This is a genomic window from Streptomyces sp. NPDC055966, from assembly GCF_042269865.1.
Taxonomy (GTDB): domain Bacteria; phylum Actinomycetota; class Actinomycetes; order Streptomycetales; family Streptomycetaceae; genus Streptomyces.
This window is the reverse complement of the sequence record NZ_JBHJYK010000002.1, coordinates 494,052-551,722: the sequence shown is the minus strand read 5'-3', so window position 1 is coordinate 551,722 and position 57,671 is coordinate 494,052. Positions and strand designations below refer to the sequence as shown.

Below are 57,671 nucleotides of genomic sequence, written 5' to 3'. Positions count from 1 at the left end.
CAGGGTCTGGGCCTCGTTCTCGATCATGGTCTTCATCAGGGCCGCGGCCTCGGCGACGCCGATGGCGGCCGCGACGGTGGTGTTCTTGGTCAGCGCGATCAGGACGTTGGCGAGCGGACCGACGACCGCGCGGAACGCCTGCGGCAGCACGATCAGGCGCAGGGTCTGGCCGAAGTTCAGCCCGATCGCGCGGGCCGCCTCGGCCTGGCCGAGGGGCACGGTGTTGATGCCCGAGCGCAGCGCCTCGCAGACGAACGCGGCGGTGTAGGCGATGAGGCCGAGGACCGCCAGGCGGAAGCCCTGGATCTTGAAGTCGGAGGCGCCCAGCGTCACTCCGAAGACGTCGGCGAGACCCAGCGAGGTGAACAGGATGATGATCGTCAGCGGGATGTTGCGGACGATGTTCACGTAGGCGGTGCCGAAGCCGCGCATGACCGGGACCGGGCTGACCCGCATCGCGGCCAGCAGGGTGCCCCAGACGAGGGAGCCGACCGCGGAGAGGACGGTGAGTTTCACCGTCATCCAGAACGCCCCTAGGACGTCGTAACCAGAAAGAAAGTCGAACACGATCTCCCGCGCTTCCGGGTGTGTGGCGTACGTGGAGGGCGGGGCGCGCCGCCGGGAGAGCGGCGGCGGCGCGCCTTGGTGACCCTGCGTCACCCGCCGGAGTCAGCGCCGGCGGAGTTCCGCGTTACTTGACGATCTGGCCGATCTTCGGCGCGGGCTCGTTCTTGTAGTTCGCCGGGCCGAAGTCCTTCTTCACCGCGGCGTCCCAGGAACCGTCGCTGACCATCTTCTCCAGCGCCTTGTTGATCTTGTCGAGGGTGGCGGAGTCGCCCTTCTTGACGCCGATGCCGTAGTTCTCGTTGCTCAGCTTCAGACCGGCGAGCTTGAACTGGCCCTTGTACTTGTCCTGCGCGGCGTAGCCCGCGAGGATCGAGTCGTCGGTGGTCACCGCGTCCACCGCGCCGCTCTGCAGGCCCGCCATGCACTCCGAGTAGGAGCTGTACTCCCTCAGGTTGGCCTTCGGGGCGATCGTCTTCTGGATGTGCTGCGCCGGGGTGGAGCCGGTCACGGAACACAGCTTCTTCTGGTTGAGGTCCGTGCCCTTGGCGATCGTCGAGTCCTTCTTGACCAGCAGGTCCTGGTGGGCCAGCAGGTACGGACCGGCGAAGTCGACCTTCTGCTTGCGCTCGTCGGTGATCGAGTAGGTGGCGGCGATGAACTTCACGTCGCCGCGCTGGAGCGCGTTCTCACGGTCGGCGCTCTTGGTCTCCACGAACTGGATCTGGTCCGGCTTGTAACCGAGCTGCTTGGCCACGTAGGTGGCCACGTCCACGTCGAAGCCCGAGAAGGAGCCGTCGGGCTGCTTCAGGCCGAGACCGGGCTGGTCGAACTTGATGCCGATCTTGATCTTGTTGCCGTCCGAGGCGCTGTTCGAGTTCTTGCCGCCGCACGCGGTGGCGCCCACCGTGAGGGCGAGAACGGCGGCCGAAGCGGCGGTGACCTTGCGGAGCTTCATCGTGAACTTCCTTTGCGTGGAGGAGAGATCGAGGTCCGTGCGGGCGGGCGGTCGGCACCGCCCGGGCGGCGCGCCCTCAGTGGTGCAGGATCTTGGACAGGAAGTCCTTGGCCCGGTCGCTGCGCGGGTTGCTGAAGAACTGCTCGGGCGTGGCCTGTTCGACGATCCGGCCGTCGGCCATGAAGACGACGCGGTTCGCGGCCGAGCGCGCGAATCCCATCTCGTGGGTGACGACGATCATCGTCATGCCCTCACGGGCGAGCTGCTGCATGACCTCGAGGACCTCGTTGATCATCTCGGGGTCGAGGGCCGAGGTCGGCTCGTCGAAGAGCATGACCTTCGGGCCCATCGCCAGCGCCCGCGCGATCGCCACGCGCTGCTGCTGACCGCCGGACAGCTGGGCGGGGTACTTGTCGGCCTGGGTGCCCACCCCGACCCGGTCGAGCAGCGCCCGGGCCTTCTCCTCCGCCTGCTGCTTCTCCGTCTTGCGGACCTTGAGCTGGCCCAGCATCACGTTCTCGAGCACGGTCTTGTGCGCGAAGAGGTTGAAGGACTGGAACACCATCCCGACGTCCGCCCGCAGCCGGGCCAGCTCCTTGCCCTCCTGGGGCAGGGGCTTTCCGTCGATCGTGATGGTGCCGGAGTCGATCGTCTCCAGGCGGTTGATCGTGCGGCACAGAGTCGATTTTCCGGACCCCGAGGGCCCGATGACCACGACGACCTCGCCGCGGGCGATCGTCAGGTCGATGTCCTGGAGCACGTGCAACGCGCCGAAGTGCTTGTTGACGCTCTTCAGCACGACCAGTTCGTCGGACGTGACCGTGTCTTCCTTGGTCAGCGCTGCTTCGGTCATCGCTCTCGTGCTCCGTCCTGCTCGGTTTCGGAGGACAGTAATGAGCCGCTGTGACCTGCGTCATCACATCTGAGGGAGATCTGAGCATCACGATCCGATAGCAAACGGACACGTGTCGTAGCACATGCTCCCCGCGCGCGTATCGGCCGGATAACGGAAGCGACAGGCAACCGGAACCCTCTTGACGCCGTCCTTGTCCATCGGCGTCACTGCCATGGTGCACGCGCGCGTGCAGCTACAAGACGCACGAGAACCGACACCGTACGACCGCTGAACCGGAGGGGGCCGGGATGAGACTGCTGCTCGTCGAGGACGACAACCACGTCGCCGCGGCCCTGTCCGCCGTCCTCGCGCGGCACGGCTTCGAGGTCACGCACGCGCGTAGCGGCGAGGAAGCCCTCCAGGCGCTCGTCCCCGAGAGCGACGGTTTCGGTGTCGTCCTGCTCGACCTCGGCCTGCCCGACCAGGACGGATACGAGGTCTGCGGCAAGATCCGCAAGCGCACCGGCACCCCGGTGATCATGGTCACCGCACGCTCCGACGTGCGCTCGCGCATCCACGGGCTCAACCTCGGCGCCGACGACTACGTCGTGAAGCCGTACGACACCGGGGAACTGCTCGCCCGGATCCACGCCGTCAGCCGGCGCACCGCCCACGAGGACGCGGGGCCCGGCGGCGACGGCTCGCTGCTGCTCGGTGCCGTGCGCATCGAACTGCCCACCCGCCAGGTCACCGTGGGCGGTTCGGTCGTCCAGCTGACCCGCAAGGAGTTCGACCTGCTCGCCCTGCTCGCGCAGCGTCCGGGCGTCGTCTTCCGGCGGGAGCAGATCATCAGCGAGGTCTGGCGCACCAGTTGGGAGGGCACCGGCCGCACCCTGGAGGTGCACGTCGCCTCCCTGCGCGCCAAACTGCGCATGCCCGCGCTGATCGAGACCGTACGCGGCGTCGGCTACCGGCTCGTCGCGCCGGCCGCCTAGCGGGGCCGGGTGCGCGCACGTCTGCTGCCGCTGCTCATCGTCCTGATGGCGGCCGTACTCCTCGCTCTCGGCCTGCCGCTCGCCATCAGCGTGGCCGCCGCCGAGCAGCAGAAGGTCGTCGTCGACCGGATCGACGACACGGCGCGCTTCGCCGCGCTCGCCCAGTTCGTCACCGGCGGCCCGAGCGGTTCCCGCCGGACGGGCACGGACGAGCGCCTGGAGGCGCTGCGCAGCGAACTCGACAGCTACTACGGCGTCTACGGCATCAAGGCCGGTGTCTTCTACCGCAACAGCTCCGCCATGGCCAATGCCCCCGACGACTGGTTCGTACCGCCGAGGGGGGAAGTCCGGGACGCGTTCGAGGAGGCGCTGCTCAGCCGGCGCAGCCACGACCCGCGGCAGGCGTGGCCCTGGCAGCGCAGCCGGCTGGTCGTCGCCTCGCCGGTGATCCGGGACGGGGACGTCGTGGCGGTCGTGGTCACCGACTCGCCCACCGGGCAGATGCGGTCACGGATCCTGCACAGCTGGCTGCTCATCGCGGCGGGCGAGAGCGCGGCGATGCTGCTGGCCGTCGGGGCGGCGCTACGGCTCACCGGCTGGGTGCTCAGACCGGTCCGCGTCCTGGACGCCACCACCCACGACATCGCCACCGGACGCCTGAAGTCCCGGGTCGCGGCGGCCGGCGGACCGCCGGAACTCAGAAGGCTGGCCCGGTCGTTCAACGAGATGGCGGACAACGTCGAGGACGTGCTGGAGCAGCAGCGCGCCTTCGTCGCCGACGCCTCGCACCAGCTGCGCAACCCGCTCTCGGCGCTGCTGCTGCGCATCGAACTGCTCGCCCTCGAACTCCCCGAGGGCAACGAGGAGATCGCCTCGGTCCGCACCGAGGGCAAGCGTCTCGCACAGGTGCTGGACGACCTGCTCGACCTCGCGCTGGCCGAGCACGCCGAGGCGGACCTGAGCCTGACCGACGTCGGCGCGCTCGCCGAGGAGCGGATGGCCGCGTGGTCACCGGCCGCCGACGCGAAGGGCGTCCGGCTGACCGGGGAGTGTCCGCCCACGACCGGCTGGGCCGACCCGATCACCCTGTCCAGCGCGCTGGACGCGGTGATCGACAACGCCGTGAAGTTCACCCCCGAGGGCGGCACGGTGGCGGTCACCGTGGCGGTCGACGGCGACACCTCCATGGTCGTGGTGACCGACACCGGTCCCGGCCTCACCGAGGAGGAACTCGCGCGCGTGGGCGACCGCTTCTGGCGCAGCGGCCGCCACCAGAACATCAAGGGCTCGGGCCTCGGCCTGTCCATCACGCGCGCGTTGCTCACGGCGGGCGGCGGCTCGATCACCTACGACCACCACGAACCGGGCGGTCTCCGCGTGACGGTGCGGGTGCCGCGGCACGGGGAGCACTGAGGGGACGGGCTCCGGCGTGTCCGCCCCGCTCCGGCCGCCTTACGGCTTCACCGAGCGGTAGTACCGGCGGGCGCCCTCCTGGAGGTACAGCGGGTCCGTGTAGATCGCGGTGCGCAGGTCGACCAGTTGGGCGCTGTGGACGTGGGCACCGATGCCGTCGCGGCTCTTGATGACCGTGCGGGTCAGCCACTCGGTCAGCCGGGGGTCCACGTCCGTGCGGGTGATCAGGAGGTTGGCGACGGCGATCGTCGGCACCTCGCTGCCCTGCTGCACGACGGGGTAGGCCGACTCGGGGATGCTGGTGGCCCGGTAGTAGCGGTTCTCCTGCCCCTCGTCGTGCAGCTTGGCGACGAGGTCGCCGTCGATCGGCACGAACGTGAACGCGGCCTCCTTCGCCAGCCCGGCCAGCCCCTTGGTGGGCAGTCCGCCGGACCAGAAGAACGCGTCGATCTTGTTCTGCCGCAGCCGCTCGGGCCCGGTGTCGATGCCGTCACCGGCCGGGGTGATGTCCCGGTGCGGGTCGATGCCGGCGGCCTTGAGCACCCGGTCGGCGATCAGCCGGACCCCGGAGTGCGGCAGCCCGGTCGCCACCCGCTTGTGCCGCAGGTCCGCCACACTGCGGATGTCCGAGTCACTGCGCACGATGAGATGCACGTAGTCGTCGTAGAGCCGGGCCACCCCGCGCAGCCGCCCGGCGCCGCTGCCGTGCGCCAGCTCGTACGTCTCCACCGCGTCGGCCGCCGCGATGGTGAAGTCGGCCTTGCCCGTCGCCACCCGCTGCACGTTCTCCTGCGAACCGGCGCTGCCGAGCAGTTCGACCTTCAGCCCCGGCATGTCCTTGGCCAGCTCGGTGCGCAGCCGCTCGCCGTACTCCTGGTAGACCCCCGAGGACGTGCCCGTGCTGAAGACGATCGTCCCGCTCGGCGGCCTCTCGCCCAGGGGCAGCAGCCACCACAGCAGGAGCCCGAGCAGCACGGCCCCGGTGGCCGCGACCGGCAGCGCCCGGCGCCTGCCGAGCCGGGGGAACACCTTCGACATGCGGCGATCCTGCCAGTCCGGGCGCGCCCATGACCAGGGCCGGGGTCACTCCCCGGGCGACGAGGAGGGCGCTGGCGCTGTCAGTGGCGGCCGTTAGAGTCGACGCATGAGCACTTCGCCCGCCGACCTCGTCCGTGAGTTCCACCATGCCTTCGGCCTCGACGCCCGCAGCACGCCGGCGGAGGTGGACCCCCAACTGGCCGCGCACCGCGGGATACTGCTCGCCGAGGAGGCCGCGGAGGTCGCCGAGGTCGCGGTCGACGGCCCGCTGGACAAGCTCGCGCACGAACTGGCCGATGTGGTCTACGTCGCATACGGGACGGCGCTCGTCCACGGCATCGACCTCGACCAGGTGATCGCCGAGATCCACCGCGCCAACATGAGCAAGATCGGCCCGGACGGGCAGGTCGCCCGCCGGGCCGACGGCAAGGTCCTCAAGGGTGAGCACTACCGCGCCCCGGACGTGTCGGCCGTACTGCGCGGCCAGGGCTGGATACCGGCGGAGCCGGGCGCCCAGGGGTCCTAGGGGGTCTTCAGGGTGCCGCCCGCCAGTCTCCACTCGCGGTGCAGCGCGCCCAGCGGGATGTCCCGGTGGACGATCGGCGTGCCGAACACGGACAGCTGGAGCCGCAGCGTCCCGGACAGGTCGACGCCGCCGTACACGCGCCAGGCCATCGAGGCCTTCACCCCGCCCGTGCCGGCGGAGGGCGAGCCGTCGCGGGATGAGGCAGTGGCCGTGCCGGAGGCCTCGCCGCGCAGGTAGGGGGCCAGGTCGGCGGTGACGCCGACGGCGCCGTAGAGGCCGACGGAGGCCTCGGCGCCGAGCGCCGTCTTCAGGGACCCGGCGGTGGTGACGGACGCGCGTACGGGGGTGCTCGTCATGTCCGAGGAGCTGACCGGCGTCCAGCCCTTGGCGGGGCCGAAGGTGCCGCCCGCCGTGAAGGCGCCCTTGAGGCTCTGCTCGACGTCGACGGTGACGTGTCCGTCACCGCTGAGCTGGACGTAACAGGTCAGGTCGAGGTTGACGACGACGGGGACCGGGCCGACCTGGAGGACGGGGTCGGCGTGCAGCGTGGCGAACGGGATCCGCAGCGGCGCGCCGGTCGTCGCGGCGGCCCGGCCCCCGACCGACCAGCCGGAGGTCCAGCGACCGGACACGCCGAGGTACGCCGACCCGGGTGTCACGCCGGTGCCGGTGCCGCCGTAGGCGAAGTCGACCCGCGGGGCGACCTGGACGAAGCCGTTCACCGAGGCACCGGCCGACACCGGGGCGTCCTTCGCCGTCGGCACCGCGGCGCTCACGTCGAGCCGGAGACTGCCGAGCGGCACCGTCGCGCCCTTCGGGCCGACGTGCACGTCACCGGCCTTGGCCCAGGACACCTTCACACCGGGCAGCAGCTTCTCGACGGCGAAGGACGCGGGGTCGACCGGCACGGCGCCTTTCGCGGTGGCGTCACCGAGCAGCGCGTTCAGCGTGGCCGGTTCCGTCTGCACCTGCGTGCCCCGGTCCGTCTCGCCGATCACCTTGGTGACCTTGGCGAGCAGTCCGTGCGGCGCCCCGGGCGCGGGCGCGCTGGCGATCACGTCGCCCACGGCGGTCCGGTGCGCGACGCCCGGGGAACTGCCGGAAGGAGCGGGGGAGGTCGAGGGGGTGGCGGTCGAACTCCCTTGTCGGGGCTGCTCGTCGGACAGTACGGCCCGTCGCGTGCGGCTGTCGTACGAGCTGACGGCGAGCGTGGTCCGGTGTGCGCGCTGCCCGCTGCCCGGCGGGCCCGCCGTGGCGGTCGCGGGGGCGGCGGGAGCGGCGGCGACGGCGAGTGAGCGGTCCGTGCCGTCGGCGGCACGGTCGATGGCCGTGGACGGCTGTCCGCGTCCGGCGGCCGACGCCGGTTCGGCGTGCGGTGCGGAGGAGGAGCAGGCCGTGGCGAGAAAGAGGGTGGTCACGGCGAGGGCGGGCAGCAGGGCGTGCCTGTGCCTCGTGCGTCTGCGCAAGGTCGGTCCTGGATGCAGTGGGGGGTGGCAGAGAGATGCCGGCGGGCGGGTTGCCCAGCGGTCGTACCGGCCGGTAACTCGATGTCGAACCATGAGCATGCCACGCCGTGTCCATCGCTCCCTCACCGTCCGGCCACAACTGAACGTGAGCTGTGACACGGCGTGTTCGGGCCATCCTTGGCCGAAGTGCGCTCGTGCGCACGGGTGTTGCGGGTGGCCGCCGTCCCCGGGCGGACGGCGACCACCCGGGGACTCCGTGACGGGCCGGGGCTCAGCGGCCGTCGAGCCCGGCCCCGCCGAGCCGGGTCAGCAGCCCCGACAGCAGTGCGACGTCCTCACCGCTCCACGCCCGGACGGCGAAGACCTCGGCGGCGGTCTCCTCGGCCGTGGCGCGCATCTCCGCCAGCCGCCTGCGGCCCGTCGGGGTCAGCGACGCGTAGGCCACGCGCGCGTCGCGGGCGTCCGGCTCGCGGGTCACCAGCCCGATCCGCTCCAGCGGGGCCAGCCCGCGCGTGACCCCGGAGGCGGTCAGGCCCAGAGCCTCGGCGAGATCGACCCGGCGCATCCGTCCGCCGGGCGCCTGTCCCAGCCGCAGCAGCAGGGTGAAGTCGGCGAGGCTCACCCCGTGCAGCCCGCTCAGCCGGGAGTCGAAGCGCCGTACGAGCGCCGCCTGCGCCCTGACCAGGCGCAGGGCCGCGTCGAGGGTGTCACTCATCGCCGCCCCGCTCCCTCCGCAGGCCATTGCTAGATCCTTGAGTACTCAAGTTCATGCTCCGCCGAAACGCGCCGCGCGCCGCTGGCGCTTGCCCATCGGAGCCTGGGAGAGGTCCTCGGCACTGGAGCGCAGGTTCTTGAAGCCGTAGCCGCGCTCGCTCAGCCAGGCCCGCGCCGCCTCCTCGGCCCGCTCGGTCGCCTCCAGGATGTCCTCCTCTTCCTCGCCGGTGTCGCTGAAGCGGAAGACGAAGGCGGGGCGGGCGGCGATGTCGTAGGTGAGGCTGCCCTCGGGCGTGAACGCGGCGCGCAGCACGTCGTGTGCCGCGGCGTCGGCCAGCAGGGCGGCCCGCTGCGCGTCGGTGAGGCCGTCGAAGGCGCCGCGGACGGTGATCCGGAACGTACGTGTGGTCATTCCGCGACCCTAGGCGCAGCGGACGCGCCCGCTCCACCCGGTTTCGGCTCCGGCCGGCCGGGACGGCGCCGGCATCGCGGCCCCACCCGCACCCCGTCGGCCCGCCGATCCCGGTCGCCCCGGCCAGCGCCTACCCTTGACCCATGACCAGCAGCAGCGACCGGAGCCGGGCAGTGGACGTTCAGGGACCCAAGACCTACGAAGTACGTACCTACGGGTGCCAGATGAACGTCCACGATTCCGAGCGATTGTCCGGGCTGCTGGAGGAGGCCGGGTACGTGCGGGCCCCGGAGGGCTCGGACGGCGACGCCGACGTCGTGGTCTTCAACACGTGCGCCGTCCGCGAGAACGCCGACAACCGGCTGTACGGCAACCTCGGCCGGCTCGCGCCGAGGAAGGCCTCGCGGCCCGGCATGCAGATCGCGGTCGGCGGCTGCCTCGCGCAGAAGGACCAGGACACCATCGTGCGGAAGGCGCCCTGGGTGGACGTCGTCTTCGGCACGCACAACATCGGCAAGCTGCCGGTTCTGCTGGAACGCGCGCGCGTGCAGCAGGAGGCCCAGGTCGAGATCGCCGAGTCGCTGGAGGCGTTCCCCTCGACGCTGCCGACCCGGCGCGAGAGCGCCTACGCGGCCTGGGTGTCGATCTCCGTCGGCTGCAACAACACCTGCACCTTCTGCATCGTCCCGGCCCTGCGCGGCAAGGAGAAGGACCGTCGTACCGGCGACATCCTCGCCGAGATCGAGGCCCTGGTCGCCGAGGGCGTCTCTGAGATCACACTGCTCGGCCAGAACGTCAACGCGTACGGCTCCGACATCGGCGACCGCGAGGCCTTCAGCAAGCTGCTGCGCGCCTGCGGCACGATCGAGGGCCTGGAGCGCGTCCGTTTCACGTCCCCGCACCCGCGCGACTTCACCGACGACGTGATCGCGGCCATGGCCGAGACCCCGAACGTGATGCCGCAGCTGCACATGCCGCTCCAGTCCGGCTCGGACACGGTCCTGAAGGCGATGCGCCGGTCCTACCGCCAGGAGCGCTACCTCGGGATCATCGAGAAGGTGCGGGCCGCCATCCCGCACGCGGCGATCACGACCGACATCATCGTGGGCTTCCCCGGCGAGACCGAGGCGGACTTCGAGGAGACCATGCGCGTCGTGCGCGAGGCCCGGTTCGCGCAGGCCTTCACCTTCCAGTACTCCAAGCGGCCCGGCACCCCCGCCGCGACCATGGACGACCAGATCCCCAAGGAGGTCGTCCAGGCGCGCTACGAGCGGCTGGTCGCCCTCCAGGAGGAGATCTCCTGGGACGAGAACAAGAAGCAGGCCGGCCGCACGCTGGAGCTGATGGTCGCCGAGGGCGAGGGCCGCAAGGACGGCGCCACGCACCGCCTGTCCGGCCGCGCCCCCGACAACCGCCTGGTCCACTTCACCAAGCCGGACCAGGAGGTCCGCCCCGGCGACGTCGTCACGGTCGAGATCACCTACGCCGCCCCGCACCACCTCCTCGCCGAGGGCCCCGTCCTCTCCGTGCGCCGCACGCGCGCGGGTGACGCCTGGGAGAAGCGCAACGCCGCCGAGGCCGCCAAGCCGGCCGGCGTCATGCTGGGCCTGCCGAAGATCGGCGTCCCCGCGCCGCTGCCGGCCGCGGCGGGAAGCGGCTGCGGCTGCGACTGAGGGCCTGCCCCGACAAGGGGCGGCCGTCGTGCGGCGTACGCTGCCGGTCATGCTTGTCGCCGCCGCAGCCTGTCCCTGCCCGCCGCTGCTCGTACCCGAGGTCGCCGCGGGTGCCGCGCCCGAGCTGGACGTCGCCCGCTCGGCCTGCGCCGACGCGCTCGGCGTGCTCGCCGCCGCCCGCCCGGACCTCCTGGTGGTCGTCGGACCCGCCGAGCGGAGCGGGCGGGGTGCGTTCGCGCAGGGCACCCCGGGCTCCTTCCGCGGCTTCGGGGTCGACGCCGCCGTACGCCTGGGCCCGGCCACGGACGCCGTCCCCGAGCGCGAGCTGCCGCCGTCGCTCGCCGTCGGCGCATGGCTGCTGGAGCGGACCGGCTGGGCGGACGCCCCGATCGAGGGACTCGGCGTCGGGGAGCCGCTGGCGCCCGAGCGGTGCCTCGCGACCGGGCGGGAGATCGGTGCCCGGGCCGGGCGGGTGGCGCTGCTGGTGATGGGAGACGCCAGCGCCTGCCGCACGCTGAAGGCGCCGGGGTACCTGGACGAGCGGGCGGCCCCGTTCGACGCCGGGGTCGCGCGGGCGCTGGGCACGGCGGACCTGGCGGCCGTCCGGGCGCTGGACCCGGAGCTGGCCCACGAGCTGAAGGCCTCCGGCCGCGCCCCCTGGCAGGTCCTGGCCGGCGCCGCCGAGGGCGCGAACCTGGCCGGCGCGCTGCTCTACGAGGACGCGCCGTACGGCGTCGGGTACGTCGTCGCCACCTGGTCCTAGAACGTCAGATCCGGTCCCGGGCCTGCCGCGGCACGTGCGAAGGCCCGCCGAACCCGTGAGACGGCGGACGGCCGGGAGCCGCTGGTGCTGCTCCACGACCGTCCGCCGATGCCCGTCCCCCCCGTGCCGCAAGGGCGCCGTCCGCGGCCTCAGGAAGCCGTGGGCGGCTCCTGCGGCCGGGTGGGGGTCGCCGGGTCGGTCCCGTCCGTCTCGGGGCCGGTGCCCTCCTTGTGCGCGAGGCGGTCGACGGCCTCCTTGGCCTTGCCCGTGCCCGCGTGGATCTTGTCGCTGTACTTGCCCTTGGTCCGCTCGTCGACGGCCTTGGCGGCCTTGTCGATGCCGTGCGTGACCTTGTCCCCGTGCTGTCGCGCGAGGTCCGACACCTTGTCCTTGGCCGGGCCGAGCTTGGCCTTCATGTTGTCCAACAGACCCATGGTCCACCTTCCCTCGCGGGACAGTTACCTGCGGGCGCCCTCGCCGGTCGCGCTGTCGGCGGCCTCCTCGGCGGACTGCTGCTTGGGGATGCCGGAGCCGTCGGACGTCTCGTCCGCACCGGCACCGGACCGTGCCGAGGCGTCCTCACACCCGTCCCCGGTCGTACCCTTCGCCTCCGCCGAGGCGGTTTCCTCCGCAGCTGCCGACTCCACCTCCTCCGCCTCGGCTCCGTCCGGCTCCACACCGGCCTGCGCCACGGCGTCCGGCGTCTCCGGAGTCGCCTTCGACCTGCCGAAGATCCGAGCAAACACGCCCATATTCACTCCATACGGTACTCGTGCGGGCGAAATCCCGCGTCACCCGGTGCGTACGGTTGCGCCGCCGGGGTCACCGCCTCCGTGATTCGGAGGCGGTATCTCGCCACGGGCAACGACGCAAAAACCCATGCGTCACGTAACTCGTTCGAGAGCCCACCCGGAGGTTTGCGAAACTGGTGCGGTGAGCAGTGCACTCCCCACCCCCCGCGTCATCGCCGTCGTCGGACCCACCGCGGCCGGAAAGTCCGATCTCGGCGTCTTCCTGGCCCAGCAGCTGGGCGGCGAGGTCGTCAACGCCGACTCCATGCAGCTGTACCGGGGGATGGACATCGGCACCGCCAAACTGACGCCCGAAGAGCGCGGCGGCATACCGCACCACCTGCTCGACGTCTGGGACGTGACGGTCACCGCCTCCGTCGCCGAGTACCAGAAGCTCGCCCGTGCCCGGATCGACGCCCTGCTCGCCGAGGGCCGCTGGCCGATCCTGGTCGGCGGCTCCGGCCTGTACGTCCGCGGGGCCGTGGACAACCTCGAGTTCCCCGGCACCGACCCCGAGGTCCGCGCCCGGCTGGAGGACGAGCTGGCGCTGCGCGGCTCGGGCGCCCTGCACGCCCGGCTGGCCGCCGCCGACCCCGAGGCGGCCCGCGTGATCCTGCCCAGCAACGGCCGCCGGATCGTCCGGGCGCTGGAGGTGATCGAGATCACCGGACGGCCCTTCACCGCCAACCTTCCCGGCCACGACTCGGTCTACGACACCGTTCAGATCGGTGTCGACGTCGCGCGTCCGGAGCTGGACGAGCGCATCGCGCGCCGCGTCGACCTGATGTGGGAGGCCGGTCTGGTGGACGAGGTGCGCGCACTGGAGGCGCAGGGCTTGCGCGAGGGGCGCACCGCGTCGCGCGCGCTCGGCTACCAGCAGGTGCTCGCGGCGCTCGCCGGGGAGTGCACCGACGCGGAGGCCAGGGCCGAGACCGTGCGCGCGACCAAGCGCTTCGCGCGCCGGCAGGATTCGTGGTTCAGGCGCGACCCGAGGGTGCACTGGTTGAGTGGGGCCGCGGCCGCCCGCGAGGAACTTCCGCACCAGGCCCTGGCGTTGGTCGAACGACCGGTCACAGCCTGATCACGTGATGGCATCGGGATGCGCCGCCGGTCATCGAGGCCTTCGGCGCCGTGCCATCATCGAGCTTCGATCGACCAAGTGGAGCCTAGTTGGGAGGGCGCGTGGCGATGGAGGCCGGCCCTCGCGACACCGCACCAGGTGCCGAGCACGTCACCACAGCCGGTGACGAACCGGACCCGGCCGGAGCGGCCCGTGCCGCGGAGTGCGGACCGACCGGGCACCGCCCGGCCGGCGACCCGCCGGCCGGGGACCGCCTGGACAGCGACCGCCCGACCGACGAGCACCTCACCCGTGACCTGCCCGGCGACCGGCCGGACGATCACCGGCCCGTGGGCGACCGCCTCCTCGGGGACCCGCTGTCCGACGACGGCCCCGACGAGTCCCCGGACGGCGTGACCGCCGACGGGCCGGCGCCCGAGGAGATGTACGCGAGCGGGCCCGAGGTCGAGGTCGAGCTGCGCCCGCAGCGCCGGCTGCGCATCTGGCAGCTCGCGCCCATCGTGGGGCTGTCCGCCGTCGGCTCCCTGATGTTCGCCTTCCCGCTCGCCTTCGACTTCGGCGACAGCGGCGCCGTCATCGCGATGCTCGGCCTGCTGATCTGCTCCTGCGCCGCGGGCTGGGGCATGACGGCCGCCCGCCGCGTGGGCTACACCTGGCCCGGCCTGCCCCCGCGCGGCTCCGGCCGCCGGGTCGACTGGCGGGTCGTCCTCGCGTACATGCTGCTGGTGGCCGTGGTGGCCGTCCTCGCGGTGTGGCGCGTCGCCCGCCTGCGCGGCTAGCCCCTGCTCCGGGGCGGTATGTCGTACCCACCCCGTACGATCGAGGCATGAGCACGCGCACGCGGATCCCCTTCCTCAAGGGGCACGGCACCGAGAACGACTTCGTGATCGTCCCGGACCCCGGGAACGCCCTCGACCTGCCCCCGGCCGCCGTCGCCGCCCTGTGCGACCGCCGGGCGGGCCTCGGCGGCGACGGGGTGCTGCATGTCGTGCGGTCCGCCGCGCACCCGGAGGCGAAGGCGATGGCGGACGAGGCCGAGTGGTTCATGGACTACCGCAACGCCGACGGCTCGGTCGCCGAGATGTGCGGCAACGGCGTCCGTGTGTTCGCCCGCTATCTCCAGCACGCCGGACATGTGGCCGAAGGCGACTTCACGATCGCCACGCGCGCGGGCGTGCGCTCCGTCCACCTCGCGAAGGACGGCGACGTCACCGTGGGCATGGGCCGGGCCCGCCTCCCCGAGGGCGAGGTCACGGTGACCGTCGGCGAGCGCAGCTGGCCCGCGCGCAACGTGAACATGGGCAACCCGCACGCGGTCGCCTTCGTCGACGACCTCGCGCACGCGGGCCGACTGCTCGACGCGCCCCCGGTCAGCCCGGCGCAGGCCTACCCGGACGGGGTGAACGTCGAGTTCGTGGTCGACCGCGGCCCCCGCCACGTCGCCATGCGCGTCCACGAGCGCGGCTCCGGCGAGACCCGCTCGTGCGGCACGGGCACGTGTGCTGTCGCCGTGGCCACCGCGCGGCGCGACGGCGTCGACCCGGCCGTCACCGGCACCCCGGTGACGTACACCGTGGACGTGCTCGGCGGGCGCCTGGTCATCACCGAGCGGCCCGACGGCGAGATCGAGATGACCGGACCGGCCGTGATCGTCGCCGAGGGCGAGATCGACGGCGAATGGCTGGAAAACGCCCTCGGCTGACCAGGCGTCACCACGACGGCAGCCGCCCCGGGCGCCGGGAACAGCGGTTTCCGGCGCCCGGAGCGGCGCTCGGCCTCGGATGAACCGCGGGCGCGCCATGAGCGTGTGGCGCAAAACCTAAACCTTCTTCTCGTCGCTCGAATGGGTGATCCGTTTCACGCTCGGCGAGAGGCGGTCAGGAGCACGTGGTGGGCTCGATAGCATCAAGCACCGGCACGGACGGGGGAGAACGTCGCCATCCCTGAGCCGCGTGCGCCCTGGAGGCCCCGTCCGCCGGTCCACGAGCCGGAGGTGCCCATGAGTGCGGAGGCCACGAACCCTGCGACCCCTGGCCCGGTGGCGCCCACAGCGGCGGCGGCCACCACCCCCGCGGTGCCCCGGGCGGACCGCAGGAAGTCCCGGCCCCGGATCGACCTGCGCAGGCTCGGCCGGGCCGCGCTGCTCGGCCCGGCCGTCCGCGGCAAACTGCCCGACGCCATCAGCCATGTCGTGGAGGCGCACCGCGCCCACCACCCCGACGCGGACCTCGACCCGCTGCGCCGCGCCTACGTCCTCGCGGAGTCCTCGCACCGCGGCCAGATGCGCAAGAGCGGCGAGCCGTACATCACGCATCCCCTCGCCGTGACCCTGATCCTCGCCGAACTCGGCGCCGAGACCACGACGTTGACCGCCTCGCTGCTCCATGACACCGTCGAGGACACCGATGTGACCCTCGACCAGGTGCGGGAACAGTTCGGTGAGGAGGTTCGTTATCTGGTCGACGGCGTCACGAAACTGGAGAAGGTCGACTACGGAGCCGCCGCCGAGCCGGAGACCTTCCGCAAGATGCTCGTCGCCACCGGCAGCGACGTGCGCGTGATGTCGATCAAACTCGCCGACCGGCTGCACAACATGCGCACGCTCGGCGTGATGCGCCCCGAGAAGCAGGCGCGGATCGCCAAGGTCACCCGCGACGTCCTCATCCCGCTCGCCGAACGTCTCGGCGTGCAGGCCCTGAAGACCGAGCTGGAGGACCTGGTCTTCGCCATCCTCCACCCCGACGAGTACGAGCACACCCGCGAGCTCATCGCCGGGAACGCCGCCCGCCGGGGCGACCCGCTCGCCGAGGTCGCCGACGAGGTCCGCGGTGTGCTGCGCGAGGCCGACATCCAGGCCGAAGTCCTCATCCGCCCCCGGCACTTCGTCTCCGTCCACCGCGTGGCCCGCAAACGCGGGCGGCTGCGCGGCGCCGACTTCGGCCGGCTGCTCGTGCTCGTGCACGAGGACGCGGACTGTTACGGCGTCCTCGGCGAACTGCACACCTGTATGACGCCCGTCGTCTCGGAGTTCAAGGACTTCATCGCCGTACCGAAGTTCAACCTGTACCAGTCGCTGCACACCGCCGTCGCCCGGCCCGACGGCCAGGTCGTCGAAGTCCTCATCCGCACCCACCAGATGCACAAGGTCGCCGAGGCCGGCGTCGTCGCGCTCGGCAATCCCTACGCCCCCGCCTCCGAGGCCCCTGTCTCCGACAGCCCCCTCTCCGGCAGTCCGGCCGCCGACGCTCCCGCCGACGGCGAGCGCGCCGACCCCACCCGCCCCGGCTGGCTCTCCCGGCTCCTCGACTGGCAGCGGGCCGCCCCCGACCCCGACACCTTCTGGTCCACCCTGCGCGAAGACCTCGCCCAGGACCGCGAGATCACCGTCTTCCGCCCCGACGGCGGGACCCTCGGCCTGCCCGAGGGCGCCTCGTGCGTCGACGCGGCCTACGCGCAGTACGGCGAGGACGCCCACGCCTGCATCGGCGCCCGCGTCAACGGCCGCCTGGCCACGCTCAGTACGGTCCTGAAGGACGGCGACACCGTCCAGCTCCTCATGGGCCAGGACCCGGCCTCCGAGCCCTCCCGCGAATGGCTGGAGCACGCCCATACCCCGGCCGCCCGCATCGCCATCCAGCGCTGGCTCGCGGCGCACCCCGGCGGCGGCACCGGGTCCGGAACCGACGAGGCGACCGCACCGCGCCCCGATCCGGCCGACGGCACGGCAACCGCCGAGAGCACGGCGCCGGAGAGTACGGCCCGGGAGAGCGCTGCCCGTTCCCGGAGCGCGGACGTCCTCTCCGACCGGCCCGGAGCCACCGTACGGCTCGCCGGCTGCTGCACGCCCGTACCGCCCGACGAGATCACCGGCTTCGCCGTACGCGGGGGAGTGGTGACCGTCCACCGACTGGAATGCGCCACGGTGGCGCAGATGAAGAGCCGGGGGCGCGCGGAGATCGGTGTGCGCTGGGGCGACACGACCGAGATCCGGGTCACGCTCGTCGCTGAATCGTTCGGCCGCCCGCATCTGCTGGCCGACCTCACCGAGGCGATCTCCTCGACCGGCGCCGACATCGTCTCGGCGACCGTCGAACCGCCCACCCAGCAGCGGGTCCGGCACACCTACACGCTCCAACTCCCCGACGCCGCCCGCCTCCCGGCCCTGATGCGCGCCATGCGGGACGTGCCGGGGGTGTACGACGTGGCCCGCGCCCAACACCCGGGCCCGGCCTCCTGATCGGTACCGGGCGCACTCGCTCACGAGGCCGTCGGATCCCGGTCGGAAGGATCTGTCAGAGCGACGTGGGCGGAACCCGTTCGGGTGGGCCGGGCGCGAGTCGTCGTCGCGGGGCGGTGGCGCACTGGTAGCGGTGGTGCATGCTGCTCACCCCCCGCTCCCGGCATACGCCCCCGAGCTCCCGGCACCGCACGGCGGCCCTGCTCGCGTCCGCCGTCTCCGTCTGCCTCCTGGCTGCCGCGGCCCCGCCCGAGCCGCTGGGCATCGGCGACCGGCTCTTCCCGTACCTGGGCAACCCGGGCTACGACGTGACGTCGTACGACCTCTCCTTCACCTACTCAGGCAGAAACGACAAGCCGCTCGAAGCCGTCACCACCATCGACGCCCGGACCACCGCCGACCTGGAGCGCCTCAACCTCGACTTCGCGCACGGCACCGTCCGCTCCGTGGAGGTCGACGGGCACCGCGCGGACTTCGCCAAGGCAGGCGAGGACCTGGTCGTCACCCCGGACCATCCCCTGTCCCGGGGCAGATGGACCCGGATCACGGTGCGGCACACCAGCGACCCCGTGCCGGCCAAGGGCCAGGACGGCGGATGGGTGCGCACCGTCGACGGCCTCGCCATGGCGAACCAGGCCGACGCCGCCCACCTGGTCTTCCCGTGCAACGATCACCCGTCGGACAAGGCGATGTTCACCTTCCACGTGACCGCCCCGAACGGCTATGCCGTCGTCGCCAACGGTCTGCCCGAGGGCGCCGAGAAGGCAGGAAAGACGACCACCTGGACCTACCGCACCCGGCACCCCATGGCCACCGAGCTCGCCCAGGTGTCCATCGGCCGCTCCGCCGTCGTCCGCCGCGAGGGACCGGACGGGCTGCCGATGCGCGACGTCGTGCCCGCCGCCGACCGCAAGGCCCTCGAACCCTGGCTCGCGAAGACACCCGACCAGATCGCCTGGATGGAGAGCAAGGTCGGCCGGTTCCCGTTCGAGACCTACGGCGTGCTGATGGCGCAGGCCTCCACCGGGTTCGAGCTGGAGACACAGACCCTCTCGCTCTTCGAGAAGAATCTGTTCACCGACCCCGCCTACCCCAAGTGGTACATCGAGTCGATCATGGTGCACGAGCTGTCCCACCAGTGGTTCGGCGACAGCGTCAGCCCGCGCACCTGGTCCGACGTGTGGCTGAACGAGGGACACGCCACCTGGTACGAGGCGCTCTACGCCGACGAGACCGCGCACAAGCCGATGGAGAAGCGGATGAAGGCCGCGTACAGCGCCTCCGACCGCTGGCGCGAGTCCGGCGGTCCGCCCGCGCGCCCCAAGGCCCCCGCGCCCGGCCAGAAGATCAGCATCTTCCGGCCCAACATCTACGACGGCGCCGCGCTCGTGCTCTACGCCCTGCGCCAGGAGATCGGCCGCCCCGCCTTCGAACGGCTGGAGCGGGTCTGGGTGCGCGCGCACCGGGACTCCAGCGCCACCACCGCCGACTTCGTCCGGCTGGCCTCGACGATCTCCGGCCGTGACCTGAGCGGCTTCTTCCAGGCCTGGCTGTACGGCAAGAAGACCCCGCCGATGCCCGGCCACCCGGACTGGAAGCAGCAGGCCCCCGCCAAGGACCAGCAGGCACCGGCCAAGAAGCCCTCGGCTGCCGCCGGGAAGCCCTCGGCTCAGGCCGGGAAACCGTCGGCTCCGGCCAGGACCGCCGGGGCGGGGGGATCGCGAAGCGCGCGATAACACGGTGACGAGACGTGTCGCCTCGTGCGACCATCTTCGGGTCGGCGCGAGGCGGGACGGGAATCTCCCGGGGCGCTCGTACGTTGTCACGACGAGCGGCCCCGCAGGTCCGGCCGCCGCAGCGACGCCGCACCGGCCAACACCATCGACGTAAGGATCCAATGACCTCCTCTTCTTCCCCTTCCCAGGACACCAAGCGCCTCGCGCACGACTACCCCGAGGGCCTTCGGGCCGATGCCCTGATGGAAGAGGACGTCGCCTGGAGCCACGAGATCGACGGCGAGCGGGACGGTGACCAGTTCGACCGCTCCGAGCGCGCGGCCCTGCGGCGCGTCGCCGGCCTCTCCACAGAGCTGGAGGACGTCACCGAGGTCGAGTACCGCCAGCTCCGCCTGGAGCGGGTCGTGCTCGTCGGGGTGTGGACCACCGGCACCGCCCAGGACGCCGACAACTCCCTCGCGGAGCTGGCGGCCCTCGCCGAGACCGCGGGCGCGCTCGTGCTCGACGGCGTCATCCAGCGCCGCGATAAGCCCGACGCGGCCACCTACATCGGCTCCGGCAAGGCCCTGGAGCTGCGCGACATCGTCCTCGAAACGGGCGCGGACACGGTCATCTGCGACGGTGAGCTGAGCCCCGGCCAGCTGATCCAGCTGGAGGACGTCGTCAAGGTCAAGGTCATCGACCGTACGGCCCTGATCCTGGACATCTTCGCCCAGCACGCCAAGTCCCGGGAGGGCAAGGCGCAGGTCGCGCTCGCACAGATGCAGTACATGCTGCCGAGGCTGCGCGGCTGGGGTCAGTCGCTGTCCCGGCAGATGGGTGGCGGTCGCGGCGGCCTCGCCACGCGTGGTCCCGGTGAGACCAAGATCGAGACGGACCGGCGGCGGATCCGCGAGAAGATGGCGAAGATGCGCCGGGAGATCGCGGAGATGAAGACCGGCCGCGAGATCAAGCGCCAGGAGCGCCGGCGCAACAAGGTGCCGTCCGTCGCCATCGCGGGCTACACCAACGCCGGCAAGTCCTCCCTGCTCAACCGCCTCACCGGCGCCGGCGTCCTGGTCGAGAACGCCCTGTTCGCGACCCTGGACCCGACCGTCCGGCGCGCGGAGACCCCGAGCGGCCGCCTGTACACCCTGGCGGACACGGTCGGCTTCGTGCGCCACCTGCCGCACCACCTGGTCGAGGCGTTCCGCTCCACCATGGAGGAGGTCGGCGACTCCGACCTGATCCTGCACGTGGTGGACGGCTCGCATCCGGTACCGGAGGAGCAGCTCGCCGCCGTGCGCGAGGTCATCCGGGACGTCGGCGCCACCGACGTGCCCGAGATCGTCGTGATCAACAAGGCGGACGCGGCCGACCCGCTGGTCCTCCAGCGGCTGCTGCGCACCGAGAAGCACTCGATCGCCGTCTCGGCCCGCACCGGCCAGGGCATCGAGCAGCTGCTCGCCCTGATCGACGAAGAGCTGCCCCGCCCCTCGGTCGAGGTCGAGGCGCTCGTGCCGTACACCCACGGCAAGCTCGTCGCCCGCGCCCACACCGAGGGCGAGGTCATCTCCGAGGAACACACCGCGGAGGGCACCCTGATCAAGGTCCGGGTCCACGAGGAACTGGCGGCGGACCTGGCGCCGTACGCGCCGGTGCCGACGGTCTGACCGACGGCTGTGCGAAAGGCCCGCTCCCTCTTCAGGGGGCGGGCCTTTCCGCCCCTTCAGGGGCGCGGGGAACTGCTCCCCTGCGATCGATCGCCTACTGTCCGGCGAACTTCTTGCTGACGGACTCGTACACGCCCTTGGCCACCGGACCGAAGCGCGGCCCGGCCAGCCACCCCGACGTCACCGGGCCGATCGACGTGTTGGACACGAGCGCCGGCTTGCCGTCGGTGCCGGTCTCCACCCAGCCACCACCGGAGGAGCCCGCGGTCATCGTGCAGCCGATCCGGTACATCGTCGGGTCCGGCTTGCTGATGGACAGCCGGCCCGGCTTGTCCTTGCACTGGTACATCAGCTGACCGTCGAACGGCGCCGCCTCCGGGTAGCCCGTCGCGGTGATGCCGCTGACCTTCGGCACCGCCGGGGCGTTGAAGTTCACCGGCAGCGCGCCGCCGACCGTCTCCTCCAGCGACTTGGCGCCGCTGCCCTGCTCCGGCGTCACATGGATCACCGCGTAGTCGTACGAGGCACCGGTGCCACCGGTCTCGCCGCCCCCGTCGATCCACTGCTGCGAGGTCTGCGCCGCGTCGGCCCACCAGACGCCGTACGGCGCGATCTCGGACCGGCTGGCGTTCTGCAGCTGGTCGACCGACTTGCCGGAGTTGTTGTACGACGGCACGAAGGCCATGTTGCGGTACCAGCCGCCGTTCTTGCCGGCGTGCACACAGTGGCCCGCCGTCCAGACCAGGTTGGACTTGCCCGGGTGCGCCGGGTCCTCCACCACCGTGCCCGAGCACACCATGTGGCCCTCGGGGGAGTCGAAGAACACCTTGCCCGAGGCGGCCGCGTTGACGTGGTACGGCGTCGCCACCGCCTGTGCCTTCACCGGCTGCGGGGTCGGGTCCGTCACGCCCTGGTCACCGGAGATGTCGTTGTCGTTCACGCCTTTGTTGGGGTCGTTGGCGTGCCGCATCCGGTTCGGGTCCCACAGGCCCTTGATGATCGGGTTGACGAAGTCGTTGGCCTCGCGCAGCCACTCCTTCTTGTCCCAGTTCTTCCAGGCGCCGTTCTTCCACTTGTCGATGTCGATCCCGTGCTCTTTGAGCTTCTGCTTCAGGTCGTCCGGGATCTTGATCGTGCCGTCGCCGGCCGCGGCCGCGGAGGCGCTCGGCTTGCTGTCGGCGTTGTCGTCGCCGTTGCAGGCGGTGGCGGTCATCGCCAGCGCCGAGACGAGGGCGACCGCCGCGAGCGAGGTGGAGGTACGGCGGGTACCCCTCCCCTGCCGAACGGTGAACGACGGCCGTATGGATCGCATGCTCTTGACTCCCCGTGTGGTGAAGGAACTCGGCGCTGTCGCCGTGCCGCCGACGTCGAACTCATGAGGAGTTCATGCCGGTCTCACGACGTTCTTGGAACGGCGACCCACACTATGCGGTCGCTGTGGGGGAGTTCCGACGGAACGGCAACGGTTCGGCCACAAGCCGTCTGACCTGGCCGGTCCGACAGGGGCGCACCGATGTGACGTCCACTCACCCCGCGCGCCTCCCGCACCGCCCTTCGCTCCCCGCTCACTTGGCAATGTTCTTCCCGTAACCCGTAACCCGCCGACCGGTCCGGGGTTGTAGCGGTGGGGGGCCTGCTGCCCGTGTGACGGTCCCCGCGGATCAACTCGCGTCTGAACAGCGGGGAGGACAGCCAGTCGTGGCCGTTACGGAGTCGATGGCTTCAGGTGCGCACGAGGAAGCGCGTGGTGTGCACGAGGGCATCCTCAGACGCCAGTCGGCACGCGAGTCCTCGGCGCGCACCTATGCCCGGGCCCTGCCCATCGTGCCCGTCCGGGCGCGCGGGCTCACCATCGAGGGCGCCGACGGCCGCCGCTACCTGGACTGCCTCTCCGGCGCCGGCACCCTCGCCCTCGGCCACAACCACCCGGTCGTGCTGGAGGCCATCCGCAAGGTCCTCGACTCCGGTGCCCCCCTGTCCGTCCTCGACCTGGCGACCCCCGTCAAGGACGCCTTCATCACCGAGCTGTTCCGCACCCTCCCGCCCGGCCTCGCCGACCGGGCCCGCGTGCAGTTCTGCGGACCGGCCGGCACCGACGCCGTCGAGGCCGCGCTGAAACTGGTCCGGGCCGCCACCGGCCGTACCGGCATCCTCGCCTTCGCCGGCGCCTATCACGGCATGACCGCCGGCGCCCTGGCCGCCTCCGGCGGCGCCCGCGACGTCCAGGTCGCCCGGCTGCCCTACCCGCAGGACTACCGCTGCCCCTTCGGCGTCGGCGGCCCGTCCGGCGCCGAGCTCGCCGCCCGCTGGACCGAGTCCCTCCTCGACGACCCCAAGTCCGGCGTACCGCTGCCCGCCGGCATGATCCTCGAACCCGTCCAGGGCGAGGGCGGGGTGATCCCCGCGCCGGACGCCTGGCTGCGCCGCATGCGGCAGATCACGGCGGACCGCTCCGTCCCGCTGATCGTGGACGAGATCCAGACCGGCGTCGGCCGCACGGGCGCCTTCTGGGCCGTCGGCCACAGCGGCATCACCCCCGACGTCATGGTCCTGTCCAAAGCCATCGGCGGCAGCCTCCCGCTGGCCGTGATCGTCTACCGCGACGACCTCGATGTCTGGGAACCCGGCGCCCACGCGGGCACCTTCCGCGGCAACCAGCTCGCCATGGCCGCGGGCACAGCGACCCTCGCCCACGTCCGCGAGAACGGCCTCGCCGCGCGGGCCGCCGACCTCGGCTCCCGCATGCTGAGCCAACTCGCGGAACTCCCCGGCCAGTTCGCCTGCGTCGGCGAGGTGCGCGGACGCGGACTGATGATCGGGGTCGAGCTGGTCCACCCGGACGACGCCGCCCCCGCGCACACCGGCCATGCCCTCACGCCGAGCGGCGATGCCCGGGTGTCCGGCGCCGACGTCCCCGCACCGGACGGTCACGTTCCCGCGCCGGGCGGCCCCGTTCCCGGGCCCAGCGGCTGCGGACCCGCGCAGGAACGCCACGGATCCGCCCCCGGCGACCGAGCCCCCGTGCCCGGAGGTCCGGAGCCCGAGCCCACCGGTCCGGCACCCGTCGGCCCAGGACCGGCCCCCACGCCGTGTCCGGCGGCTCCCGAACTCGCCGCGGCCGTGCAACGAGAGTGCCTCCAGCGCGGACTGATCGTCGAACTCGGCGGCCGGCACTCGGCGGTGGTCCGGCTGCTGCCTCCGCTGACGATCAGTGACGAGCAGGCGGCGGCCGTACTGGACCGCCTGGCCGACGCCGTCGCCGCGGTGGCCCGCCGACACGAGGAGTACGGCCCCCGCAGACCCTCCCGGCACGGCCGGCCCCCAGGCCCCGCCCGGCGCGTCGGCTGACCCCGCACCGCCCGGCCGCTCCCCTCCCAGCGCCGCGAGTCCACGGCGTCACGAGACCACGCGCCGCCGAGGCGGCCGCGGGCCACCGGAGAACGGCGACCGAGCGCCCACACGAGCCCCGCACCCCTCCAGCCGGCCCCGAGGAGCCGTCATGAACGCCACCCCCACTCCCGACGGCAGCTCCGGCTCTCCCGACGACCAGGGCGACTCCGGCGCCACGCCCTCGCCCGTCCCGCTCGCCGAGTCGGTCCCGCAGCAGAAGCGGCGCATCGCGGATCTCACCCGTGTGACAGAACCCGGCGCCGACCTGCTGGAGGATCCCGACCCACGCACCGCGGCCCAGTGCGCCGCCACGGAGAACCTCCTGCGCTGCTGGGTACGCGAGACCGACCTCGCGGCGCCCACCGGCGGCACCCTTCGCCTTCCACTCCCCGCCAGCGGCACCTCCCTTCTCGTACCGGTCCGCTACTGGTCCCCGACGGGCTGGCACCGTTTCGGCCCGCCCCGCTTCCTCCACGCACCCGAGTCCGCCCCTCCCGTCGACGCCGTCACCCTGGCCGCGCTGCTCACCCGGGAGACACCCACCACCCCGTCCGCGACACCTGGCGCCCCGCCCACCAGGACGGGTACCTCGGCCTCGGGGCCCGCCGCTCCGGGCTCGGCGCCCGGCGCCCCCGCTTCCGCGGACCGCCGGGGCGACGACAGCGACCTCGTGGCCAGAGTCGCGGACTCACTGCGCCACACCGCGACCTTCATCCGAGACCGGCGCGAGCACGCCGCCGAAGTCCCCGACCGCTTCCTCGACGCCGAGCAGGCGCTTCTCCTCGGCCATCCCCTGCACCCGACCCCCAAGAGCCGTGAAGGCCTGACAGAGGCCGAAGCCCGGCTGTACTCACCGGAGTTGCACGGCTCCTTCCCGCTGCACTGGATGGCTGTCGCCCCCTCTCTCCTCGCTGCCGACTCAGCCTGGACCGAGCGCGGCCGCCCCGTCCCCGCCGACCACCTCACCCGCCGTATCGCCGGACCCGAACTCCCCCTGCCCGACGCGTACATCGCCCTGCCGATGCACCCGTGGCAGGCTCGCGAGGTGCGCCACCGCGCGCCCGTCGCCGCCCTGCTGGACTCCGGACTCCTGCGCGACCTCGGCCCCTTCGGCGCTCCCTGGCACCCCACCTCCTCCGTGCGTACCGTCCACAAACCCGGCGCCCCCGCGATGCTCAAGCTGTCGCTGGGCCTGCGCATCACCAACTCCCGCCGCGAGAACCTGCGCAAGGAACTCCACCGCGGAGTCGAGGTGCACCGGCTGCTGCGCACCGGCCTGGCCCGCCAGTGGCAGGCGGTCCACCCCCGCTTCGACATCGTCCGAGACCCGGCCTGGCTGGGCATCGACGATCCGGACGGACGTCCCGTGCCCGGACTCGACGTGATGATCCGGCACAACCCGTTCGCCCCGGCCGACGACGTCGGCTGCGTCGCCGGACTCGTCTCGCCCCGCCCCCTCACCGAGCCCGGCGCCACCGACCCGGCGCCGTGCACCGCCAGGCCGATGCGGTCCCGGCTGGCCCGGCTCGTGGCACAGCTCGCCGCGCGCACCGGCCGTCCCGTCGGAGCTGTCGCCGCGGAGTGGTTCCTCCGGTACCTGGAGCAGGTCGTCCGGCCCGTGCTCTGGCTGGACGGCGAGGCCGGCATCGCCCTTGAGGCCCACCAGCAGAACACCGTGCTCCTGCTCGACGGCGACGGCTGGCCGGCCGGCGGCCGCTACCGCGACAACCAGGGCTACTACTTCCGCGAGTCCCGGCGGGCCGAACTGGAAGCCCGGCTGCCCGGCATCGGCAGGCGCAGCGACACCTTCGTCTCCGACGAGGTCATCGACGAACGCTTCGTCTACTACCTCGCCGTCAACAACGTGCTGGGTCTGATCGGGGCGTTCGGCTCCCAGCGCCTCGCCGACGAGCGCCTGCTCCTCGCCGCCTTCCGCCGTTTCCTCACCGACCTCGCCTCGGGTCTCGCCGCCCTGCGTACCTCCCTGCCCCGCCGCTTGCTCGACTCACCCGTCCTGCGATGCAAGGCCAACCTGCTGACCCGGCTGCACGGCCTGGACGAACTCGTCGGCCCGGTCGACACCCAGTCCGTCTACGTCACCCTCACCAACCCCCTTCATTCCTGAGTCGACCCGACCCGCCGAACCCGAGCACGCCGCACCGCCCGACCGCACTTCCGAGGAACATGACCCACCTCGTCTCCTGAGAGGAGCGCACCGTGCCTCCCACCGACGCGAACGCCGGCAGCAGCCCCAGCCCGGTCCATCGGGGTCCCGACGGCCCCCGAGCGAACGGCGCGGGCAGCCGGGACGCACCGTTCGCCGGGTTCACCATCCAGGCCGACGACGAGGACGGCGAGGACACGCTGGACCTCCATCTGCCCGCCGACTTCCTCGCCCGGTTCGTCGGAGGGGCGGCCTACCTCCTCGACCAACTCCCCACGTGGGGGCCGGTCGTCACCCCCGTCGGCTCCTTCCGCCTCGTGCCCGTCCGTGTCGAGGACGACCTGCCGCTCGTGCACCGCTGGATGAACGACCCCGACATCGCCCGGTTCTGGGAGCTGGCCGGGCCCCGGAGCCGGACCGAGGAGCACCTGCGGGCCCAGCTCGACGGCGACGGACGGAGCGTGCCCTGTCTCGGTCTGCTGGACGGCACGGCGATGAGCTATTGGGAGATCTATCGGGCGGACCTGGATCCACTGGCCCGCCACTACCCGGCCCGTCCGCACGACACCGGGATCCATCTCCTCGTGGGCGGGGCCGCGGATCGGGGGAGGGGGTTGGGCTCCACGCTGCTGCGGGCCGTGGCGGACCTCGTCCTCGACCGGCGCCCGGCATGCGCCCGCGTCGTAGCGGAACCCGATCTTCATAACGCCCCCTCCGTCGCAGCGTTCCTGAGCGCCGGATTCCGGTTCGCGGCCGAGGTCGACCTGCCCGGTAAGCGGGCCGCCCTCATGATCCGGGACCGGGTCCTGCGTGATGTTCTGTAGCGCTGAGTGATTGCGCGGTCACAGATGGAACGTCTGTCCGGGCCGACGGGGTTCCCGCTCGACCGGAGAATTTTCGAGAAAGCCGTGAAGCCCGAGAAGACCGAGGAACACGAGGCACCGAGGAGCTTCGCAGAACCGAGGATCCTCGGTGGAGCGAGGAACCTCGTCGGGCCGAGGCGCCCCGTCAGGCCGAGGATTCCCGGAATCCGTGTCCGATCGCTGCCCCCACCGCACCCAGGAGCCCCGCCGTGCCCCCGTCCCCCGATCCCGCTGTGATCGCCCGTTTGTCAGTGCCGGGCCGTAGGGTGGTCGGGCTATGACGAAGCCCTCCCTCCCCGAACTCCTGCATGCCGCTGTCACCGCCGTCGGCGGCACGGAGCGCCCCGGCCAGGTGACCATGGCCGAATCGGTCGCCGAGGCGATCGACGACGGATCCCACCTGCTGGTCCAGGCCGGCACCGGCACCGGAAAGTCGCTGGGCTATCTCGTGCCCGCGCTCGCGCACGGGGATCGGGTGGTCGTTGCGACGGCCACGCTCGCGCTTCAGCGGCAGCTCGTGGAGCGCGACCTGCCGCGCACGGTCGACGCCCTGCACTCGCTGCTGCGCCGCCGCCCGGAGTTCGCGATGCTGAAGGGCCGGTCGAACTACCTGTGCCTGCACCGGCTGCGCGAGGGCATGCCGCAGGACGAGGAGGAGGGCCTCTTCGACCAGTTCGAGGCCGCCGCGCCCACGAGCAAGCTGGGCCAGGACCTGCTGCGGTTGCGCGACTGGGCGGACGAGACCGAGAGCGGCGACCGGGACGATCTCACCCCGGGTGTCTCGGACCGCGCCTGGGCGCAGGTGTCGGTGTCGTCCCGGGAGTGCCTGGGTGCGACGAAGTGCGCCTACGGCGCCGAGTGCTTCGCGGAGATGGCCCGTGAGCGCGCCAAGCTCGCCGAGGTCGTGGTCACGAACCACGCCCTGCTCGCCATCGACGCCATCGAGGGCGCCCCGGTGCTGCCCCAGCACGAGGTGCTGATCGTGGACGAGGCCCATGAGCTCGTCTCCCGTGTCACCGGCGTCGCCACGGGCGAGCTCACCGCCGGCCAGGTCAACCGCGCGGTGCGCCGCGCCGCCAAGCTCGTCAACGAGAAGGCCGCCGACCAGCTCCAGACCGCCGCGGAGGGTTTCGAGCGGCTGATGGAGCTGGCCCTGCCGGCCCGCCTTGAGGAGATCCCGGAAGACCTCGGCTACGCCCTGATGGCGCTGCGGGACGCCGCCCGCACGGTCATCTCCGCGATCGGCGCGACGCGCGACAAGTCGGTCCAGGACGAGGACGCGGTCCGCAAGCAGGCGCTGGCCTCGGTGGAGGCGGTGCACGACGTGGCGGAGCGCGTGCTGAACGGCTCGGAGTGGGACGTCGTCTGGTACGAACGGCACGACCGCTTCGGAGCATCGCTGCGGATCGCGCCCATGTCCGTCTCGGGCCTGCTCCGGGAGAAACTCTTCACGGACCGCTCCGTGGTCCTCACCTCCGCGACCCTCAAGCTGGGCGGGGACTTCAACGGGGTCGGCGCCTCCCTGGGCCTCGGCCCTGAAGGGACGGAGGGCGAGGACCTGCCGAAGTGGAAGGGCGTCGACGTCGGCTCCCCCTTCGACTACCCCAAGCAGGGCATCCTCTACGTCGCCAAACACCTGTCGCGCCCGGCGCGCGACGGCGAGCGCTCCGACATGCTCGACGAGCTGACGGAACTCATCCAGGCGGCCGGTGGCCGCACCCTCGGTCTGTTCTCGTCCATGCGGGCCGCCCAGCTCGCCGCCGAGGAGCTGCGCTCGCGGATTCCGGAGTTCCCGATCCTGCTCCAGGGCGAGGAGACCCTCGGCGAGCTGATCAAGAACTTCGCGGCCGACCCGAAGACATGCCTGTTCGGCACGCTGTCGCTCTGGCAGGGCGTCGATGTCCCGGGCCCCAGTTGTCAGCTGGTCGTCATGGACAAGATCCCGTTCCCGCGCCCTGACGACCCGCTGGTGAGCGCCCGGCAGAAGGCGGTCGAGGACGCGGGCGGAAACGGCTTCATGGCGGTGGCCGCCACCCATGCGGCCCTGCTCATGGCTCAGGGAGCGGGCCGGCTCGTCCGTGCGTCGGGAGACCGCGGCGTGGTCGCCGTACTCGACCAGCGACTGGCCACCGCGCGCTACGGCGGCTATCTCAAGGCGTCACTGCCGGACTTCTGGTACACCACGGACCGGAACCAGGTGCGCAAGTCCCTCGCGGCGATCGACGCGGCGGCGAACCGGACCGAGGCGGCGCAGATGGAGTCGGCCGAGGCGTCGTAAGAGCCGTGACGTCGTAGGAGCCGTAAGAGGCGGGAGTGGATCGCGGGGGTAGCCTGACCGGCGCCGGTCAGGCTACCCCCGCGATCCCGAGGCGCCGGAGCCACCCCGGAGCAGGTGGACACAGCAGGGCCCCGGAACCGGCGCAGGGGTTCCGGGGCCCGGTCAGGGAGCGAACCGGCCGAGAGGCCTGTCCGCCGCAGACGTCACACGCGTCGCAGCACCGCGACGACCTTTCCCAGGATGGTCGCGTCGTCGCCGGGGATCGGCTCGTAGGCCGCGTTGTGCGGGAGGAGCCAGACGTGGCCGTCCTCGCGCTTGAAGCGCTTGACGGTGGCCTCGCCCTCAAGCATGGCCGCCACGATGTCGCCGTTCTCGGCGACGGGCTGACGGCGCACCGTGACCCAGTCGCCGTCACAGATCGCGGCCTCGATCATGGAGTCGCCGACGACCTTGAGGACGAACAGCTCACCGTCACCGACGAGCTGGCGGGGGAGAGGGAAGACGTCCTCGACGGACTCCTCCGCGAGGATGGGCCCACCGGCGGCGATACGGCCTACCAGCGGGACGTACGACGCGGCGGGCTTGCCGGCGGTGTCCGTGGGCTGCACCGTCATGGCCTGGTCGGAGCCGCGGACCTCGTACGCGCGGGGGCGGTGGGGGTCGCGGCGCAGGAAGCCCTTGCGCTCCAGCGCCATCAGCTGATGGGCGACGGACGAGGTGCTGGAGAGGCCGACGGCCTGACCGATCTCGCGCATCGACGGCGGATAGCCGCGGCGCTGCACGGAATCCCGGATGACTTCGATCACGCGGCGTTGCCGGTCCGTGAGCCCGGAACTGTCCGCCCGGATTCCTGGAGGTCGGCCCGGCAAGGAGCGCTTGTGCTCGGGATTCGTGGCTTCGTTCATGGCGTGTACTGGCTCGACTCGGCCCTGGGAGCGGTCCTGGGCGGTGATGATGGCGCTGTCTGCGGTGGTGGTCACGGCGGCCCCTCTCGATGGTCTCCCTGCTGGACAACGGTAGTTGCTTTCGAAAGGTTGCGCCAAACACACGTTCGAGTGAAAAAGTGCGATTCGCGTGACGTGATCATGTGTCTGGGTGTATCGCTGACGCGCTACCTGTCGGGCAAAAGCGCCCATTGTTGTACTCTTCACCGCCGGGGTCGCCGACCTCGTGGATCGTGTCCTCAGTCTGCCATCCGGAACCCGGCCGCCCGGGTTCCGGGCTCCTTCTGCTCCGGAGTCCCACGCGTCCTCCGTGCGGCGCCCACGGTATCTCCGTAAGTGCCGCGACGGGTGCGGTTGCGCGTGCGCGTGTCCCCGGGCGTGCCGCCGACGCCGGTGTGACCGGCCGTTCCGTCGCGACACGCGTCTCTGCCTCGATGAATGAGCTGATCCCCACATCTAGTGGTTGGATGGCTACAGCAGCCCACAAGTTGTGGTCCCCCGGGTCTGAGACGGCTCTGCGATCGCCTATGCTTAGGGCTGCTTCGCGGGGCCCATGGGGTTCGGCGAGGTTGTTGAGTCTGCTGTGAGGAGGGTTGGAGATCATGCACTGCCCCTTCTGCAGGCACCCCGACAGCCGTGTGGTCGACAGTCGTACGACCGACGACGGCACGTCGATCCGCAGGCGCCGCCAGTGCCCCGACTGCTCCCGTCGTTTCACGACCGTGGAGACGTGCTCGCTCATGGTGGTCAAGCGGTCCGGAGTCACCGAGCCTTTCAGTCGTACCAAGGTCATCAACGGTGTGCGCAAGGCATGCCAGGGACGGCCTGTCACCGAGGACGCGCTCGCCCAGCTCGGCCAACGGGTCGAGGAAGCGGTGCGGGCCACCGGAAGCGCCGAGCTGACCACCCACGACGTGGGGCTGGCCATACTCGGCCCGTTGCAGGAGCTCGACCTCGTCGCCTATCTGCGATTCGCCTCCGTCTACCGGGCGTTCGACTCGCTGGAGGACTTCGAGGCCGCCATCGCGGAGCTGAGGGAGGCGACGCGAGGCCCCGCCGCGGGCGACGGCGACGCGGGAGCGGGGAGCCAGGAAGACGATCGCGGGCTTGGGACCACTCAGGTCCCCGAGCCCGCCCACGCCGCCGACTGACCGGCGGGCCGGAAAGCGGGAGGAGACCCGGATTCCGGCCGTGAGGCGGCGATCCAAGACCTGTTGCGGGTGGCAGCTGAGGGTGCCCGCAACACAAGACAGAACACCGTGCCACGGGAACAAGCGGGGCACTTCAGGGCGTTTTTGCCCGTAGAGGGAGGCGGCATGACAGAGACGGCGAGCGGTCCGGCACGAGGTTCCCGAGCCAAGGGCGGCAAGGCGGGAACCAAGGGACTGCACATCGAGCGCATCCACAGCACCCCCGGAGTACACCCGTACGACGAGGTCGAGTGGGTGAGCCGTGACGTCGTCATGACCAACTGGCGCGACGGCTCGGTCAACTTCGAGCAGCGTGGCGTCGAGTTCCCCGACTTCTGGTCGGTGAACGCGGTCAACATCGTCACCAGCAAGTACTTCCGCGGTGCCGTGGGCACCCCGCAGCGCGAGGTCAGCCTGAAGCAGCTGATCGACCGCATCGTGAAGACGTACCGGAAGGCCGGTGAGGACCACAAGTACTTCGCCTCGCCCGCCGACGCCGAGATCTTCGAGCACGAGCTGGCGTACGCCCTCCTGCACCAGATCTTCAGCTTCAACAGCCCCGTCTGGTTCAACGTGGGCACCCCGCAGCCCCAGCAGGTCTCCGCCTGCTTCATCCTGTCCGTCGACGACTCCATGGAGTCGATCCTCGACTGGTACAAGGAAGAGGGCATGATCTTCAAGGGCGGCTCCGGCGCCGGCCTGAACCTCTCCCGCATCCGCTCCTCCAAGGAGCTGCTCTCCTCCGGCGGCAACGCCTCCGGCCCGGTCTCCTTCATGCGCGGCGCCGACGCCTCCGCCGGCACCATCAAGTCCGGTGGCGCCACCCGCCGCGCCGCCAAGATGGTCGTGCTCGACGTCGACCACCCCGACATCGAGGACTTCATCGAGACCAAGGTCAAGGAAGAGGAGAAGATCCGCGTCCTGCGCGACGCGGGCTTCGACATGGACCTGGGCGGCGACGACATCGCCTCCGTCCAGTACCAGAACGCCAACAACTCGGTCCGTGTGAACGACGAGTTCATGAAGGCGGTCGAGGACGGCGGGAACTTCGGCCTGCGCGCCCGGATGACCGGCGAGGTCATCGAGGAGGTCGACGCCAAGGCGCTCTTCCGCAAGATCGCCGAGGCCGCCTGGGCCTGCGCCGACCCCGGCATCCAGTACGACGACACCATCAACACCTGGCACACCTGCCCCGAGTCCGGCCGGATCACCGCGTCGAACCCGTGCAGCGAGTACATGCATCTGGACAACACGTCCTGCAACCTCGCCTCGCTGAACCTGATGAAGTTCCTGAAGGACGACGGCAAGGGCGAGCAGTCCTTCGACGCCGAGCGCTTCGCCAAGGTCGTCGAGCTGGTCATCACCGCGATGGACATCTCGATCTGCTTCGCGGACTTCCCGACCCAGAAGATCGGCGAGAACACGCGCGCGTTCCGCCAGCTGGGCATCGGCTACGCCAACCTCGGCGCCCTGCTGATGGCCACCGGCCACGCCTACGACTCCGACGGCGGCCGCGCCCTGGCCGGCGCGATCACCTCGCTGATGACGGGTACGGCCTACCGCCGCTCCGCCGAACTGGCCGCGGTCGTCGGTCCGTACGACGGCTACGCCCGCAACGCCGACGCCCACAAGCGCGTCATGGCGCAGCACGCCGACGCCAACACCAAGGCCGTCCGCATGGACGACCTGGACACCCCGGTGTGGGCCGCGGCCACGGAGGCGTGGCAGGACGTGGTGCGTCTTGGCGAGAAGAACGGTTTCCGCAACTCCCAGGCGTCCGTGCTCGCCCCGACCGGCACCATCGGTCTCGCGATGTCCTGCGACACCACCGGCGTCGAGCCCGACCTCGCCCTGGTCAAGTTCAAGAAGCTCGTCGGCGGCGGCTCGATGCAGATCGTCAACGGCACCGTCCCGCAGGCCCTGCGCCGCCTGGGCTACCAGGAGGAGCAGATCGAGGCGATCGTCGCCCACATCGCCGAGAACGGCAACGTGATCGACGCCCCCGGTCTGAAGCAGGCGCACTACGAGGTCTTCGACTGCGCCATGGGCGAGCGCGCCATCTCCCCGATGGGCCACGTCCGCATGATGGCCGCGATCCAGCCGTGGATCTCCGGCGCCATCTCCAAGACGGTCAACATGCCGGAGACGGCGACCGTCGAGGAGGTCGAGGAGATCTACTACGAGGCCTGGAAGCTGGGCGTCAAGGCGCTCGCGATCTACCGCGACAACTGCAAGGTCGGCCAGCCGCTCTCCGCCAAGAAGAAGGACGACAAGGACGCCGAGAAGGCGGAGATCGCCGAGAAGGCCGAGGACACGATCCGTACCGCGGTCGAGAAGGTGGTCGAGTACCGCCCGGTCCGCAAGCGCCTCCCGAAGGGCCGTCCCGGCATCACCACGTCCTTCACCGTCGGCGGCGCCGAGGGCTACATGACCGCCAACTCCTACCCGGACGACGGTCTCGGCGAGGTCTTCCTGAAGATGTCGAAGCAGGGCTCGACCCTCGCGGGCATGATGGACGCGTTCTCCATCGCGGTCTCCGTCGGCCTCCAGTACGGCGTGCCGCTGGAGACGTACGTCTCGAAGTTCACCAACATGCGCTTCGAGCCGGCCGGCATGACCGACGACCCCGACGTGCGGATGGCGCAGTCGATCGTCGACTACATCTTCCGCCGCCTGGCGCTGGACTTCCTGCCCTTCGAGACCCGCTCCGCGCTCGGCATCCACTCCGCCGAGGAGCGCCAGCGGCACCTGGAGACCGGTTCCTACGAGCAGTCCATCGAAGACGACGAGGTCGACGTCGAGGGCTTGGCCCAGTCGGCGCCGCGCGCCCAGGAGCTGAAGGCCGTGGCCGCGCCGCGTGCCGAGGTCGAGGCGGCCAAGCCCGCCCCGAAGCAGGCGCACACCAGTGCCGAGCTGGTGGAGATGCAGCTGGGCATCCAGGCCGACGCCCCGCTCTGCTTCTCCTGCGGCACGAAGATGCAGCGGGCCGGCTCCTGCTACATCTGCGAGGGCTGCGGCTCGACCAGCGGCTGCAGCTGATGACATGCGGTAGGTGAAGTAAGGGGCGCTGGCAATGGCCGGCGCCCCTTACTCATCACCGTGTGTCAGAGCTGGTGCGCCCTGCCCATGACGTGGGTGAACGTCGCAGGGTCCTCCTGGAAGCCGTGCATGCCGGGGCGGAAGGTCCAGTGTCCGGAGCCGTCCCGTACGAACTCCGCGATCGTGGCCGCCGTGGCCCCGGGAACCGCGCCGAAGTCGTCCTGGGCGAGCACGGTGTAGCCCTCCCGGACGCGCATGGCCGGATTGAGCACATCGACGAACGTCCTGTGTCCGGGCTGCTGTTGGATGACCACGCCGACCACCACGCGCGCGTACCGGTCGGCCAGCCGGTCCAGTTCGAGCGTCATGACCTCGTCCCAGCCGAAGCCCTTGCCGTCGAGGCTGTCCCGGTTGAGGAAGATCGTGCCGTCGGGTGACCGGCTGTCGAAGTGCACCACATAGGCCGGTTCTCCGTGCGGGTCGTCCGCGGTGAACGTCGCGGCGATGATGTCGAGATCGGTGGGCGGCAGACCCGCCGGGCTCGGGTCCCACTGGAGCGCGACCTCGACCTTGCTGATTCCCTTGCTGAAGCCGGACAACTGGCTCCCCTTCCCCCTGTGACTGCTCCGGTCCCCAACTCACCAGGAGCCAGGGCTCTTTGCCCATCGTGCCACGCGCGCGGAGCATATGCGCGAGCGATCTGCGCCGGAGCGTGACCGGCGCCACGTCCGCTGGCCTTACGATGGCGCGGTGCTGGTCAAGTGGATTCGCTGCACCGTGGTGGACCGCCGCGGGTTCGAGCGGGGGCAGCGGAAATGGGCGGGGCTTCCGGGGGAGCCGGGATTTCGGGGACAGGGCGGCGGCTGGAGCCGGCACCGGCCGGGTGTGGCGCACATCTTCGCCTTCTGGGAGAGCCGCGCCTTCTACGACTCCTTCATGGCCCGCTCGCACGACCGCCTGGCCTCCACCCAGGTCGGCACGTTCAAGGACGCCCAGGTCAAGCTCTTCGAGTACCGCTTCGACGTGAAGACGGGCTTCGAGCCGCGGTTCACCGACACCGATCTGATCCGGGTGGCCCTGTGCCAGGTCCACGAGGAGCGGGTGGAGCACTTCATGCTCATGCAGGAGAAGGTCTGGAACCCCGCCATGGCCGGTTCACCCGGCATGATCCGCGGCATGTTCGGCGAGGCGCCCGAGCAGGAGTTCCTGGTCCTGTCGATGTGGCGGTCCGCGGCCGAGCACGGCAAGTACCGCACCGAGCGCGTCGAGCGCCTCGCCCTGCGCGCCCAGACCGAGGCGGACATCGCGGCGCTCTCCGGCGACATCGTGGAGCTGGAACCGTCCTGGACGGTCTGAGCGCCGCGGCGCCGGCTTCACCGCAGAGATCGGTCCCGTGGTCAGTTTGAATAGCAAACTCACCGCTGGAAGGGTCCCGGACGCCGATATCGTGTGACCTACGCCGTATGGAGCCCGTACGAGTCCTCGACTCACCCTCACTCGATCTAGGGTTTCGGCATGGTACGACCACGGCGCATCGTCCTTGTCCGGCACGGCGAGTCAACGGGCAACGTCGACGACTCCGTGTACGAGCGTGAGCCCGACCACGCGCTCGCCCTCACCGAGCGCGGCCGACGGCAGGCCGAGGCGACCGGAAAGGAACTGCGGGAGCTCTTCGGCAGGGAACGCGTGAGCGTGTACGTCTCCCCGTACCGCCGCACGCACGAGACGCTCCGCGCCTTCCACCTCGACCCTGACCTCATACGCGTCCGGGAGGAGCCACGCCTGCGCGAACAGGACTGGGGCAACTGGCAGGACCGCGACGACGTACGCCTCCAGAAGGCCTACCGGGACGCCTACGGCCACTTCTTCTTCCGCTTCCCGCAGGGGGAGTCCGGCGCCGATGTGTACGACCGGGTCGGTGGCTTCCTGGAGAGTCTGTACCGCAGCTTCGAGGACCCCGACCATCCCCCGAACGTGCTCCTCGTGACGCACGGGCTCGCGATGCGGCTGTTCTGCATGCGCTGGTTCCACTGGACCGTCGCGGAATTCGAGTCGCTGTCGAACCCCGGGAACGCGGAGATGCGGATGCTCGTTCTGGGGAACGACGGCAAGTACGCGCTCGACCGGCCCTTCGAGCGCTGGCGCAAGCCGCTGCCGTACTGGGTGAACGGATAGAGTGGCAGAGCGATGACCGCTGACTCCTCTTCTGCCGGGCGACTGGAGCGCGCCCTGGCGAGCCTGCGCGGACTGGCCGTGGGAGACGCCCTGGGCTCCCAGTTCTTCGTCCCCGCGCACTATCCGCTGCTGAAGCGGCGCGAGCTGCCGCCGGGTCCCTGGCAATGGACCGACGACACCGAGATGGCCTGTTCCGTGGTCGCCGTCCTCGGTGCCCATCGGCGCATCGACCAGGACGCGCTGGCCCGCTCCTTCGCCGAGCACCACGACGTCGACCGGGGCTACGGCCCCGCGGTCGACCGCCTGCTGCGCCTCGTGCGGGAGGGCGGGGACTGGCGGGAGCTGGCGGCCGGGCTCTTCGACGGGCGGGGGTCCTGGGGCAACGGCGCGGCAATGCGGATCGCCCCGCTGGGGGCCTGGTACGCGGACGACCCGGAGCAGGCGACCCACCAGGCGGAGATCTCGGCCTACCCCACCCACCAGCACCGCGAGGCCGTGGTCGGCGCCATGGCCGTGGCAGCCGCGGCCGCGTTGGCCGGCTCGCCGGACGGGTCCCCGAGCCCCGAGGCGCTGCTCGACGGAGTCGTCGCCCTGGTGCCGAAGAGCGCGGTCGGCCAGGGACTGCGACGCGCCCGGGACATGCTCGACTACGCCGACGCGGGCACCGTCGCGGCGGTGCTGGGCTGCGGACGCCGTAGGACGGCCCACGACACCGTCCCCTTCGCGCTCTGGTCCGCAGCACGCTGCCTCGGGGACTACGGGACGGCGTTCTGGACGACCGCCCAGGCGGGCGGGGACGTGGACACGACCTGCGCGATCGTGGGAGGCGTACTCGCCTCCGGCAAGGCAGGGACACCGCCCGCCGCGTGGGCGGAGCGGGTCGAGGCACTGCCGGACTGGGTGCCGACGGGGCTCTGACGCTTGCGAGGGCCGATTTCCGGGCCCTGCAAACCGGCTGCCGGGATGCTCACGGCCGACGGCCGGTTGCTGACTGCCGGCCCCCGAATGTGGATCTCTTGAGCGACGCGAGACGAGGGTGAGAACTCTCCGTGTCCTTCGGGAACTCTCCGTGATGGCTGCCCGTTCTTCCCGTATCCGCCGTGCACCGCGCCCTCGGGAGCCGGTGCGGCGGGGAGGTCGAAGAGCGCGCGGCGGAGGGGGCGTGAGATGGCGTTCGTGTCGTGGGAGCCGGTGCTCGTGCTGGTCGCCGTCCTGGCCTTTGTGCGGATGCCGGCCGCCGCCGCACGGCCGGCCGGACCGCCGTCTGTGCCGTCAGTCCGCGGACGGCGGGCCGGCCGGGCGTGGCTCCGCGCGGCCCCGAGGGAGTCAGCCCATCCCCGGGCCGGCCGTGCCGGAGAGGGACTCGAGATCGCTCTTGCGGACCTTGAGCACCAGCCAGGCGGTGAGGAACGCCAGCCCGGCGATCGCGGCGGCCGGTACGAAGGCCAAGGAGATGCCGTGGGCGAGCACGTCGTGCCCCCAGGGCGCGGGAAGTTGGTGCGTCTTGGCGAACTGCGCCTTCTGCTCCGGCGAGCTGTTGGCGAGGAACTTGGGCAGTTGCTTCTTCGCCTCGTCCTTGCTTGCCGAGCCGAAGACGGTCGTCAGGATGGACAGCCCGAGCGAGCCACCCACCTGCTGCATCGCGTTGAGCAGCCCGGAAGCCGCACCCGCCTCGTGCTGGGCCACGCCCGACACCGCCGTCACGGTGGCCGTCACGAAGTTCAGCCCCATGCCGAAGCCGAACACCAGCATCGGCCCGAGCACTCCGCCGAGGTACGAGCTGTCCGGCCGGATGAACGTCTGCCAGACCAGCCCGACCGTCACGAGAGCCGAGCCGACCGCCATGAACGGCTTCGGGCCGAACTTCGGCAGCAGGGCCTGCGACGCGCCCGCGCTGATCGCGATCGCGACGGTCACGGGCAGGAAGGCCAGACCGGCCTTGATGGCGCTGTAGCCGAGGACGTCCTGCACGAACAGCACGATGTAGAAGAACATGCCGAACATCGCCGCGGACAGGCTGAGCATGATCGCGTACGTGCCCCAGCGGTTGCGGTCCGCGAACATCCGCAGTGGGGTGATCGGCTCCTTCGCCCGTGTCTCGGTGAGGACGAAGGCGAGCAGCAGCACCACGGCCGCGGCGAACGAGCCGAGGGTGAGCTTGTCGCGCCAGCCGTTCTCCGCGGCACGGATGAAGCCGTACACCAACGAGGCCATGCCCACCGTCGAGGTCAGCGCGCCGGTGATGTCGAAGCGCCCTGGGTGCCGTGCCGACTCGCTGATGTACAGCGGCGCGAGCGCCGCGATCAGCACGCCGATCGGCACGTTGACGAACAGCACCCACCGCCAGTCCAGCCAGTCGGTGAGCATGCCGCCCGCGAGCAGGCCGATGGCACCGCCGCCCGCGGAGACGGCGGCGAAGACACCGAAGGCCCGGTTGCGTTCCGGGCCTTCGGGGAAGGTCGTGGTGATCAGCGCCAGCGACGTGGGCGAGGCTATCGCGCCGCCCACGCCCTGAAGGGCCCGCGCGGCCAGCAGTTGCCAGGGTTCCTGGGCGAGACCGCCCAGCAGCGAGGCGAAGGTGAAGAGCAGGATGCCGGTCATGAACACCCGGCGGCGGCCGAGGATGTCACCGGCCCGCGCACCGAGCAGCAGCAGACCGCCGAACGTGAGCGTGTAGGCGCTGACCACCCAAGTCAGGTCGGTGGTGCTGAATTTGAGCGCGTCTTGAATGTGCGGGAGCGCGATGTTCACAATCGTCGCGTCGAGTACCACCATGAGTTGGCAGGCCGCGATGACGGCGAGCGCGATGCCGGGATGCCCCTCCCGGCGGGCCACGCCCGGTTTTGGATCCTGGAGCAGCTGAGAGGTCGTCACTATGGGTCCCCCACGAAGGAATTAGTGAACGCTCGCGTTCACTTTCGCCTCCACGGTAGTGAGTCCCCAAGAGTGAACGCAAGCGTTCACTTAATCGGGTGTGCCGCCCCGCGTCCCCCTGTTGCTGCGGTGCGGCGCTCCCCCTTTCCCGAACCCCCGCTTCCCTTGCACGTTGGAGAGACACAGATGGTTACCTCGCGCTGGACGGCCGATCCTGCCCGGGCGGCTTCCCCTCGTCGGCGCGGCGTGGTCCTGGAGCGCGCGATCATGGATGCCGCTCTGGAACAGCTCGGCGCGGTCGGCTGGAAGGGCCTCACCATGGAGGGCGTCGCGGCCGGCGCCCAGACCGGCAAGGCCGCCGTGTACCGCCGCTGGCCCTCCAAGGAGGACCTCGTCGCGGATGCGCTGGTGGCCGGACTGCCTCGGGTGGAGATCGCTCCGGACCTCGGAAGTGTGCGCGAGGATCTGCTCAGTCTGTGCCGGGAGGTGCGGGAGATCATGTACTCGCCCCCTGGTGTCGCCCTGCGCGCGGTCATTCACGAGTGCGACGACGTTCAGGCGGAGCGCTTCCAGGACGTGATCGTCGGCGGAGTCATCGAGCCGACCGTCACCTTGCTCCGTGAGGTCATCACCCGTGGAATAGGGCGGGGAGAGGTTCGCTCGGATGCGGCCAACAGCTATGTCTTCGACGCCATCCCGGCCATGATGATGTACCGGTCGAAGGTGTGCGCCAGCGAATGGAGCGACCATGATCTCGAAGAGATGATCGACCAGTTGATGCTCCCGCTGCTACGGCCGCACGGGGTCTGATCCCGCGCCCCGGTGATCTCTGTGGTGCCCGGGCGACCAGGGTGTCGCACGGCGATCGCGTCGGCGTAGGCTAGGGGCGCCATGCCGTACGAACCACCCACTCACACTGTCGAGCGCTCCCTGCGCGCCACGACCGGAGCGAAGGTCATCGCCGGTGTCGACGAGGTGGGGCGCGGAGCCTGGGCCGGACCGGTCACCGTCTGCGCGGCGGTCACCGGACTGCGTCGCCCGCCCGAGGGCCTGACCGACTCCAAGCTGCTGAGCGTCAAGCGCCGTACGGAATTGGCCGAGATCTTGCGGAGATGGGTCACGGCCTATGCCCTGGGGCATGCTTCCCCCGAGGAGATCGACGGCCTGGGGATGACGGCCGCGCTGCGGCTCGCCGCGGTCCGTGCCCTGGACGCTCTGCCGGTCCACCCCGACGCCGTCATCCTCGACGGGAAGCACGACTACCTCGGCGCCCCCTGGCAGGTGCGTACGGTGATCAAGGGCGATCGCTCGTGCGTGGCCGTCGCCGCGGCGTCGGTGATCGCCAAGGTTCAGCGCGACAAAATGATGGCCGAACTGGGTGTCGACCATGCAGACTTCGGATTTGCGGACAACGCCGGGTATCCGTCGCCCGTGCACAAGGCCGCACTGGAGGAGTGGGGGCCCACCCCGCACCACCGCTTGTCGTGGGCGTATCTTGATGCGTTGCCCGAGTGGCGGCACCTCAAGAAGGCCCGCAGCTGGGCGGACGGAAGCGTTCCGGAAATCGAGGGTCAGCTCGGCTTCGATTTCTGACGGTTCCGATCGCACTGATGTGCCACCCGGTCACCCGTACCGCACCAACGTTTGATAAATATCAGCTCATGCCTCTCATTCCCGAGGAGCCTCAGATTCACGAGAGTGCCCAGGGTCCCCGCGCTACTCCGGCCAGCGGCCGTACCGCGCCGACCCCTCGCCCCGTACCCGGCCCCCGTCCCGCGGCTCCGTCCCGCCCCGGTCGTCCCGGCCCTCCGCGGCCCGCGCCGCCGGTGCAGCGCACGCCGCGTGATGTGGCTCCGGCCAAGCCGAGCCCGTCCGGCCCGGCCGCTCCCGCCGCTTCGGCGGCCGCCCCGCAGATCCAGCTGATCCCGGCCTCGGCCGAGGGCGCGCTCGACGCCGCCGACGAGGCGGTGGACCTGCTCCTGGACTCGGGCCGTGCCCCCGGTGACGTGCTCGTGATCACCACCGGTGCCCAGCACCCGTGGGCGGAGCACGAGCTGTCCTTCGGCGAAGCCGCCTACTGGGCGCAGCACGACGCCGGTGACGACGTCTTCTACACGGATGTCACCAGCGCCGCCCGTGCAGCGTCCCGCCCCGTGGTGGTGGTGGCCGTCAACGGAGGTCCCGCCTCCTCCGCCTCCGTCCTTCCGCTGGCCCACGCGCGGGCCGATGCCCTGCTGATCGTCTGCGGCGACCCGCAGCAGATCAACGCGGTGCTGGGCGCCGGCGTCTGAGCCACGCCCGGCGCCTCGGGGTACCGGAGTGACGCTGGGGCTGCTCCGGCGGAAATCGCAGGGAGTCGCCTGTGGCATGCCCGGACGCCGGGCGGCCACCGCGTTCGCGAGGGCGGCCTCCCGGCCGGCCTCGGCGGCGAAGCGGTGACCGCCGGGTGCTGGTGGGGCGCGTCCATCACCGCGGTGCGGTGCGCGGTCGCCGAGCCGCCCGGAGAGCGTCCCTATCCAGGGCGCATCCCGGATGCCGTACGGCCGCGCGGCGCATTCCGGACGCCATAGGGCCATCGGGCACGGTGTGAGCGGCGGCCAGCCTGTCCTCCGTGTCCCTCGCTGCCTGTGCGGCCCGGGCGCTGACCGGGCGGCCGGGGCTCGGCCTGCCGCCCCCTCGACCCAGGTGTTCGGCGCTGGCGCCTGGCATCCGGCCGGGGGTACGGCTCGGTCGCCCGGCGCCCGGACCGTCAGCGGGCCGCCGCGCGGCGCAGGACCTCGGAGACCGGTCCGCCGGTGCGAGGCGCGAGCGGCGGGGCCTCCGACAGGGCGCCGAAGGGCTCCGGCGCCGAGTCGGCGTTGGGGCGGCGACCACCGCGCCCCTCGCCGAGCACCTGCCAGCCGTCGTGGGTCAGCGTGATGTACGCCCCGCAGCGCAGGCCGTGCAGCGTGCAGGCGTCGCGCAGACCCCACATCCAGGCTCCGTCCTCCTCCGTCCAGCGCGCGTCTCCCTCACGGCAGTAGAGCAGTACGGCGGTGCGCACCGGCGTGCGGCGTCTCAGGTCGTGGGGGATGACCCGGCGCAACTGGGCGAGCAGTGCGTTGCGGAACATCCAGCCGTCGGCCGGGGCCGGATGCCGCGTGAACGACGCGCTGGCGCACAGCCGTTCCTCGGGATCCAGCACCGCCACGATCGCCGTGGACGGTTTGGGGCGGTGGCGGGCATGCAGCCCGCTGACGACCTCGCGAGGGTCGCGCAGCAGCGGGATTCCGGCGGAAGCCCATTCGGCCGGCTCGAGCAGGCGACTGGCGGAAGCGGCGGACGCGGACGTCGACAACGAGGCCGCCGAGGACGAGGCGAATCCGAAGGTCACGTTCTTCCCTTCGGCTACGCGCCCATACTGCGGGCGAGGTCGGATTCGGGAGCGCGCACCGCAGCAAAGCCCAACCGGATCACGGGCGAGCCGTGCGGGGAGCGGACCTCAATTCTTCCTGTCGAACTGGGATGCGGCAACGAGCAATTGGGGCCACCGACGGTTATCTACGGGTGTGTGGCTTATATCCTTACCCAAAGGTTCGTCAGCGCACGCCTGGGGTGCCCGACCGGGGCACCGGTGGCCGCCACGGTCGGACACGGGATCAGCCCTGAACGGCCAGGACCAGCGGCAATACCCCCCGCGCACCGGACTGTCTGAGCAGGCGCGCCGCGACCGCCAGGGTCCAGCCCGTCTCGGTGAAGTCGTCGACCAGCAGAACCGGCCCGTCGGCCTCGGCGAGCGCCGACGCGAGAGCGGGCGGCACGGTCAGCGAGCCGTCGAGAGCCTTCAGCCGCTGCGCGCTGTTGCTGCGCGGCACCCGCGGCGCGTCCTCGGCGTACGCCACGGAGCCGAGCAGGGGCAGTCGGCCGATCTCGGCGATCCGGGCGCCCAACGAGTGGACCAGCCGGGGCCGGGTCCGCGAGGCCACGGTGACGACGCCCACCGGCCTGGGCTGGGCGTCGGCCGCCCCGGGGGCCCAGCCGCCGGGGCCCTTCGCCCAGTCCGCCAGGACGTCCACCACGGCCCGCGCCACGTCGTCCGGCACAGCGGCGTCCGGCGTTTGCGGGGCGAGGAGCGGCCGCAGCCGATTGCCCCAGCCGATGTCCGACAATCGGCCCAGCGCGCGTCCCGATGAGGCCTGTTCACCGGCCGGAATACGCCCCTTGAGCGCGATGCCGATGGCCGGCAGGCCGGTCGGCCACATGCGACGGGGCTCCACCTCGACCCCGGCACGGCCGAGGTCGCTCCGGGCGGCGTCCACCGCAGCGGTGGACGTGTCGGCGGTGAAGCGCGGCCCCGCGCAGTTGTCGCAGCGGCCGCAGGGTTTGGCGCCCTCGTCGTCCAGCTGGCGCTGCAAGTACTCCATCCGGCATGCGGAGGTGGACGCGTAGGCCCGCATCGCCTGCTGCTCGGCCGTGCGCTGCCGGGCCACCCAGTCGTACCGCTCGGTGTCGTACGACCAGGGCTGCCCGGTCGCGACCCAGCCGCCCTTGACGCGGTGGACCGCCCCGTCCACGTCGAGGACCTTTAGCATGGTCTCCAGCCTCGAACGGCGCAGCTCGACCAGCGGTTCCAGGGCGGGCAGGGACAGCGGTCCGTCGGCCCGGGCGAGGACGTCCAAGGTGCGCCGGACCAGTTCCTCGGAAGGGAAGGCGAGCGAGGCGAAGTACTGCCAGATCGCCTCGTCCTCCTTGCCCGGCAGCAGCAGCACCTCGGCGTGCTCGACACCACGGCCGGCCCGGCCGACCTGCTGGTAGTAGGCGATGGGGGAGGAGGGGGAGCCGAGGTGAACCACGAAGCCGAGGTCCGGTTTGTCGAAGCCCATGCCGAGTGCGGACGTGGCGACGAGCGCCTTGACCCGGTTGGCGAGCAGATCGTCCTCCGCCTGCTGCCGTTCGGCGTTCTCCGTCTTTCCCGTGTACGAGGCGACGGTGTGACCGCGCTGTCGCAGGAAGGCGGTGACCTCCTCCGCCGCTGCGACCGTGAGTGTGTAGATGATGCCGGAGCCCGGCAGGTCGCCGAGATGGTCGGCGAGCCAGGCCATCCGGTGCGCGGCGTCCGGCAGCCGCAGCACTCCGAGGCTGAGGCTCTCCCGGTCCAGCGGGCCACGCAGCACCAGGGCGTCCGACGTGCCGCCCGTGCCGAGCTGGTCGGCGACATCCGCGGTCACCCGCGCGTTGGCCGTGGCGGTGGTGGCCAGCACGGGCACGCCGGGCGGCAGCTCGCCCAGCATGGTGCGCAGCCGGCGGTAGTCGGGACGGAAGTCGTGACCCCAGTCGGAGATGCAGTGGGCCTCGTCCACGACCAGCAGACCCGTCGCCGCGGACAGCTTGGGCAGGACCTGGTCACGGAAGTCCGGGTTGTTCAGCCGCTCCGGGCTGACGAGCAGGACATCGACCTCACCGGCCGCGATCTCGGCCTGTACGGCGTCCCACTCCTCGGTGTTCGCGGAGTTGATCGTCCGGGCGTGGATACCGGCCCGGGCCGCGGCCTCCACCTGATTGCGCATGAGCGCGAGCAAGGGCGAGACGATCACCGTGGGCCCGCTGCCTCTGGCCCGCAGCAGCGAGGTCGCCACGAAATACACCGCGGACTTGCCCCATCCCGTGCGCTGCACGACCAGGGCCCGGCGCCGGTCTGCGACCAGCGCCTCGATCGCCCGCCACTGATCCTCGCGCAGCCGGGCCCCGCCCGTGGCATCCCCGACGAGCCGGGCGAGGACGGCGTCCGCCTCTGCCCGGAGATCCGCGTTGCTCGTGTGCTCCATGGGCTCCATACAACAGGACGGGACCGACAACCGGGCGGGCTCGGGTCGGGGCCTGTGGACAACCGCCATGGACTTGTCGTGTCCCTGATTCGACTTATCCACAGGTGCAAGCGGGATTTCGGGATCCGCGAGATCGTCTCCGCATGACGAATCACGGCGAAACCACGGGACCGTTCGAAAACAATGACATCTCCGGACATGATCCGTTCTCCGGACTGTCCGCGCCCGACACCCACGTCACTCTGCGCACCCCGGCCGAGCTGGCCGACGCCCTGCCCTACCTGCTCGGATACCGACCGGAGGACAGCATGGTGCTGGTCGCCCTCCACGACCGCGAAGGCGGCGGCCGGTTCGGCGGCCGGGCCCGGCTCGGCATTCCCGCGAACGAGGAGGACTGGGAGGCGGCCGCCCGGCAGCTGGCCCAGGGCCTGGTCAAGGGCAGCGAGCGGCGGGGCTCCCGCCCGGAGCAGATGGTGGCCTACGTCTGCCAGGAGCCGGCGCCGGGCGAGTCCGGGCGGGACGTCAGGCGCCGGCTCGAACGGCTGGCCCAGTTGCTGCGCACCCAGTGCGGCGACCTGGACGTGCCGGTCGTCGAGGCACTGTGCATCGCGGACGGCCGTTACTGGTCGTACTGCTGCCCGGTCGAGGGCTGCTGCCCCGAGGACGGCTCGCCGATGGGCCTGCCCGGCACCTCGGTCCTGGCAGCGGCGGCCACCTATGCCGGCATCCAAGTGCGCGGCACCCTCAGGGAGTTGCGGGCCAGGCTCCAGCCCTGGGAGACCTCCGCGGTCCTGGAGCAGGAGGCCGCGCTGGACGCGGCGGGCATGATCCTGGTGCCCCGCATCCTCGACGAGGCGTCCCGTCCGGAGGTGGCCGAGGAGACCCTCGCCCTGGCCGAGCGCATCATGCGCCGCTTCGCCGCGGCGGCGCCCATGTCGGGCACGCATCCGGCGGACGTCCGCGACGACGGCCTGCTCGCACATGACGAGGCGGCGACGGTCATCCTCGGACTCCAGGACCGCACGACCCGTGACCGGGCCGCGGCCTGGATGGAGGGTGCGGAGGCCGGCCCTGCTCTCCGGCTCTGGCGTGCCCTGGCCCGCCGCTGCGTCGGCCCCTACGGTGAGCACGCCGCGGCCCCGCTGACCCTGGCCGGCTGGGTCGCCTGGTCGACGGGCGACGAACTGGAGGCCCGCGAGGCCCTCGCCATGGCCCTGGGCGCGGATCCCGACTACCTCTTCGCCCGCCTGCTGCACCAGGCCTGCAACGAAGGGCTCGACGCCGAGGCGATCCGCCGCTGTCTGCGCACGGAGCGCTCGGGGCCTGCGCGGGCCGAGGCCGCGCAGCAGCCGCATGAGGCAGTGGATTCGGCAACCGGCGGGCTCCCGGCCGTCGACGGCGGCACGTCCGGAGCATGTGCGCAGACGGAGGGACAGGTGGCGGGACCGGCGTCCGGGACGGGTGCGCGCCGAAGGCGCCGTGTGCGGTCCCTGGACGGAGGCGACAGCCGCCGGGCGGCCCGGGCGGCAGGTGCAGGACGGCGCCCGACCGGTTCGCGCTCCGGACCGTCGGCAGCCGAGCCCTCGCGGCCGGCCACGCGCGGTCCCGGCGGCACGCGCAAGCGTGCGTCGGACCAGAGCGCGACCAGCGCCACCTCCTCGGTGGGCGACCTCCGCGAGCCCGAGGGGGACGGATGAACGCCCCGGCGCCGTCCACGCGGGTCGGCGCGGCGAAACCTCGCGGTGCACCGGTGGCAACGGTGACATGGAGCGTGCGCTCCCGGAACCCGTGCGTGAACCTGCCGCACCGGGGCCCGGCCGTGTCCCGCCCGGCGTCTCCGGCACGCCGCCATGGCGCGGCATCCCTGCTGTGCCGCCTGGCCGGCCTGGTGCACCGGCCTCGCCCGGGGACTCCGGGGGCTCCTGGGACACACGCGGGCGTACCGCGCACCCGATGCCGGCGCAGGGTCACGGCCGTGTTGAGCGGTGCCTTCGCCGTCGTGCAGCGCCGCGATCCGGCCGGGCTCCCCGGGGCGGGCCGTGACCCGGAAGCGGCGCTCTCCGTTCACCTGAGTGGCGGAACGCCCGAACGCACTCCACCGCCGCACGACCGATGTCCCCCGGGGCGCCTCACCGGCCGCCCAGCGCGTCCCCGGCGCACCGAGAGCAGAAGAAGCCAATCCATGCATCAGCAGCCGACCCCGTCCTTCGCCACCGCCGAGCGACCGGCGAGGGACGGGCCCGCACGGTTCCGGCCGGACAGCGCCGTCATGACGGCGCTGGAGACCCTTGGTGTACGACCGCCGTCCCTGGAATCCCGGCCGGCCCTTCCAGCTGACGCAGGCGCACCCTCCCGCGCTCCACACCCGGCTCGTCGGCCTGTCACGCTCCCGTCGCCCCGCACGGCGACGAGCAGTCGCCCGATATCCGAACTGCCGCCCACCCACGCCGCGTTGATCTGCGTCGCCCTGCCCGGCCTCGCCATCTCGGGTGAGCTGGGACAGCTGACGGGCCGGGGGCTGGACGGGTTCTACCGAGGCGGGCGGCGGCTGCTCTCGCGGTGTCAGGTCCGCGTGGCCGGACGTGAACCGCTCGCCGTGCAGGCCAGGATGACCGGTGCCGACAGCGCCCGTTTCGTCGCCACGCTCCGGGCTTCCCCGGCGGCGGGCCCCGATCCGGATGTCGTCGTCGAACGAACACGCCGCGCCGAGGGAACAGAACGGATCACCGTCCGCAACGCCGGCGTGCGACCGCTGAGGCTCCCCGTCGAGATCGCCCTCGGCACGGATCTCGCCGAACTCGGTGCCATCGCCTCCGGCAGGACGGGCCCCCAACTCCCTGCCACGGTCCGCGACTCAGGGCTGCGCTGGGCCACGGCCGATGCCGCTGCCAGCGTCACCGCCGACCCGCCTCCTTCCGACGTCCTGGCGTCCGCCGGACTGCTGCGCTGGGAACTGCAACTGCCACCGGGTGGGACGGCGACCGTGGAACTGCGGATACGGCTCGACGGCGCGGGCCCCTTGAGGGCCGCGGGACAGACCACGACCAGCCCGATCGCCTGCGCCCGGGCGACGGGCGACGACCCCCGGGTGGCCCCGCTGCTCGACGCGGCCGTCGCCGACCTCCAGGCCCTTCTCCTGCGTGACACCGCCCACCCTTCCGACACCTATCTCGCGGCGGGCGCGCCCTGGCGCTGCGGGATGGCGCCCGCCGAGGCGCTCGCCGCCGCTCGTATGGCCCTGCCTCTCGGCACCCGGCTCGCCGCGGGAACACTGCGTGCCCTGGCCCGCACGCAACTCCCGGGCGACGACGCCCGGGCCGGCATGATCCCCGGGCCGCGACGCGACGCCGGCCCTCTCCTCCCGCCGGGCTGCACGGGAACGGAGGCCACGCTGCTCTTCCCCGTCCTGCTCGCCGAGGCCCGCCGCTGGGGACTGCCCGACAGAGAGGCCAGGGAACTGCTGCCCGCCGCCGAACGCTGCCTCACCTGGCTGCGGACCACCACCCGCGACCAGTCCTACCTCCCCGATCCGCAGCCCACGGGTCCGGTCCGCTGCGAAACGCAGGCCCACGCGCACCGTGCGGCCCTGCTGGGCGCCGACCTCCTCGACGCCTACGACCGGCCGGGCGCCGCCGAGTTGCGCCAGTGGGCGCAGGCTCTGCAGACAGCCTTCCGGACCGGCTTCTGGGTCGAGGACCGCGGTGGTGGACGTCCGGCCGCGGCTCTGGCGCCGGACGGCCGTCCCGTACCGCACCTGGGCTCGGCCGCCGCCCACCTGCTCGACACCGGCCTGCTCGGTTCCGGCCGGCTCGCCCCGGGCCTCCTCGACCAGGTGCAGACCGAACAGCTCGCCCGGTTGCTCGGCACTCCCGCCATGGATGCGGGCTGGGGGCTTCGCGGTCTCGGTGCCAAGGAGATTGGACACAACCCGTTCGGCCATCGGAGTGGAGCCGTCCGGGTTCACGAGACCGCCGTCGCCGTCACCGGACTGGCTGCCGCCGGCTATGAGAGGGAAGCCGCCGGTCTGCTGAGAGGCCTGCTGGAGGCGGCGGAACACTTCGGGCACCGGCTGCCGGAGATGTTCGGCGGCGAACAGCGCGCCGCCGGGAGTGCTCCCCTTCCGCACCCCGCGGCCTGCCGGCCGGCGGCCACCGCAGCGGCTTCCGCGATCATGGTGCTCACCGCTCTCGCGGGTGTCCGCCCCGACGCCCCGGCCCGTACGGTCACCCTGAGCCCCGTGCGCAGCGCGCCGCTCGGCGAACTCGGTCTCACCGGGCTGCGTCTCGCCGGCGCGCCCTTCGCCGTACGCATCAGCCGGCTGGGCCTCGCCATGGTCGAGGAAGCGGCGGACGGCCTGCAACTGGGAGTGTGACCTCGTACGACGAGACCGAGCGCAGAAACGGAGCCGGCCCTGCGCCCCATAACGGAACGAAGTGGAACCACCACCGATGCGACCGACGAAGGGAGTGTTTATCGTCAGGCAGACGACTATGATCGCCGCATGCCCTACGACCCGTCAGCCTTTCCGCCCTTCGCCGTCACCGTGGACCTGGTCGTGCTGACCGTGCGCCGTCATGCCCTGTGCGCGCTGGCGGTACGCAGGGGCGAGCCCCCCTTCCAGGGGCGCTGGGCGCTGCCGGGCGGGTTCGTGCGGGCCGACGAGGACCTGTCCCAGGCGGCGGCGCGCGAACTCGAGGAGGAGACCGGGCTGACGGCGCACGACCCCGCGGTCCAGGCCCGGGACAACGGAGCCCACCTCGAGCAGCTCGCCACCTACGGCGACCCCAAGCGGGACCCGCGCATGCGGGTGGTCAGCGTCGCGCACCTCGCGCTCGCGCCCGACCTGCCGGCCCCGCGCGCGGGGGGCGACGCCAGCAACGCGCGCTGGGCGCCGGTCGAGGAACTGCTTCAGCGGGGTGGCTACGGACGCGACGGCGAGCCGGTGGCGCCGCTCGCCTTCGACCATGCCCAGATCCTCACCGACGGGGTGGAGCGGGCCCGGTCCAAGATCGAGTACTCCTCGCTTGCCACCGCGTTCTGCCCGCCGGAGTTCACCGTGGGTGAGCTGCGCCGGGTGTACGAGGCGGTGTGGGCAGTGGCGCTCGATCCCCGCAATTTCCACCGGAAGGTCACCGGCACGCCCGGATTCCTCGTTCCCACGGGAGGGACGACCACGCGCCAGGGCGGCCGGCCGGCGCAGCTCTTCCGGGCCGGCGGGGCCACTCTCCTCAACCCTCCCATGCTGCGCCCCGAGATCTGAGGCGTACAGCGGTCGGCCGGACGGCGGAGAGGCCGGGCGCCGACACCGGGGCTCCGGTTGCGGCGAACGGCGGACGTCAGCCGATTCCGGCGGCGCCATGTCTAGAAGCAGATCGGGTGATACCAGAAAAATCAGACATCGCAAGCTATCTTGCTTCAGGTGATCCAGGCCTTCGGACTGACCAGCAATCCCCGCAAGGCGCAGCCGCCCGCCGTCGACGACGTCTCCTTCGAAGCGCGTGCCGGAGAGGTCACCGCGCTCCTCGGATGTGCCGGCGCGGGCAAGACCACGGCGCTCAGACTGATGCTCGAACTCCAACAGGGGCGCGGCATCACCTACTTCAGAGGGCGGCCCCTGCACCGGATCGCCCACCCGTCCCGGGAGGTCGGCGTGCTCCTCGGCGATGTGCCGGGGCACCCTGCCCGCTCCGTCCGCGGCCATCTGCGGATGCTCTGCGCGGCCTCGGGCGTTCCCGTGCGCCGCGCCGACGAGGTCCTCGAAGGCGTCGGCCTCGTCAGCCTCCGTGAAGAGTGCCTCGGCAGGCTCTCGCGCGGCATGGACCGCCGGCTCGGCCTCGCCTGCGCACTGCTGCCCGACCCGCACACGCTCGTCCTGGACGAGCCCGCCGCCGGCCTCTCCGCCCACGAGGCGCAGTGGTTGCACGGCATGCTGCGGGCCCACGCGCGGCAGGGCGGCACCGTGGTCTTCACCACGGCCGACGCCAAGGAGGCGGCACGGAGGGCCGACCGTGTCGTCACCCTCGACGGCGGCAGGCTCGTGGCCGACCAGGACGCCGGGGACTTCGCCCGCACCCGACTGCGCCCGCGTGTCGCCGTCCGCAGCCCCCAGGCGGGACGACTCGCGTCCCTGCTCGCCAAGGAAGCCCGTGGTGCGCGCCGGTCCGTGGAGGTCGTGCGGGAGGACGGCAACCGCCTCTCGGTGTACGGCTCCACGACCGCCGACATCGGTGAGACGGCCTTCCGCAACGGCATTCTCGTTCACCAACTCGCCGACGAGGTCGGTGACATGGGCCCGGGTGCCGGTACGGGGTCCGGCGCCGGGCCGGCGGAGGCGAGCGGGGTCGTGGCGACCGGGCCACGGGCACGGTGCGAGCGCGACGAGACGGACGCCTCGGTGGTGGAGGCGCAGACCGCGGCGCCCGGTCTGCCGACGGCGGAGTCGGGCACCTCGGCGTCAACCCCGTCCCCGGCCGGGCCGGGCTCCCCGGTACCTGGCTCGCCCGGGGCGGGCAAGGCCGCGATGGCGTTCGGCTTCTCGCCGGCGAAACCGAGCGACACGGCGACGGAGGCCCAGGTGAGTGAACGGGGCTCAGCGCCGGCGGGCTTCTCGGCGGAGGGGCGGGAGTGCGCGGAAGCGGATGCGCCGATGCCGGAGCCGTGCGGGACCGGTCTCGCCTCGGTCGAGGTGGGGCGGACCTCCGCGCTCGCGTCGGCAAAGCGGGCGCAGACGGCCGACGGTGAGCGACCGTCCTACGGGAACGTGCCCGACCTCCGTCCCGGGGCGGAGTGCGCGGAGGCGGCGCGGGACGCCGCGACGGAGGGCGCGCCGCCAAGAGCCCTCCCGGAAGCCGGCGGGACGGCGCACGGAGCTGTGAAGTCCGGCGATGAGGACATGCGCGGCTGGGCCGAAGGAGCGATCCCCGCAGACGTACTCGCTGGTGCCGACGTCGGCCGGAGCGCCGGCGCGCAGGGCACCCACTCTGCGCGAGGCGCCCGCGTCGCGCAGGGCCGGGCCGCGGCGACTCAGGAAGCGAAGGCCGCCGGAACGAGCATCCCCGCGGCGGGCATCTCCGCACTCCGCGCCCGTCTGCCCGGTGCCAGGAATCCGGGCACGCGTCAGATCTGGGCCGATCGCGCCGCCCGTCCTGAAGGCGGCCACGCCCTCGACAACCTCTCCGCCCTCCCGCCCCCCATCTCCGTCCGCTCCACCCCCGGTCCCCTCCGCCCCCTGCGCTACGAGATCCGGCGCACCATCGGGATCGGCGCCGGCTTCCTCACCTGCGCTGCCGTGCTGGCGGTGTCCGTGCTCACCGCCGTACTGCTGGCTCGGCTCGGCCACACCCCGCAGGCACGGCTGTTCGCCGCATGGCCGCGGGAGCTGCCGCTGCCGCCCGCGGCGCTCACGGCGGGGTTGCTCGGTGCGCTGGCCTTTGGGGACGAGTTCCGCCACCCCGCCCTCGCGGCGGACCGCGGCACCGTGCCCCGCCGGCTGGGACTGCTGGCCGCCAAACTTCTCGTCTCCGGAGTCACCGCGACGCTGCTCGCCTTCCTCACCCTGGGCTGCGACGCCGAGGCGCTCTACCTCGTCTACGGACGGGAGCTGGCGCGAGTTCCCGCGGACTGGCTTTCGCTGGGCGTGAGTTGGTTCGGCCTCCTCATCGGCTGCGCCTGGGCAGGAGTCCTCGCGGCCGGTGTCTTCCGGTCCACCACGGGAGGCCTCGCCGCCGTACTCGCCGTACCTGTCCTCGTCGTTCCCGTCCTGCACAAGGCGATGCAGGGACCCGCCCCGCGTACGGCGGCCGGATTTCCTGGACGGTTGAGAGAGGTGTTCCTGCTCCCGTGGCCCTTCGGAGGGGAGAGGTATGCCCTCGGGCTGGCACGCGTGCTCGCTCAACCCATGGGCGGCGCACTGGTGTTGTCGCTCGTGGCGCTCCTGTGCGCGTACCTGTTCACGACGCTGCGCACCGGTTTCCGGTGAGGGATGCGCGTCCACTTTCGATCTCGCCGTGTGCACAACTCCCCACAGAAAGCCCATTTCTTTCCGATAAGGCGTCAATTGCGACGGCGTGAGCGATCACCCTTTCGTGTGCTTTTCACCAAAGACCTCAAGGGAGTTGGAAACGGCGCCGACAAAGGTTCCGTGAGTACCCTTGCGCACACCATGATGACCGCCGCCCGCTCCACCGACTCCGGTCTGGCCGGCCCGGGCGAACTCGACCGCTACCCCTACGCCGAGGCCGCTGTGCCCGATCGCGTGGGAACACCCTCCTGGGAGGGCGCGGAACCCGAGCTGGGCCGCGTCGGCAGGCGGGCCGCGGGCAGCCGCGGACGCGGCCTGCACGGCCAACTCGTCCAACAACTGGGACAGATGATCGTCTCGGGCGACCTGGGCGCGGACCGTCCGCTGGTGCCCGAGGAGATCGGCCAGCGCTTCGAGGTGTCCCGTACCGTCGTCCGCGAGTCCCTCCGAGTCCTCGAGGCCAAGGGCCTGGTCAGCGCCCGCCCGAACGTCGGCACGCGCGTGCGTCCCGTCAGCGACTGGAACCTGCTCGATCCGGACATCATCGAATGGCGGGCCTTCGGGCCGCAGCGCGACGACCAGCGCCGGGAGCTGAGCGAACTGCGCTGGACCATCGAGCCGCTCGCCGCCCGCCTCGCCGCAGGGCACGGACGGGAGGAGGTGCAGCAGCGCCTGTGCGACATGGTGGAGATCATGAGCCACGCCATGGCACAGGGCGACGCGCTGACCTATTCGCGCGCCGACAACGAGTTCCACGGCCTGCTCATCCAGATCGCCGGCAACCGCATGCTGGAGCACCTGTCCGGGATCGTGTCCGCCGCCCTCCAGGTGTCGGGCGGCCCGGTGACGGCCTGCGACCGGCCGAACGAGGCGTCCCTCGCGCAGCACGCGCGCATCGTCGACGCTCTCGGCACCGGCGACGGCGCGGCGGCGGAGACGGCCATGCGTCAACTGCTCACGGTCCACCCCGAGGTCGAACGCGTGGTGCCCGCCCCGCGCGAGCACTGACGCAAGCGCTGATCCGTGCCATGAAGGCGATGTGGTCGCCGGTGTGCGGTGTCAGCGTGCTTCTCGTGGGTCTCGTGTCGATGCCGGGCTCGGGTACCGGCCGCTGCCGGACCCCGCCGGATCCCGTGCGGATCGGCGGGGTCCGGCGGTGCGACGGGCGGCCGTGGTCGCGGGCGTGACCGGACGCGAGGGCGGCAGTGATCTCATCTGTCCGTGTCTGACCGTTTTTGTTTGCTTACGGGGTGTGACTCGGGCCACGCGGATTGGGCGTAACGCTCGTGGAAACAGCGCGATGACCTAAGAGGTGACAGCCGCGGAGGGAATACGGACGCCATGACAGGCGCTGTGCATCTCCCCGGCCCCCGCCCGCGCCGTCGGCCCATCCCCAGGCCGGTGGTCGGCTCCTGTCCGCAGTGGACGGTGCCGGAAGCCGTTTTCCAACGTTCCGAGAGGTTGTTCGTGTCGGCCAGCACATCCCGTACGCTCCCGCCGGAGATCGCCGAGTCCGTCTCTGTCATGGCTCTCATTGAGCGGGGAAAGGCTGATGGGCAGATCGCCGGCGACGATGTGCGTCGGGCCTTCGAAGCTGACCAGATTCCGGCCACTCAGTGGAAGAACGTACTGCGCAGCCTCAACCAGATCCTTGAGGAAGAGGGTGTGACGCTGATGGTCAGTGCCGCAGAGCCCAAGCGCACCCGCAAGAGCGTCGCAGCGAAGAGTCCGGCCAAGCGCACCGCCACCAAGACGGTCGCGGCGAAGACGGTGACGACGAGGAAGGCCACCGCCACCACGGCCGCCCCCGTGGCGCCCGCCGCTCCGGTCGCAGCCGATTCCGCCGAGGAAGCCGCACCCGCCAAGAAGGCCGCGGCCAAGAAGACGACCGCCAAGAAGGTGGCCGCCAAGAAGACCGTCGCGAAGAAGACGGCCGCCAAGAAGACCGCGGCCAAGAAGGACGACGCCGAGATTCTCGAGGACGAGGTTCTTGAGGACACCAAGGTGGCCGACGAGCCCGAGGGTGCCGAGAGCGCCGGCTTCGTCCTGTCCGACGAGGACGAGGACGACGCGCCCGCGCAGCAGGTCGCCGCGGCCGGCGCCACCGCCGACCCCGTCAAGGACTACCTGAAGCAGATCGGCAAGGTCCCCCTGCTCAACGCCGAGCAGGAGGTCGAGCTGGCCAAGCGGATCGAGGCGGGCCTGTTCGCCGAGGACAAGCTGGCCAACGCCGACAAGCTGGCGCCGAAGCTCAAGCGCGAGCTGGAGATCATCGCCGAGGACGGCCGGCGCGCCAAGAACCACCTCCTGGAGGCCAACCTCCGTCTGGTGGTCTCCCTGGCCAAGCGCTACACCGGCCGCGGCATGCTCTTCCTGGACCTCATCCAGGAGGGCAACCTCGGTCTGATCCGCGCGGTCGAGAAGTTCGACTACACCAAGGGCTACAAGTTCTCCACGTACGCCACCTGGTGGATCCGGCAGGCGATCACCCGCGCCATGGCCGACCAGGCCCGCACCATCCGTATCCCGGTGCACATGGTCGAGGTCATCAACAAGCTCGCGCGCGTGCAGCGCCAGATGCTCCAGGACCTGGGCCGTGAGCCCACCCCGGAGGAGCTGGCCAAGGAGCTCGACATGACCCCGGAGAAGGTCATCGAGGTCCAGAAGTACGGCCGCGAGCCCATCTCGCTGCACACCCCGCTGGGCGAGGACGGCGACAGTGAGTTCGGTGACCTCATCGAGGACTCCGAGGCCGTCGTCCCCGCCGACGCCGTCAGCTTCACGCTCCTCCAGGAGCAGCTGCACTCGGTGCTGGACACCCTGTCCGAGCGCGAGGCCGGTGTCGTCTCCATGCGGTTCGGTCTCACCGACGGTCAGCCGAAGACCCTCGACGAGATCGGCAAGGTCTACGGCGTGACGCGTGAGCGCATCCGCCAGATCGAGTCCAAGACCATGTCGAAGCTGCGCCACCCGTCGCGTTCCCAGGTGCTGCGCGACTACCTCGACTAGGTCGCGTCCGTACGACACCGAAGACCCGGTTCCCCACTGCGGGAGCCGGGTCTTCGTGCTGCGCGCAACGGAGCCGTGGATCACTCTGGGTGTTCCGACATCACCCGAGAGCGAGGTTCCCTCATGCGTCGTTCCGTTGCCCGGGCCCTGGTCCGGCCGCTGGCCCTGGCGGCCGCCACAGCCGCCATACCCCTGGTCGGCGCGGCCCCCGCGGCCGCTGACAGCGTCGTGGTCGGGGGGTTTCCGATCGACGTCTCACAGGCCCCGTGGACGGTCGCGCTGTCCAGCCGTGACCGGTTCGGAGGTACGCGGGCGGGTCAGTTCTGCGGCGGCGTCGCGGTCGCACGGACCACCGTGCTCACGGCGGCCCACTGCCTCGGCGAGGACGTGCTCGGGGGGCCGCCGAACGCGGTGCGCGACCTCAAGGTCATCGCGGGCCGTACGGATCTGCTGTCGGACAAGGGCGAGGAGATCGCGGTACGGGACGCCCGGGTCAACCCGGGGTACGACGCCACGACCAATGCCGGCGACTTCGCCGTCCTCACCCTCGCCAAGCCGCTGCCGCGCAGCGCGGTCGTCGCCCTGGCCGGTGCGGGAGATACGGCCTACGCGCCGGGCACCGAGGCTCTCGTCTCCGGATGGGGCGACACGAGCGGCGGGGGCGCCTACGCGCGCAGGCTCCACGCGGCACGCGTACGCGTGCTGCCCGACGACGCCTGTGCCCGCGCCTATCCGGGCGGCCCGGAGGGCGCCTACCGGGCGGGCAGCATGCTCTGCGCGGGAGAGGCCAAGGGTGGCCCCGACGCCTGCCAGGGCGACAGCGGAGGCCCTCTGGTGGCCTCGGGACGGCTGATCGGGCTGGTGTCCTGGGGGAGCGGCTGCGGCAGACCTGGGAGCCCCGGCGTCTACACGCGCGTCTCCGAGGTCGCACGAGCGCTGGACGTGTCCTCGGGCGGCCGGGCGGGTTCCGGCGAGTCCTCTTGAGGGGCACACCAGGGTACGAGTACGGGCGGCGGCTCCCGGTCGGGAGCCGCCCCCCCTTTCCAACGGCGTGTGGCGGCGCGGGC

The 57,671-nt window shown here is 71.7% G+C and carries 44 protein-coding genes and 1 pseudogene (1 of these 45 only partly in view); 30 read left to right on the top strand and 15 right to left on the bottom strand.

What is annotated here, in order from left to right:
* The 3 genes from ACFC8N_RS06715 to ACFC8N_RS06705 form a co-directional block, all read right to left on the bottom strand.
* Positions 1–567, bottom strand: the 5' portion of a protein-coding gene (locus tag ACFC8N_RS06715) for an amino acid ABC transporter permease (RefSeq protein WP_356033621.1). It extends 99 nt beyond the left edge of the window; only the first 567 of its 666 coding nucleotides appear in the window; the start codon lies at positions 565–567; the stop codon falls past the left edge of the window.
* 124 nt (positions 568–691) lie between these two features.
* On the bottom strand, positions 692–1,522 hold the full coding sequence (locus ACFC8N_RS06710) for a glutamate ABC transporter substrate-binding protein (protein WP_362822903.1): 831 nt from the start codon (positions 1,520–1,522) through the stop codon (positions 692–694).
* 76 nt (positions 1,523–1,598) lie between these two features.
* Positions 1,599–2,375: an amino acid ABC transporter ATP-binding protein gene (locus ACFC8N_RS06705; protein WP_376287044.1), complete on the bottom strand. Its 777-nt coding sequence runs from the start codon at positions 2,373–2,375 to the stop codon at positions 1,599–1,601.
* A 290-nt stretch (positions 2,376–2,665) separates the two neighbouring features.
* Here ACFC8N_RS06705 and ACFC8N_RS06700 point away from each other — a divergent pair, with 290 nt between their 5' ends.
* Both ACFC8N_RS06700 and ACFC8N_RS06695 read left to right on the top strand, forming a co-directional pair.
* Positions 2,666–3,352: a response regulator transcription factor gene (locus tag ACFC8N_RS06700; protein WP_356033628.1), complete on the top strand. Its 687-nt coding sequence runs from the start codon at positions 2,666–2,668 to the stop codon at positions 3,350–3,352.
* 9 nt (positions 3,353–3,361) lie between these two features.
* Positions 3,362–4,765: a HAMP domain-containing sensor histidine kinase gene (locus ACFC8N_RS06695; protein ID WP_356033631.1), complete on the top strand. Its 1,404-nt coding sequence runs from the start codon at positions 3,362–3,364 to the stop codon at positions 4,763–4,765.
* 39 nt (positions 4,766–4,804) lie between these two features.
* On the opposite strand, the gene ACFC8N_RS06690 is transcribed toward ACFC8N_RS06695, so the two are convergent.
* Positions 4,805–5,803, bottom strand: coding sequence for a TAXI family TRAP transporter solute-binding subunit (locus tag ACFC8N_RS06690; protein WP_356033634.1), 999 nt, complete (start codon positions 5,801–5,803; stop codon positions 4,805–4,807).
* A gap of 106 nt (positions 5,804–5,909) precedes the next feature.
* On the opposite strand from ACFC8N_RS06690, the gene ACFC8N_RS06685 reads away from it, so the two are divergent.
* Positions 5,910–6,329, top strand: a complete 420-nt coding sequence (locus ACFC8N_RS06685) for a MazG nucleotide pyrophosphohydrolase domain-containing protein (RefSeq protein ID WP_356033636.1) — start codon at positions 5,910–5,912, stop codon at positions 6,327–6,329.
* Here the strand turns inward: ACFC8N_RS06685 and ACFC8N_RS06680 are convergent.
* From ACFC8N_RS06680 to ACFC8N_RS06670, 3 genes are all read right to left on the bottom strand, one after another.
* On the bottom strand, positions 6,326–7,795 hold the full coding sequence (locus tag ACFC8N_RS06680) for a hypothetical protein (RefSeq protein ID WP_376287039.1): 1,470 nt from the start codon (positions 7,793–7,795) through the stop codon (positions 6,326–6,328). The two genes, ACFC8N_RS06685 and ACFC8N_RS06680, sit on opposite strands and share 4 nt — an antisense overlap.
* 271 nt (positions 7,796–8,066) lie before the next feature.
* Positions 8,067–8,510: a MarR family transcriptional regulator gene (locus tag ACFC8N_RS06675; RefSeq protein WP_356033641.1), complete on the bottom strand. Its 444-nt coding sequence runs from the start codon at positions 8,508–8,510 to the stop codon at positions 8,067–8,069.
* Between the two features lie 51 nt (positions 8,511–8,561).
* Positions 8,562–8,921: a DUF6204 family protein gene (locus ACFC8N_RS06670; protein WP_356033644.1), complete on the bottom strand. Its 360-nt coding sequence runs from the start codon at positions 8,919–8,921 to the stop codon at positions 8,562–8,564.
* Between the two features lie 143 nt (positions 8,922–9,064).
* Here ACFC8N_RS06670 and miaB point away from each other — a divergent pair, with 143 nt between their 5' ends.
* Both miaB and ACFC8N_RS06660 read left to right on the top strand, forming a co-directional pair.
* A complete protein-coding gene (gene miaB, locus ACFC8N_RS06665) occupies positions 9,065–10,594 on the top strand; it encodes a tRNA (N6-isopentenyl adenosine(37)-C2)-methylthiotransferase MiaB (RefSeq protein ID WP_376287035.1) in 1,530 nt (509 codons plus the stop codon).
* Positions 10,595–10,643: 49 nt separating this feature from the next.
* Entirely contained in the window at positions 10,644–11,357 is a 714-nt protein-coding gene (locus ACFC8N_RS06660; protein WP_376287032.1) for a class III extradiol dioxygenase subunit B-like domain-containing protein, read from the top strand.
* A gap of 149 nt (positions 11,358–11,506) precedes the next feature.
* Here ACFC8N_RS06660 and ACFC8N_RS06655 read toward each other — a convergent pair whose 3' ends face one another.
* Together ACFC8N_RS06655 and ACFC8N_RS06650 are read right to left on the bottom strand one after the other, a co-directional pair.
* Positions 11,507–11,791 carry an antitoxin gene (locus ACFC8N_RS06655; protein WP_356033654.1) on the bottom strand — a complete coding sequence of 95 codons (285 nt, stop codon included), beginning with the start codon at positions 11,789–11,791 and terminating at the stop codon, positions 11,507–11,509.
* Positions 11,792–11,815: 24 nt separating this feature from the next.
* Positions 11,816–12,109 (bottom strand): hypothetical protein, encoded by a 294-nt coding sequence (locus tag ACFC8N_RS06650; RefSeq protein WP_356033657.1) that lies wholly within the window; start codon positions 12,107–12,109, stop codon positions 11,816–11,818.
* A gap of 181 nt (positions 12,110–12,290) precedes the next feature.
* On the opposite strand from ACFC8N_RS06650, the gene miaA reads away from it, so the two are divergent.
* From miaA to hflX, 6 genes are all read left to right on the top strand, one after another.
* Entirely contained in the window at positions 12,291–13,229 is a 939-nt protein-coding gene (gene miaA, locus ACFC8N_RS06645; RefSeq protein WP_362822908.1) for a tRNA (adenosine(37)-N6)-dimethylallyltransferase MiaA, read from the top strand.
* A 107-nt stretch (positions 13,230–13,336) separates the two neighbouring features.
* Positions 13,337–14,008 (top strand): hypothetical protein, encoded by a 672-nt coding sequence (locus tag ACFC8N_RS06640; RefSeq protein WP_376287123.1) that lies wholly within the window; start codon positions 13,337–13,339, stop codon positions 14,006–14,008.
* Positions 14,009–14,055: 47 nt separating this feature from the next.
* Positions 14,056–14,931 (top strand): diaminopimelate epimerase, encoded by an 876-nt coding sequence (gene dapF / locus ACFC8N_RS06635; protein ID WP_362822909.1) that lies wholly within the window; start codon positions 14,056–14,058, stop codon positions 14,929–14,931.
* A 297-nt stretch (positions 14,932–15,228) separates the two neighbouring features.
* Positions 15,229–17,466 carry a RelA/SpoT family protein gene (locus ACFC8N_RS06630; protein WP_376287028.1) on the top strand — a complete coding sequence of 746 codons (2,238 nt, stop codon included), beginning with the start codon at positions 15,229–15,231 and terminating at the stop codon, positions 17,464–17,466.
* Positions 17,467–17,606: 140 nt separating this feature from the next.
* Entirely contained in the window at positions 17,607–19,202 is a 1,596-nt protein-coding gene (locus tag ACFC8N_RS06625) for a M1 family metallopeptidase (RefSeq protein WP_376287025.1), read from the top strand.
* Between the two features lie 161 nt (positions 19,203–19,363).
* Positions 19,364–20,854 carry a GTPase HflX gene (gene hflX / locus ACFC8N_RS06620; RefSeq protein WP_356033669.1) on the top strand — a complete coding sequence of 497 codons (1,491 nt, stop codon included), beginning with the start codon at positions 19,364–19,366 and terminating at the stop codon, positions 20,852–20,854.
* A gap of 94 nt (positions 20,855–20,948) precedes the next feature.
* Here hflX and ACFC8N_RS06615 read toward each other — a convergent pair whose 3' ends face one another.
* Positions 20,949–22,166, bottom strand: coding sequence for a hypothetical protein (locus ACFC8N_RS06615; RefSeq protein WP_356033671.1), 1,218 nt, complete (start codon positions 22,164–22,166; stop codon positions 20,949–20,951).
* Between the two features lie 404 nt (positions 22,167–22,570).
* Between ACFC8N_RS06615 and ACFC8N_RS06610 the strand changes: the two genes are divergently transcribed.
* The 4 genes from ACFC8N_RS06610 to ACFC8N_RS06595 all read left to right on the top strand — a co-directional run bounded on the left by ACFC8N_RS06610 (position 22,571) and on the right by ACFC8N_RS06595 (position 29,549).
* Positions 22,571–24,202: a diaminobutyrate--2-oxoglutarate transaminase family protein gene (locus tag ACFC8N_RS06610; protein ID WP_356033673.1), complete on the top strand. Its 1,632-nt coding sequence runs from the start codon at positions 22,571–22,573 to the stop codon at positions 24,200–24,202.
* A 151-nt stretch (positions 24,203–24,353) separates the two neighbouring features.
* Positions 24,354–26,369, top strand: coding sequence for an IucA/IucC family protein (locus ACFC8N_RS06605; RefSeq protein ID WP_376287020.1), 2,016 nt, complete (start codon positions 24,354–24,356; stop codon positions 26,367–26,369).
* A 92-nt stretch (positions 26,370–26,461) separates the two neighbouring features.
* Positions 26,462–27,232, top strand: a complete 771-nt coding sequence (locus ACFC8N_RS06600) for a GNAT family N-acetyltransferase (RefSeq protein WP_356033677.1) — start codon at positions 26,462–26,464, stop codon at positions 27,230–27,232.
* 316 nt (positions 27,233–27,548) lie between these two features.
* On the top strand, positions 27,549–29,549 hold the full coding sequence (locus ACFC8N_RS06595) for an ATP-dependent DNA helicase (RefSeq protein WP_376287016.1): 2,001 nt from the start codon (positions 27,549–27,551) through the stop codon (positions 29,547–29,549).
* A 203-nt stretch (positions 29,550–29,752) separates the two neighbouring features.
* Here the strand turns inward: ACFC8N_RS06595 and lexA are convergent, their stop codons facing one another.
* On the bottom strand, positions 29,753–30,529 hold the full coding sequence (lexA, locus tag ACFC8N_RS06590) for a transcriptional repressor LexA (protein ID WP_356021373.1): 777 nt from the start codon (positions 30,527–30,529) through the stop codon (positions 29,753–29,755).
* Between the two features lie 566 nt (positions 30,530–31,095).
* Here lexA and nrdR point away from each other — a divergent pair.
* Positions 31,096–31,644, top strand: a complete 549-nt coding sequence (gene nrdR, locus ACFC8N_RS06585; protein ID WP_376287012.1) for a transcriptional regulator NrdR — start codon at positions 31,096–31,098, stop codon at positions 31,642–31,644.
* Positions 31,645–31,809: 165 nt separating this feature from the next.
* The gene (locus ACFC8N_RS06580) at positions 31,810–34,722 is read left to right on the top strand and encodes a vitamin B12-dependent ribonucleotide reductase (RefSeq protein WP_362823558.1); all 2,913 of its coding nucleotides are present in this window, start codon (positions 31,810–31,812) and stop codon (positions 34,720–34,722) included.
* A 65-nt stretch (positions 34,723–34,787) separates the two neighbouring features.
* Here ACFC8N_RS06580 and ACFC8N_RS06575 read toward each other — a convergent pair.
* Positions 34,788–35,339: pseudogene (locus tag ACFC8N_RS06575) on the bottom strand (TerD family protein); the annotation flags it as partial.
* A gap of 133 nt (positions 35,340–35,472) precedes the next feature.
* On the opposite strand from ACFC8N_RS06575, the gene ACFC8N_RS06570 reads away from it, so the two are divergent.
* The 3 genes from ACFC8N_RS06570 (at position 35,473) to ACFC8N_RS06560 (ending at position 37,815) form a co-directional block, all read left to right on the top strand.
* Positions 35,473–36,078: a YdbC family protein gene (locus ACFC8N_RS06570; RefSeq protein ID WP_376287008.1), complete on the top strand. Its 606-nt coding sequence runs from the start codon at positions 35,473–35,475 to the stop codon at positions 36,076–36,078.
* A 159-nt stretch (positions 36,079–36,237) separates the two neighbouring features.
* A complete protein-coding gene (locus tag ACFC8N_RS06565; RefSeq protein WP_356021381.1) occupies positions 36,238–36,897 on the top strand; it encodes a histidine phosphatase family protein in 660 nt (219 codons plus the stop codon).
* Between the two features lie 12 nt (positions 36,898–36,909).
* Complete coding sequence (locus ACFC8N_RS06560; protein WP_376287005.1) at positions 36,910–37,815, top strand: ADP-ribosylglycohydrolase family protein; 906 nt, start codon at positions 36,910–36,912, stop codon at positions 37,813–37,815.
* A gap of 408 nt (positions 37,816–38,223) precedes the next feature.
* On the opposite strand, the gene ACFC8N_RS06555 is transcribed toward ACFC8N_RS06560, so the two are convergent.
* Positions 38,224–39,771, bottom strand: coding sequence for an MFS transporter (locus tag ACFC8N_RS06555; RefSeq protein ID WP_356021385.1), 1,548 nt, complete (start codon positions 39,769–39,771; stop codon positions 38,224–38,226).
* A gap of 186 nt (positions 39,772–39,957) precedes the next feature.
* Between ACFC8N_RS06555 and ACFC8N_RS06550 the strand changes: the two genes are divergently transcribed.
* From ACFC8N_RS06550 to ACFC8N_RS06540, 3 genes are all read left to right on the top strand, one after another.
* Positions 39,958–40,581: a TetR/AcrR family transcriptional regulator gene (locus ACFC8N_RS06550; RefSeq protein WP_362823555.1), complete on the top strand. Its 624-nt coding sequence runs from the start codon at positions 39,958–39,960 to the stop codon at positions 40,579–40,581.
* Positions 40,582–40,662: 81 nt separating this feature from the next.
* Positions 40,663–41,364 carry a ribonuclease HII gene (locus ACFC8N_RS06545; RefSeq protein WP_376287001.1) on the top strand — a complete coding sequence of 234 codons (702 nt, stop codon included), beginning with the start codon at positions 40,663–40,665 and terminating at the stop codon, positions 41,362–41,364.
* 68 nt (positions 41,365–41,432) lie between these two features.
* On the top strand, positions 41,433–42,062 hold the full coding sequence (locus ACFC8N_RS06540; RefSeq protein ID WP_362823554.1) for a hypothetical protein: 630 nt from the start codon (positions 41,433–41,435) through the stop codon (positions 42,060–42,062).
* Positions 42,063–42,520: 458 nt separating this feature from the next.
* Here the strand turns inward: ACFC8N_RS06540 and ACFC8N_RS06535 are convergent, their stop codons facing one another.
* Both ACFC8N_RS06535 and ACFC8N_RS06530 read right to left on the bottom strand, forming a co-directional pair.
* Positions 42,521–43,144 (bottom strand): hypothetical protein, encoded by a 624-nt coding sequence (locus tag ACFC8N_RS06535; RefSeq protein ID WP_356021393.1) that lies wholly within the window; start codon positions 43,142–43,144, stop codon positions 42,521–42,523.
* 265 nt (positions 43,145–43,409) lie between these two features.
* Positions 43,410–45,575 (bottom strand): RecQ family ATP-dependent DNA helicase, encoded by a 2,166-nt coding sequence (locus ACFC8N_RS06530; protein ID WP_362823552.1) that lies wholly within the window; start codon positions 45,573–45,575, stop codon positions 43,410–43,412.
* Positions 45,576–45,718: 143 nt separating this feature from the next.
* On the opposite strand from ACFC8N_RS06530, the gene ACFC8N_RS06525 reads away from it, so the two are divergent.
* From ACFC8N_RS06525 to ACFC8N_RS06495, 7 genes are all read left to right on the top strand, one after another.
* Positions 45,719–47,272, top strand: coding sequence for a DUF4192 domain-containing protein (locus tag ACFC8N_RS06525; protein WP_376286996.1), 1,554 nt, complete (start codon positions 45,719–45,721; stop codon positions 47,270–47,272).
* 725 nt (positions 47,273–47,997) lie between these two features.
* Positions 47,998–49,947 (top strand): glycogen debranching N-terminal domain-containing protein, encoded by a 1,950-nt coding sequence (locus ACFC8N_RS06520; protein WP_376287120.1) that lies wholly within the window; start codon positions 47,998–48,000, stop codon positions 49,945–49,947.
* A 129-nt stretch (positions 49,948–50,076) separates the two neighbouring features.
* Positions 50,077–50,835: an NUDIX domain-containing protein gene (locus ACFC8N_RS06515; protein WP_376286993.1), complete on the top strand. Its 759-nt coding sequence runs from the start codon at positions 50,077–50,079 to the stop codon at positions 50,833–50,835.
* A 159-nt stretch (positions 50,836–50,994) separates the two neighbouring features.
* Positions 50,995–53,553, top strand: coding sequence for an ATP-binding cassette domain-containing protein (locus ACFC8N_RS06510; protein ID WP_376286990.1), 2,559 nt, complete (start codon positions 50,995–50,997; stop codon positions 53,551–53,553).
* A gap of 162 nt (positions 53,554–53,715) precedes the next feature.
* Positions 53,716–54,603, top strand: coding sequence for a FadR/GntR family transcriptional regulator (locus tag ACFC8N_RS06505; protein ID WP_356021403.1), 888 nt, complete (start codon positions 53,716–53,718; stop codon positions 54,601–54,603).
* Between the two features lie 459 nt (positions 54,604–55,062).
* Complete coding sequence (locus ACFC8N_RS06500) at positions 55,063–56,604, top strand: RNA polymerase sigma factor (RefSeq protein ID WP_356021405.1); 1,542 nt, start codon at positions 55,063–55,065, stop codon at positions 56,602–56,604.
* Between the two features lie 123 nt (positions 56,605–56,727).
* On the top strand, positions 56,728–57,588 hold the full coding sequence (locus ACFC8N_RS06495; RefSeq protein ID WP_376286987.1) for a serine protease: 861 nt from the start codon (positions 56,728–56,730) through the stop codon (positions 57,586–57,588).
* Positions 57,589–57,671 lie beyond the last annotated feature (83 nt).

Bases quoted from the DNA above. Each gene is read 5' to 3' on its own strand.
- ACFC8N_RS06710 (WP_362822903.1), bottom strand. From the start codon at position 1,522: ATGAAGCTCCGCAAGGTCACCGCCGCTTCGGCCGCCGTTCTCGCCCTC.
- ACFC8N_RS06525 (WP_376286996.1), top strand. From the start codon at position 45,719: ATGACGAATCACGGCGAAACCACGGGACCGTTCGAAAACAATGACATC.
- ACFC8N_RS06565 (WP_356021381.1), top strand. From the start codon at position 36,238: ATGGTACGACCACGGCGCATCGTCCTTGTCCGGCACGGCGAGTCAACG.
- ACFC8N_RS06625 (WP_376287025.1), top strand. From the start codon at position 17,607: ATGCTGCTCACCCCCCGCTCCCGGCATACGCCCCCGAGCTCCCGGCAC.
- ACFC8N_RS06705 (WP_376287044.1), bottom strand. From the start codon at position 2,375: ATGACCGAAGCAGCGCTGACCAAGGAAGACACGGTCACGTCCGACGAA.
- ACFC8N_RS06595 (WP_376287016.1), top strand. From the start codon at position 27,549: ATGACGAAGCCCTCCCTCCCCGAACTCCTGCATGCCGCTGTCACCGCC.
- miaB (WP_376287035.1), top strand. From the start codon at position 9,065: ATGACCAGCAGCAGCGACCGGAGCCGGGCAGTGGACGTTCAGGGACCC.
- ACFC8N_RS06540 (WP_362823554.1), top strand. From the start codon at position 41,433: ATGCCTCTCATTCCCGAGGAGCCTCAGATTCACGAGAGTGCCCAGGGT.
- hflX (WP_356033669.1), top strand. From the start codon at position 19,364: ATGACCTCCTCTTCTTCCCCTTCCCAGGACACCAAGCGCCTCGCGCAC.
- ACFC8N_RS06580 (WP_362823558.1), top strand. From the start codon at position 31,810: ATGACAGAGACGGCGAGCGGTCCGGCACGAGGTTCCCGAGCCAAGGGC.
- ACFC8N_RS06560 (WP_376287005.1), top strand. From the start codon at position 36,910: ATGACCGCTGACTCCTCTTCTGCCGGGCGACTGGAGCGCGCCCTGGCG.
- ACFC8N_RS06550 (WP_362823555.1), top strand. From the start codon at position 39,958: ATGGTTACCTCGCGCTGGACGGCCGATCCTGCCCGGGCGGCTTCCCCT.
- ACFC8N_RS06650 (WP_356033657.1), bottom strand. From the start codon at position 12,109: ATGGGCGTGTTTGCTCGGATCTTCGGCAGGTCGAAGGCGACTCCGGAG.
- ACFC8N_RS06605 (WP_376287020.1), top strand. From the start codon at position 24,354: ATGAACGCCACCCCCACTCCCGACGGCAGCTCCGGCTCTCCCGACGAC.
- ACFC8N_RS06630 (WP_376287028.1), top strand. From the start codon at position 15,229: ATGAGTGCGGAGGCCACGAACCCTGCGACCCCTGGCCCGGTGGCGCCC.
- ACFC8N_RS06640 (WP_376287123.1), top strand. From the start codon at position 13,337: ATGGAGGCCGGCCCTCGCGACACCGCACCAGGTGCCGAGCACGTCACC.
- ACFC8N_RS06610 (WP_356033673.1), top strand. From the start codon at position 22,571: ATGGCTTCAGGTGCGCACGAGGAAGCGCGTGGTGTGCACGAGGGCATC.
- ACFC8N_RS06660 (WP_376287032.1), top strand. From the start codon at position 10,644: ATGCTTGTCGCCGCCGCAGCCTGTCCCTGCCCGCCGCTGCTCGTACCC.
- nrdR (WP_376287012.1), top strand. From the start codon at position 31,096: ATGCACTGCCCCTTCTGCAGGCACCCCGACAGCCGTGTGGTCGACAGT.
- ACFC8N_RS06670 (WP_356033644.1), bottom strand. From the start codon at position 8,921: ATGACCACACGTACGTTCCGGATCACCGTCCGCGGCGCCTTCGACGGC.
- ACFC8N_RS06545 (WP_376287001.1), top strand. From the start codon at position 40,663: ATGCCGTACGAACCACCCACTCACACTGTCGAGCGCTCCCTGCGCGCC.
- ACFC8N_RS06685 (WP_356033636.1), top strand. From the start codon at position 5,910: ATGAGCACTTCGCCCGCCGACCTCGTCCGTGAGTTCCACCATGCCTTC.
- ACFC8N_RS06675 (WP_356033641.1), bottom strand. From the start codon at position 8,510: ATGAGTGACACCCTCGACGCGGCCCTGCGCCTGGTCAGGGCGCAGGCG.
- ACFC8N_RS06700 (WP_356033628.1), top strand. From the start codon at position 2,666: ATGAGACTGCTGCTCGTCGAGGACGACAACCACGTCGCCGCGGCCCTG.
- ACFC8N_RS06530 (WP_362823552.1), bottom strand. From the start codon at position 45,575: ATGGAGCACACGAGCAACGCGGATCTCCGGGCAGAGGCGGACGCCGTC.
- dapF (WP_362822909.1), top strand. From the start codon at position 14,056: ATGAGCACGCGCACGCGGATCCCCTTCCTCAAGGGGCACGGCACCGAG.
- ACFC8N_RS06615 (WP_356033671.1), bottom strand. From the start codon at position 22,166: ATGCGATCCATACGGCCGTCGTTCACCGTTCGGCAGGGGAGGGGTACC.
- ACFC8N_RS06655 (WP_356033654.1), bottom strand. From the start codon at position 11,791: ATGGGTCTGTTGGACAACATGAAGGCCAAGCTCGGCCCGGCCAAGGAC.
- ACFC8N_RS06495 (WP_376286987.1), top strand. From the start codon at position 56,728: ATGCGTCGTTCCGTTGCCCGGGCCCTGGTCCGGCCGCTGGCCCTGGCG.
- ACFC8N_RS06690 (WP_356033634.1), bottom strand. From the start codon at position 5,803: ATGTCGAAGGTGTTCCCCCGGCTCGGCAGGCGCCGGGCGCTGCCGGTC.
- ACFC8N_RS06515 (WP_376286993.1), top strand. From the start codon at position 50,077: ATGCCCTACGACCCGTCAGCCTTTCCGCCCTTCGCCGTCACCGTGGAC.